Genomic DNA, 41,856 nt, shown 5'->3' with positions numbered 1-41,856 from the left:
GGAGAGGCCACACCTGTTCCCATGCCGAACACAGCCGTTAAGCTCTCCTGCGCCGATGGTAGTTGGACTGACGTCCCGCAAGAGTAGGGCGCTGCCAGGCAATACGAAAGACTTAATCAAATTGATTAAGTCTTTTTTTGTTGTCTTATTTAGTAAATGTTCTTCTGTAGTATGAATAATATACATCGTTTAAGGGTATGAGAATACGAAATGACAAAGAGGAGAAATGATATTGATTTCATTTAAAAATGTGAGTAAAAAGTATGGGGATGTTACTGCAGTAGATGATATATCATTTGATATAGAATCACACGAGCTATTTGTAATTATCGGTCCTTCGGGAAGTGGTAAGACTACAGCAATGAAAATGATTAACCGGATGCATGAAGCAACAGATGGGGATATATACATAGATGATGAAAATATTAATAGTATTGATCCGGTAAAACTCAGAAGGAGAATCGGGTACGTAATACAAGGTGTCGGCTTAATGCCGCATATGACAATTGGAGAGAATATTGCGATTGTACACCGTCTGCTTGGGAAGAAACTGCCGCCAGATGAAATTGACCGTCTCCTGAACCTTGTAAATATGAATCCTGAAGATTTTAAGGACCGTTATCCTGACGAGTTATCGGGGGGACAACAGCAGCGTATTGGAGTCATCCGGGCACTTGCGAATGATCCTAATATTATTTTAATGGACGAACCTTTTTCAGCATTGGATCCTGTGACAAGAAACCAGCTTCAAAATGAATTTAAAAAACTTCAAAAAGAAATAGACAAAACAATTGTTTTTGTCACACATGATATTGATGAAGCATTGAAGCTTGGTGATCGTATATGTTTAATGCGGGATGGTAAAGTAGAACAATTAGGAACACCGGATGAACTGCTTCACCATCCAAAAAATGATTTTGTGAAACAGTTTATCGGAGAAGATAAACTTCAGGCAAAAGCATTTAAACATTTTCGTCTGAAAGACTGGATGAAGAAAGAAATTGTAGTCGCTGAAGAAGACGAAACAGTTGAAGATGTGATTGATTTGATGAAAGAATACCATGTTAATATACTGCCGGTGGTTAATGGGGATTTATTAATCGGCAGTGTTTCCTTATGGAGTCTTTTAGGTAATGAGGGACAGGTGATTAATGATTATATCGGTGGGGATGGTATTGTAGAAATTGATGTTGAAAGTTCCGTGACAGGCGCAATCAACCGTATTAATCACTTTCGCGGTGCTGTACCTGTTGTAACGAATAAAGGAAAACTTCTTGGTGTACTGGATCATGACAATCTTTTGAGTACACTATCAACCGATGCTTCTGGAGGTGTTGAATAATGTGGCAGTCATTTTTTGAAATATTAACGACGAGATCCGGGGAATTATTCAGCCTGATTCAGGAGCACATGTATATCAGTCTGATCTCACTCGGAATTGCAATTATAATTTCAGTACCGCTTGGAATTATTTTAACGCGCTTTGATAAAATTGCAGGACCGGTAATCGGAGTGGCCTCTGTGTTTCAAACGATTCCAAGTTTAGCACTTCTGGTTTTTATGGTGCCGATTATTGGTACAGGGCAGACACCGGCAATTATAGCATTGACGATTTACGGACTGCTTCCGATTTTAAGAAATACGTATGTCGGTTTAAATAATGTAGATAAATCAACAATAGAATCAGCCCGGGGAATGGGTATGACAAACTTTCAGAGATTAAGAATTGTTGAACTGCCGCTTGCAGCAAGTGTTATAATGGGCGGCATCAGAACAGCAACTGTTCTCGTAGTTGGTGTCGCTACTGTGGCCGGGTTAATCGGTGCCGGCGGCCTGGGTGATTTTATATTCAGGGGGCTGTCGACAAATAGTGCCGGTTTGATTCTGGCAGGTGCGATTCCAGCAGCTGTTATTGCCTTGTTATTTGATTTTGTACTGAAATATGTGGAGGATAAATCACAGCCCGGTAAAAAATCCAGCAGTGTATTTTCACGAGTTTTATTCTGGCTGATTCTAATCGGACTTGCAGTAACATTTATACTAGTCATTGTGAGTAACTGGATGAATAATGATGATATTGTGATCAGCGGCAAGCAGGATACTGAGCAGGAAATTCTTGTATATATGTATATAGAATTAATCGAACAGGATACGGATTTAAATGTTGGAAAAGAATCCTATATTTCAGGTACATCAAATCTTGTAGCCGGTATGGACAGAGGTCAGTACGATATGTATGTTGAATATACCGGAACAGCATTAATCGATATATTAAATGATTCTGATTTTGAATATGAAAATCCTGATGAAGTGTACGACCACGTAAGTGAATATTATGAGGAAGAGATGCCTGCAGTATGGCTTGAGGAAATCGGGTTTAACAATACGTATACTCTGACTGTGCGTGGAGATTTTGCTGAAGAAAATAATCTCGAAACAATTAGTGATTTATCACCGTATGCAGCAGATATGACTTTCGGCAGTACTGCTGAATTCCAGGAGAGAAGCGACGGTTATATCGGAGTCCAGGAACAATATGGCATTGAATTCTCATCAGTACAGACAATGGACTCAGGTATACAGTATGCGGCGCTTCAAAATGAAGAAATTGATGTCATCGATGCATATGCGACCGACGGCCGTATCGAAGCGAATAATTTTGTCATACTGGAAGATAATTTAGGGCTGTTCCCGCCTTACTATGCAGCACCGGTGATACGTAAAGATGTACTGGAAGAATATCCGGAACTGGAAGATATAATTAATCAGCTGTCAGGCCGTATTGATGATGAAACAATGATGCGTATGAACTATGAAGTAGATGAAGAAGGAAGAACAGCTTCAGAAGTCGCACATGAATTTCTGAGCGAAGAGGGTCTGCTGAATGAATAGGAATGTGAATGGATGAGATTGACTGACCGATTAAAAGAACTGGATGATAAACAAGTAATTTCCATGCATGTACCGGGTCATAAAAATATGACAATCGGCTATTTAAAAGAAATTGATATGAAGTATGATATGACTGAAATTCCGGGTCTCGATAACCTGCACAATCCGGAAGGTATATTACTGGAATTAAACCATAAACTATCCGGGAAATATGAAGGATACAGCGCACAGGCAGTGGTTAACGGCTCTACAACAGGAATTCTCGCAGGGATTTCTGCTGTATCGGAACATGTGAATTGTTTTGTTATCAGAGGAGATGCACATAAGTCTGTGTATCATGCACTGGATTTAGTGAATGCGGATTATTCTGTGGCTGCTGCTGATGAACTGGATGATGTCAAAGAGGGTACAGCCGTAATAATCACACATCCTTCGTATACAGGGGAAGGACTAAAATCACTTGGGTCATTAATAAAGAAATTGAAAAGCAAAAATATTACAGTAATCGTGGACGAGGCGCACGGTGCGCATATGGATATTGCAGAAGGTTTTTTGGAATCATCCATGAATTACGGAGCGGATTTCGTTGTGCAGTCCTACCATAAGATGCTTCCGGCACTGACCGGTGCATCTGTTGTATACTGCAGAGAACAAAAAAATATGATGACTGTACAAAAGTACATTGATTATTTTGAGACATCGAGCCCTTCTTATTTAGTCATGGCTTCCATTGAACTCGCAGAAGAATTTTATAATGATTTTAAACCTGAAGTTTTTTTCGCTAACAGAACACTGATTGTTCAAGTCCTGAGGGAGAAGGGGTTTGAGGTGATAGAATGTGATGATCCGGCAAAACTAGTTATCTGCCGTCAAGGATTGAGAGGGCATGCACTTGATTCTTTATTTAGAGAAAACGGTGTATATTCAGAGATGACAGTCGATGATGGTGTACTGTGGTGTCTGCCGTTGTTCCATGCCGGGGACTCTTTCCCGCTTCAGGAATTAATTAAGAGTGTCAGAAGTCTTGATTTAAGCAGTATGGAAACGACTGACATAGAGAAGTATGATATTTCGGAATTACTTAACAAAAAATGTATCAGAACAGTCGTCCCGTATCCGCCCGGTGTTCCTGTAGTAATTGAGGGTGAGAAATTTCATAAAGAAGTTCTACTCGTGTTGGACAATTACTTAAATAACAATGTTAAAATAGAGGGTATCAAAGAAAATATAAATTACTATATGAATGAGGATGAATCATGACTTATTTTATTACGTTTGAAGGGCCGGACGGTTCAGGGAAATCTACGGTTATCAGACATATATATGATTATTTAAAATCTTCCCGTGAAGTGATTGTTACACGGGAGCCCGGCGGGATTCCTGTCAGTGAGAAAATCAGGGATATTGTTTTAGAAGATGATATGGACAGCCGCACGGAAGCACTATTATTTGCAGCATCAAGAAGCCAGCACCTCGTAGAGAAAGTACTGCCGGCACTTGAAGCGGGGAGTATTGTTCTCTGTGACCGTTTTATAGACAGCTCTCTTGTTTATCAGGGATATGCCAGAGGTATAGGTATTGACAGTATACAGGAGATTAATGCATTCGCAATCAGAGGAAGAATGCCGGATTTAACGATTTACTTAAAGGTGGATGCTGAAACAGGGCTGTCGCGTATTACGGAAAATAAACGTAATGAAAATCGGCTGGACAAAGAAAGTATAGACTTTCATAATAAAGTGGTTTTAGGTTATAATGAATTATCAGAAAATAATCCTGAGCGTATTAAAGTGATAGATGCAAATCAGGATTTGGATAAAGTCATCCAAGATGTCATAATACAAGTAGACAAATTTTTAACTAAGAGGTGAACGGCCATGAAAATGGTAATTGCGATTGTTCAAGATCACGATAGTCAAAGATTGACGGATCGTTTAACTAAAGCGGATTTTAGAAATACAAAACTTGCATCGACCGGTGGTTTCCTGCGTGCAGGGAATACTACATTCCTGTGCGGTGTAAAAGATGACAGAGTAAAAGAACTGCTGGAACTGATTGATGACACGTGCGGTAACAGAGAACAGACTGTAGCGCCGGTGACACCAATGGGTGGAAATGCAGATTCATATATTCCTTACCCGGTTGAGGTTGAAGTGGGCGGTGCGACTGTTTTTGTACTGCCGATAGAACAATTCGAAAGATTTTAATATGAACTTAAATGAAAATGTTGATATTAAACTATTAAACGCAATCAATCATGGACGGTTGAGCCACACTTATATGTTTGAAGGCGATGCGGTTGAAACGCTGCGCCGGAAAAGTGAGTTTTTTGCGCTTAACATACTGGGGGATACTGAGCGTAATGGAAGTCTTTTGAGAGAAGGAAATCACCCTGACTTTTATTATTTACGTACAGATGAGACATCCATAAAAAAAGATGCTGTGGAAGATCTTGTAAGAGTCATGCATAAAAAACCGACTGAGTCAGAGTATAAGGTATATGTTATTGAATCTTTTGAGAAGTTGACACCACAGGCTGAAAACAGCCTGCTTAAATTTTTGGAAGAGCCTCCTGAAAAGACAGTTGCAATCCTCTTGACGATTGATAAAAGCAGTATTCTGCCGACGATTCACTCGAGAGCACAGCATGTTTTTATCAGAGGAGAGCGTGAAGACAGACTTAAAGACCTGGAGTTTTTAACAGAGTCTGAATTAACAACGGTGGACCGGTTGTCACTGAATGCCGGGCATGTGAAACATCTTGATGAAAACTTTTCAAAATTAAGAGAGAGAGCGATGGAGTTTTCGTCAAAGTGGGTGATGGACCATCCGCTGGTATTGATACAAATTAAAGGCTTATTGGATATATGTAATGAAAGACGCGACTATCTGCTGCTGCTTCAGCTGATAGACGGTTATGTACGTCAGTCTTTACATCAGACAATAGGGCTAAATGACTTTAAACCATATATAGAGGTAGCAGAGAATCCGGTTAAAGGTGAAACGGCATTATCCAAAATGCTTGAGGAAGTGGCTGAGGCCAATCGTTTGATACAATTTAACGTAAATCCGATGCTCGCACTTGAAGGTATGGTTATAAGTTCGAAAGGTTGAATATTTATGATAGAACTTATTACGGCGACTCAACTTGATTATTTTGATAATATTTATATTGAAGGCCGCGGCATAGACGTTCAGCGTAATGATTATATTATTGCGGAGACGAAGCGGGGAAAAGAACTGCTGCGTGTGATAAAAGGTAACTATACTATTTCCGAGGATGATATTGTTGAGCCGGACGGCCATATGATTAAATCTGCTGATGATGAAGAATTGATGAAATATCATCAAAATCAACAGGAGGCAGATCATGCACTGCATTTTTGTGAAAAGGCGGTCCGGGAAGAAAAGCTGGATATGGTCATGGTGAATGCGCAGTATACACTCGACAGGAAAAAACTGATTTTCAAATTTACTGCCGACGAACGTGTAGATTTTCGTTCTTTAGTCCGTGTGCTGGCAACTGAATTTAAAACACGGATAGAACTCAGACAGGTTGGTGTCCGTGACGAAGCGAAGTATCTGGGCGGGATTGGTCCGTGCGGCCGTGCCCACTGCTGTTCCACATTTTTAGGGGATTTTGTTCCGGTCAGTATTCAGATGGCAAAAAATCAAGATTTATCGTTATCGCCGACAAAAATTTCAGGTGCATGCGGCAGGTTGATGTGCTGTTTGAATTATGAAGATGATTACTATGAGGAAGCCCGCGGCAGAATGCCGGATGTCGGAGACTCAATCAAAACTCCGAATGGCAGAGGAACTGTCATCGGCATGAATATTTTAGATTTGGTTGTGAAGGTCAAATATAAGGATGATTACATTGAAGACCTTCACTGCGATGAGCTCGAAGTCAGCGGCGGGGTGAAATAATGGAGAGAGACCAGCTGTTTTCCCATATTAATCAGATTGAAGATAATATGGAGAAAATGCAGAAAGATATGCAGATTTTAAAAGAATTTGCAGTGAAACTGGTGGAAGAAAATGTGAGTCTCCAGATGGAAAAAGAACATTTTGAAGATTTACTGAGAGAACAGTCCGAAACAACGGATGGTTTTAAGCAAAATACATTAAAAAACTTGTATGATGAAGGTTTTCATGTGTGCAGTGTACATTTTGGAACACACCGTCACGGAGAAGACTGCTTATTCTGTCAGGGATTTTTAAATCATAGAAATGATTAAAATAAATGCGGCCGTGCGCCGCATTTATTTCGTTATTGGGAGTGGTGAATATTGGTGTTAAAGGAAGATGAACGTCTGGATGAATTGTTCAGGGAAAAAATGAAAATTATTCAAAGTCAGTCAGTGTTTTCATTTTCAGTGGATGCGCTGCTGCTCGCAAATTTCACCAGATTGACAAAGAGAACAAAAAGAGTGATGGATTTATGCTCAGGTAACGGAATTATCCCGCTGCTGTTATCTCATCGTACACACGCATCGATAGACGGTGTAGAAATTCAGGACCGTGTAGTGGATATGGCTGAGAGAAATATTGTGATGAATGGAAAAGAGAATCAGATTTCAATATACAATGTGGATATGAAAGAGATTAAATTACATTTCGAGCACTCCACATATGATACAATCACAGTGAATCCGCCTTATTTTACAAATAATCAGCCTGTGAAAGATAAAGGACCTCACAGTATTGCACGCCATGAAATTCATATTGATTTAAATGGCGTGATTCAAACCGCAAGATATTTAATTAAAAATAAAGGACGTCTGACGCTCGTTCATCGTGCAGAGCGGAGTACTGAAGTGATTTCCGAACTCCACAATAATGGATTCAGAGTGCGGAGAATGCAGTATGTCTTCAATGACAGAAAGTCTGAAAAGGCAATGTTTGTTCTGATTGAAGCAATATTTAATTCTTTCGCATATGTTGAAGTGATGCAGCCGTTTTACATTTATGATGAATCCGGCAGTTACACTAAAGAAATGCTTGAGGTGTATTATGGATGAATATTATATTTATATTGTTGAATGCAGTGACGGTTCCTTATACACAGGCTATGCAGCAGATGTAAAAGAGCGTGTAAAAAAACATAATGCAGGGCTTGGTGCAAAATATACGAGGCATAGAATTCCGGTGACTTTAAGATATCAGGAATCTTTTGCGACTAAAAGTGAAGCGATGAAAAGAGAAATTGCCATTAAGAAGTTGTCGAGAAAACAGAAAATGCTTCTGATAGGAGATGAATAAATGAACCTATATATTACAGGAACCCCGCTTGGGAATTTAAATGATATGACATACCGTGCGGTAGAAACATTGAAGAGTGCAGATGTGATATTGTGTGAAGATACACGGACAACAAGGAAGCTTACGAATCACTTTGAAATTACAACACCGCTTCGTGCGTACCATGATTTCAATAAATTTGAAACGGAAGACCGTATCATAGAAGAGATGCACGAAGGAAAAGTCTTTGCACTTGTCACAGATGCCGGTATGCCGGTGGTTTCAGATCCCGGATATGAACTGGTACGGAGAATGCAGAAAGAGTCTCTCGGGTTTACTGTTGTGCCGGGCGCATCTGCATTTACACTTGCACTGGTTTTAAGCGGTATTTCTTCATTCGAATTTACTTTCTTTGGTTTTCTCCCCAAAAGTCAGGCAAAACGAAAAGAGAAATTAAAGGAAATTATGTTTCATTCACATACATCGGTCGTTTATGAATCACCGCATAAGCTGAAGGAAACCATTAAGCAGATGAGTGAAGTATCGCCGGACAGAGAGATGAGTATCTCCAGAGAGCTGACAAAAAAGTTCGAGCAGAATGTACGCGGGCGTGCAGATGAACTATTAAATATGCTTGGTGATGAAATCCCGTTAAAAGGTGAATTTGTTATTGTGATTGAGGGCTATCAGGAGGATGAGATAGTGAGTGATATTCCAATCAATGAGCATGTCGGCAAATTCATTGAGGATGGTATGAAACCGAAGCAGGCCATTAAAATGGTGGCTGAAATGAGAGGGTTAAAAAAGCAGGAAGTATATGATGCATATCATAAATAAAAAAAGGCCGGGGCAGCGCCCCGGTTAAATGAGAATTAATGCATTTTAGTTTGTATTTCATCCATGAGAAGCTTAGCGCCTTCCTCACTGAGGATAATACGTCCGTCAGCAAGTCTCATGTTTTTATCAGAAACATCGCCAGTAACATCACATGTCATTGTTGGCTTGTATTTTTTCAAGATGATAGTGTCTTCATCAGTATAGATTTCTAAAGCATCTTTTACTTCGATGTCGAGCACACGGCGCAGTTCGATAGGTATAACGACACGGCCTAATTCATCAACTTTTCTGACAATACCTGTGGACTTCATTGAAATTCCTCCTAAATTCTGTTTCATTCATAACCTGACCAAAAAAACCTACCTGTAATTTAACAATGTCTCTAATCTCTAGTCTATCGACATTGTTAGATTATCCCAAATAGAAAAATGAAATATAAATTCAAATTTTCTGTGTTAAACTTGCAGTGGGATAATTTGTATCATTGATTATAGCACAGTGCGATGTAAACGCCTAACAAAAACATGAGAACATTGAAAAAAAACATAAAATTAGATATATTTAACTAATGAACATTTAGGAGGAAGCGTCATGGATAAACCGACTTTTTATATAACAACGCCTATATATTATCCAAGTGGAAAACTTCATATCGGAAATGCATATACAACAATTGCATGTGATGTAGTTGCAAGATATAAGAGACTTCGAGGATATGATGTATATTATTTAACAGGAACAGATGAACATGGGCAGAAGATTGAAAATAAGGCTGAAAAAATGGGGATTACACCTCAAAAATATGTAGATGATATGGCTCAGGATATTAAAAAGCTATGGTCTATGCTTGAAATCACGAATGATCAATTTATTCGTACAACTGATGAAAGTCATAAAGAAATCGTTCAGAACATTTTTGAACGTCTACTTGAACAGGGTGATATTTACCTTGGAGAATATGAGGGCTGGTATTCAGTTGAGGATGAAGAATTTTTCACAGAAACACAGCTTGAAACAGTCTATCGGGATGAAAATGGGAAGATGACCGGCGGACGGGCACCGAGCGGTCACGAGGTTGAACTTGTTAAAGAGGAAAGTTACTTCTTTAAGATGAGTAAATACGCCGATCGTCTTGTAAAATATTATGAAGATCATCCGGACTTCATTCAGCCGGCTTCAAGAAAAAATGAAATGCTCAATAACTTTATCAAACCGGGTCTCGAAGATTTGGCTGTGACCAGAACTTCATTTTCATGGGGGGTACCGGTTAAATCAAATCCAAAACATGTGATTTATGTATGGATTGATGCACTGGCAAACTATATTACAGCACTGGGCTACTCTACAGACAATGATGAGCTGTTTAAAAAATTCTGGCCGGCAGATGTGCATATGGTTGGGAAGGAAATTGTACGTTTCCATACAATATACTGGCCGATTATGTTAATGGCACTCGACCTGCCACTTCCTAAGAAGGTACTCGGGCACGGCTGGCTTGTGATGAAGGACGGTAAGATGTCCAAATCCAAAGGTAATGTCATCTATCCGAATTTTATCGTTGAAAACTACGGTCTTGATGCATTGAGATATTATTTGATGAGAGAAGTACCTTTCGGCTCTGACGGAATTTTCACTCCGGAAGCGTTTGTGAACCGTACTAACTTTGATCTGGCAAATGACTTTGGAAATCTTGTGAACCGTACAATTTCAATGATTAATAAATATTTTGACGGAGAACTGCCGGAGTACACAGGACATCATAATGATTTTGACCGGAACCTGGAAGAAACGGTGAGAGAGAGTGTTGAGTTATATGAAGAGGCGATGGAAAAATTAGAATTCAATAAGGCGCTTCGTGCGGTGTGGACTGTAATCAGCCGGACGAATAAATATATTGATGAAACAACGCCGTGGGTTCTCGCAAAAGATGAAGAAAAACGGGAAGATCTAGGTAATGTGATGGTCCATCTTGCTGAGAATATCCGTATTGCAGCGGTTCTCCTGCAGCCGTACCTGCCTCATGGACCGAGAGAAGTCTTCAGACAGCTTAATATTACTGATGAATCTCTTAAGACATTTGAATCTATTGAAACATACGGAAATATCAAGGTGGATGAGAAGGTGATTGAAAAACCTGAACCAATCTACCCGCGCCTTGATGTAGATAAGGAAGTGTCTTTCATTAAAGATACAATGACACCGGCAGAAGAAGAGCATGAGGAAGAGGATAATAACCGTATTACGATAGATGATTTTGATAAAGTAGATATCAAGGCGGGGACTGTCATTAATGCTGAGGGTGTCAAAAAAGCAGATAAGCTGCTTAAAATCCAGGTGGATTTAGGTGAGGAAAAACGGCAGATTATTTCCGGTATTCGTGAGCAGTATGAACCTGAGGATATCATGGGTAAAAAAGTACTGGTAGTCACAAACCTTGAGCCTGTTAAACTGCGTGGTGAATTATCGGAAGGTATGATTTTAACAGCTGAAAAAGACGGCCGTATTACGTTAATATCAGTGCCGGACGGCATTGAAAACGGCAGTGTGATTAAGTAAAAAAGGAGGTCCTGATCAGTGCTGATAGATACACACGTTCATTTGAATGCAGATCAGTATGATGAAGATTTAGAGAGTGTCATTGACCGTGCAAGGGAAGCAGGCATTGGAAAAATGGTCGTGGTCGGTTTTGACCGTAAAACGATTGAGCGTACAATGATGCTGATTGACCGGTATGATGATATATACGGTGTCATCGGCTGGCATCCTGTGGATGCGGTTGATTGTACAGATGAAGATCTTTCATGGATTGAGTCACTGGCAGATCATAAAAAAATTGTCGGAATCGGAGAAACCGGACTCGACTATCATTGGGACAAATCTCCAAAAGAGATACAAAAAGAAGTATTCAGGAAACAGATTGCCCTTGCAAAACGTGTCAATCTGCCGATTATTATTCACAACCGAGAATCGACAGAAGACTGTGTACAGATTTTGAAAGAGGAAAATGCCGCTGAAACGGGCGGTATTATGCATGCCTTCAGTGCAGATGAAGCAACAGCGGATGAAGTACTCGATATGAACTTCTATATATCACTCGGCGGGCCTGTGACATTTAAAAATGCGCAGCTGCCGAAAGATATTGCTGTACATGTACCGCTTGACCGACTGCTCGTAGAGACGGACGCACCGTATTTGACGCCGCATCCATACCGTGGGAAAAGAAATGAACCTGCGTACGTGAAGCTCGTTGCAGAACAGATTGCCGAATTAAGAGGTATCAGTTTTGAGGAGCTCGCAGGTGCGACAACACAGAATGCCGAGCGTTTGTTTGGGATATAGAATGTCTTTAATCACCGTGGAATGCGGTGATTTTCTTTATTTCCAATCCGGAAAGAAATTTATGATATGATTAGTCTCGAAAGAGGAGATATGATGATGGATAAACCGGTAATTAAAGAGATTATTGTGGTTGAAGGACGGGATGACACGAGACGTTTGAAAGAGGCCGTAGTGTGCGACACAATTGAAACAAACGGTTCTGCAATTAATGAAGCGGTGTTAAATGAGATTGGTGTGGCATTAAACACGCGGGGGGCAATTGTATTTACTGATCCGGATTTCCCGGGACAGAAAATTAGAAATACGATAATCGAACGATTTCCGAATATTAAAGAGGCGTTTATGCCGAGGGAAAAAGCGATTGCGAGAAACGGGCTCGGGATTGAGCATGCATCAGTGGAAGATATTCAGAAGTCACTTCAGTCTGTAGTGACACGCTATGAGATTGAAAAAGACCATATTACAATCAGGGACATGAATCTATGGAAGCTGTCAGGAACAATTGATGCGCGCGAGAGAAGGACATATTTAACGAACCGCCTGAATATTGGATATGCGAATGCGTCACAGTTAAAAAATAAATTAAACAGATATAAAATTGAGCACAGTGCAGTGACTCAAATACTAAGTGAATTAGATGGTGAAGAATAATGAAAGATATAGCAACAGTTTCCAGAACGAAAGAAGTACTGGATAAGTATGGTTTTACATTTAAGAAAAGTCTCGGACAGAACTTTTTAATCGATGTGAATGTTATTCACAGTGTTTTGGACAAGGCGGGAATTACAGACCGTACAGGCGTTATCGAAGTCGGACCGGGAATTGGTTCATTGACAGAGCAGCTTGCGAAACGCGCCCGGAAAGTAGTGGCATTTGAAATTGATCAGAGGTTGATACCGGTACTGAACGACACATTGAGTGCGTATGATAATATTGATTTGATTAATGAAGATATATTAAAAGCGGATATCAGAACAGTGATTCAGGAGAAATTCCAGGATGTTGATGATATTGTCGTGGTAGCTAACCTGCCGTATTATATTACAACACCGATTCTGATGAACTTTTTGATGCAGGATCTGCCGATTAACAGATACTATGTGATGATGCAGAAGGAAGTCGGTGACAGAATCAGTGCCGGCCCGAATACAAAGGCATACGGTTCTTTGTCTATTGCAATTGATTACTATACACACGCAAAAACGGTTCAGCAGGTCCCAAAAACAGTGTTTATGCCTGCGCCGAATGTTGATTCAATCATTGTGGAATTAATCAAAAGAGAAACGCCTGTAGTCAGCATCGATAATGAAGAGCAGTTTTTTAAATTAACGAGAGGCGCCTTTCAGCAGCGCCGGAAAACAATATTAAACAACTACATGCTGGTGTTTGAAGACGGCAAGAAAAAAAAGCAGGAAATCAGTGAAATGCTGCAAAGTGCCGGAATTGACCCCAAAAGACGGGGAGAGAGTCTGACGACCGGAGAGTTTGCAGAAATTTATAATAAATCTAAAGAGTATAAAGGCTTAAAAATAATATAATTACACTTGTAAATACGGCGGTTTTTTGACAAAGTTATGTAAACTTGTTACAATAGATTGTAGTGAGGTGGGCCAAATGCCAAAAACTTTAATCGACATCAAAAAGATCCTTGATTGTCAGTTGGGAAACCAGGTCATTCTTCGTGCCAACGGCGGCCGTAAGAAACTGGTAGAAAGACGTGGAACTTTGAGGGAGACATATCCTTCTGTATTCATCGTAGAGCTTGACCAAGAGGAACATAACTTTGAAAGAGTGTCATATACATATACTGATGTATTGACATCAAACGTTGAAATGACATTCGTCAGTGATCAAAGTGATGCATTTGTTATCCAGTAATTAAGAACGTAAAGCTAAAGGGCGACCTTTAGTTTTTTTTGCATCTCATGACAGCGTTATCATTGTATTCAATTTCACAAAATGATAGTGTGGAATTAAATAATATTTTGGAGGGAATGTTGATGAGAGCAGGAGTACTTTACGGTAAAAAGGATATACGTGTAGAGACAAGGGAGAATCCGGAAATTGCTGAAGGACAGGTGAAGGTTAAAGTGGCCTGGACGGGAATTTGCGGCAGTGACCTTCATGAATATAATGCAGGCCCGATATTTACACCGACTGAAGATAACCCTAACCCTTTAACAGGTGTGGACAGACCGGTGACACTCGGACATGAGTTTTCGGGTGTAGTAACAGAAACAGCGGAGGATGTTAAAGGCATTCAAAAAGGTGATAAAGTATGTATCAATCCCTTAATCACAGGCGGAGTACATGACCATGCGCTTGTAGATATGTATAAAGGGTTCACCTTTGTCGGTCTTGGATCGGACGGGGGATTTGCAGACTATGCTGTGGTTGATCAGAAAAATATTGTAAAACTTAAAGACAGCACTTCACTTGAAATCGGTGCATTGGTTGAGCCGACAGCAGTGGCACTGCAGGCAGTCAGAGAAGCGGAACTGAAATTTTCTGAATCTGTTGCGGTATTCGGTGCGGGTCCAATCGGACTGCTGACAGTAATTGCAGCGAGAGCAGCTGGTGCAAAGGACATTTTTGTATTTGATTTATCTGATACAAGACTTAAAAAAGCTGAAGAAGTCGGTGCGACACATATTGTGAATTCCGGTAATGAAAATCCAGTTGAGTATATCAAGAAGTTTTATCCGGATGGTGTGGATAGAACATTTGAAGTTGCAGGTGTTCCGGTGACAGTCAACCAGGCAGTAGATGTAACTCGGCCTCGGGGAATGGTATGTATTGTATCTATTTTCGAAAAAGCTATGGAATTCAACCCTATGAAATTGACAGCAAGCGGTGTAAGACTTTCATCGACACTGGCATATGAACCGGATATTTTTGAAGCAACAGTAAAAATGATTGAGAGCGGTCAGATTGACCCGTCTCCAATTATTACCGGGCATATTGAACTTGAAGACATATCTGAAAAAGGATTTGAAGTGCTGGTGAGTGATAAGACACAGGCGAAAATACTGGTTAAACTCAGCGGTGAAAAATAAATAAAAAAGAGATGCCGCGGCATCTCTTTTTTTATCTGATTGTTTTAAGTGCAGATGCCCATGATGTTACATCATGAAGCAGTGTATCCACAGTTGCATTGTGGACTTCCTGAGGTTTGAATGTTGACATGTTTTCAAAGTCATTAAACAGACTGAAAGCACCTTGAGGTGTTACAATCGCAAGCTTCAGGTTAGCAAGTGTTGTGCGGAGTGCAAGTGAAGCTGCAATACCGAGTGTAGAACCGTAGCTCACAATTCCAGCAGCTTTATTATGCCATTCGCTGCCTAAATAATCTAAATGATCTTTCAGACCTGAAGAGATATTTTTATTGTATTCAGGAGTTACAAAGATGAAACCGTCAAGTGAATCAATTGTTTCAGACCATTGGTTATTTTCATCTGTAGCGTACTCTTTATTTGCCATTAAAGGAGGTACTGTTTCGTTAAAACGGTTTAAGCCTGTATCTTTAATATCGACCACTTCAAATTCTGCATCGATACCTTGTTTTTCTGCATAATCTTTAATCCATTCTGCAACTTGTAAATTCACACGTGCATCACGTGTACTTCCTGTAATAATTCCAATCTTTGTCATTAATATTCCTCCAAAAACTTTAAGTGATTTAGTTACTTTAAGTAACTTTGACATAAAGTAATATACACTAAAAATAATAATAAATAAAGTGCTCTGCTCAAAATTTTTAAGAAATTCTTTCTGTTGTGATAAAATTGTAGAATATCAGAAAACACGGTGAGGAGCGGCAGGATGAAAATTAATATCAGCGACATTATCGGTACACCGTCAGAGGACAGCATTCATTTTGAGCCGGGCGAAGCCAAAAGTATTCAGATGCCTGTAGAATACATATCAAAAATTAAAGCGTCTGCAAGGGAAAATGATGTATTTATTCTGGAGTCCAATATGCCGGTCCATAAACATCTGAAGCTCGAGTCACAAATTAAATTTATGCTTAAATGGCACAGCTCAAATTTGAAAATGGGTGACATTTTAAAACAGTATCAACTGGAAGAATATAAAAAAACACCAATGTCCAAACTGCCTTCTGAAATGAATCAAAGGCTGTCATATATTCATGCGCTGATTACCGATCAGAAATACATATTGGCAGCGAATCCTTTTTATAATGCTACAAAAGAAAATCTGCATATGTTTCACAAAATGATGGCATATATTAAGGCGGACGGAAAAGCTTTAGTCGCAGCAGTATCCAGAACAGAAGAGGCATTTCTTGTTCAGCAGAATATAATGAGACTGAATGAGTCAGGCTTGAAGGAAATTGAAGTTTCTGAGGATACGGCAGAGGATAAAAGCAGCGAAATCAAAAAAATCAGAGTCAGAGCCGAAGATAAGACGATATTTGTTAACCGGGAGGACATTGAGTATATCGAAAGTAACGAGGGGAAGATTTATATTAATATTTCCCGGGAAAAGTTTGTGATGGAATCTACACTGCAGGATGCGGAAGACAAACTGCGGGAATATGGTTTTTACCGCTGTCACCGGTCGTATATTGTTAATCTTCATAAAGTGAAAGAAATTATTACATGGTCTAAAAACACGTATTCCGTTGTGATTGATAACCGGGATGAGACGAAACTGCCTTTATCCCGTCAGAAGTATAATGAAATTCAGGAGTTGCTTGTGACAATTTAAAAAAGGATGACGAATATCTATGATTAATAAAATTCAGGCAGTAATTGCGAGGGATGCGAAAGAATGTCTTCATAATATGGGGCTCCTCACAACGATTATTATGCCGCTTTTAATGGCATTGTTGTTTGCGCGGACAGGCTCTGCAGCAGGTCCGGAAGTTTCAAATATGATGTTTTATATTGTGCTGGGTGTGACATTTGCGGCAATGACATCAAGTATCGGCATCAGCCTCCTGGCTGACGAAAATGAACATCGTACAATGGATAAGTTCATTCGGAAGCGGTCGGATATGACAGCGAATGTGATTGGTAAATCGATTCTGTTAATGTTGATTACTGCTGTGACGGTCTTTTTAATTATCATTATTTTTAATGAAATACCGGCAATGACTCTGGAAGTCGTTTCGGGTCTTATACTGCTTGCGTTTTTCTTTTTGTTTATGACGCTCGGTTTTGGCTTGATTTCAGAAACACTGGCAGTAACGTCCATTTATATTATTGTGATGCTTCTTGTTTTCGGCATGGGACCGTACGCAGACCTGTTTTTCCGGGCAGGGGATAATATTATTATTACATTACTGACATATACACCGCTGTATCAGAATATAAGAATTCATACAGGTGAGTTTTTACAGCCTGTCCTGGTTCTTCTAATGTGGAATGCGGCCGCTTTGATCTTTTTTATGATGGCATTTAATAAAAAAGTAAAGACCATCTAAACCGTTCATGAAACCGTGGTACAGTTCACCGGATATGAGTACAGTTCGATGAAAACCCGCGCCGGTAAAGGCTTTATCGACACAATTCAATATATTAAGGCTACAACTCACCGTGATGTTATCGCGGTGGGTTTTTATTCGTTATAAGCTGAAATCAGCAAACGAAAGCAACTATAAAGAATGCGGAGGGATTTAGATGAGTGTAATAAAAGTAGATGAGCTGAAAAAGTCGTTCGGTAATGAACATGCACTGAAAGGTATCAGCTTCAATGTAGAAAAGGGCGAGATTTTCGGACTTCTCGGGCCGAGTGGTTCGGGGAAAACAACAACAATTAAGGTGATGACAGGTGAATTTAATGCGACCGGCGGTCATGTTGAAGTCAACGGAACACCGCAAAAACATTTTGGAAAAACATCTTATATAAAGAACCTGGGTATTTTGTCCGATAAAAGTTCTTTATATGAAAGGCTGACTGTAAAAGATAATCTGGAACTGTTTCAGAAGCTTTACAATGCACCGAAAAACAGAGTTGATGAAGTATTAAAAGAAGTAGGGCTTGAGTCTGAAAAGGATAAGCGGGTTTCAAAATTGTCAAAAGGGATGAAACAGAGAATTTTATTATGTAAGGCAGTAATTCATAAGCCGGATATTCTATTTTTGGATGAACCGACCAGCGCACTTGACCCGACAACAACAGAGAAAATTCACGATATGCTTGAAGCGCTGCGTGATGAAGGCACAACGATTATGCTGACGACACATAATATGGATGAGGCGACCCGTTTGTGCAGCAATGTAGCATTTTTGCATGAAGGAGTGATTCGTGATCACGGGACACCTGCCGACCTCAGACATAAATATAAGAAAAATGAAATTCATCTGACACATGAAGATGGACAGGTAGAAACAATTGAACGAAATCAGGAGAATGAAGGACGTATTAAAGATGCAGTGTCCGATAAAGATATTGTTGATATCAGAACGGATTTCCCGACACTTGGAGAAGTGTTTAAAAAGGTAACAGGAAAGGAGCTTGTTTAATATGAACAGCGGACGTATACTGGCAATATTTCAAAAAGATTATAAAGAATTTATGAGAAATATGATGTTGTTTACTTCGGTGTTAATTCCGATTATACTGGCACTGTTTTTCAGCAGAGTGGGTGTAAGTGCAGGGGCGGACATGCCGAATGAGATTGTGACGATTATGGTAGGTGTTGTTTTTTCAGCAGTACTATTCAGTTCAATGATGACTATGATGGCAGAAGAAAATGAGAAGGATACACTGCGCGGCCTGCTTCAGTCACCGGCGACGATTATTGATATTATTATTGGAAAAAGTATGGTTGTATCACTGATGACGGTGATTTCATTAGTCGCATCTATGTTTGTTATGAATGTAGAAGGTTTCTGGACGATTGAAAATAGCGGCGGTTTACTGCTGCTCGGTATATTTTTCCTTAATCTCGGTATTGGAATCGGATTGATTGTAAAAAGTGTAGCGACGACTTCGGTATACTTGATTCCTGTAATGTTCATATTCGGTTTCACGCCTTATATTGAGATGATTATTACGGATGAAGATCATATTGTAAGAGTAGTGGCGGAGTATCTGCCTTTGTATCAGAATTATTTCATCCTTAATGGAGAAGGGGATTTGAGCAGGTTCCTCATTCTCGCTGCCTGGGCGGCAGTAAGTTTTGTGGTCGTCATCTGGGCATTCAGTATGAAAAAGAAAGACGAATAATAGAAATAAAAGAGCCTTTACCGGAGCGGGGATTTTCGACAGATGAAAATTCCCGTTCCGTAATTAGGGCTCTTTTTTAAATGTTAAATGTGATAAAATAATACAAAATACCGACTGGAACGTGAGGAATAATGATGCACTTCGAGACTGCACCGGCAAAAATCAATTTAACATTAGATACCTTATATAAGCGGGATGACGGCTATCATGAGGTAAGCATGGTAATGACAACAGTGGATTTAAATGATCAATTGTCATTCGAAAAGCGGGACGATCATAAAATAGTCATCATCTCGGAACACCAATTTGTGCCGACAGACCAAAGGAATCTGGCATACCAGGCTGCTGAACTGATGAGAAAGACATATCGTATTCAAGAAGGCGTTACGATTACTATAGAAAAGAATATTCCCATTGCAGCTGGCCTTGCCGGAGGCTCGAGTGATGCTGCGGCAACTTTCAGAGGAATGAATGTATTGTTTGAACTGGAACGTTCACTCGATGAACTGGCGGAACTTTCTAAACAGCTCGGTTCTGATATACCGTTTTGTGTATACGGCGGAACAGCACTTGCGACCGGACGCGGGGAGAAAATCAGACATCTCCCGAAGCCGCTCAATGCATGGGTGATTCTTGCAAAGCCGTCCATCAGCGTATCGACTCGTACAATTTATACGGCTCTGAACCCCGGGCAGCAGGCACCGGCATCGAATGACATGGCCGAAGCTGTTACGGCGGGAGACTACCAAAAAATTATTGATACAATGAAAAATGACTTGGAAGTTGTGACATGTGAAAAGTATCCTGAAGTCAAAAAACTGATTGATAATATGGCGGCGTCAGGTGCAGATAAGGCAATGATGAGCGGCAGCGGGCCGACTGTTTTCGGGCTGGTACAGAAAGAGCGACAGGCGATTCATCTTTACAATGCGTTAAGAGGATGCTGTAACGAAGTGTACCGTGTCAGATTACTCGGATGATTGCTTAAAACCGAACTTTTATGATATTATTCCCGTAAATGATACGGGAAACAGGGGTAAAATAATAATGACAATGAAGTATAAGCGCAGTGAGCGCCTGGTCTATATGACTCAGTATTTAATATCCAAACCGAACCAGCTCGTACCGCTGACGTTATTTGTAGAACGGTTTAATCAGGCGAAATCGTCAATCAGTGAAGATATTAGAATTATTAAGGATGTCTTTGAAAACGATGGTATCGGTAATGTTCAAACAACGGCCGGAGCAGGCGGCGGCGTCACGTTTCATCCGAAAATTAATATTGACAGAGCAGATGAAATTGTAGAACGTTTCATGGGTGTGCTGAATGCACAGGACCGTCTGCTGCCGGGCGGTTATCTCTATATGTCCGATATTATGGGCGACCCGGTGATGATGAATGATATCGGTGAACTGATTACAACGATGTACGGTGATGAAGAAATTGATGCGGTGGTAACTGTGGCTACAAAAGGAATATCGCTCGCAAATGCGGTGGCAAGAAAATTGAATGTGCCGGTTGCGGTCATCCGTAAAGACAATAAAGTAACGGAAGGATCCACGGTTTCTGTGAACTATGTTTCCGGATCAACAAGGAAAATAGAGACGATGGTTCTGTCCAAACGGACACTTAAGGAGAATTCCAAAGTGCTCGTAGTTGATGACTTTCTCCGGGCCGGGGGTTCGATTACCGGCGTGATTCATCTGATGGAGGAATTTAATGCAGCAGTGGTCGGGGTCAGTGTACTGGTTGAAGCAAAGCAGGTGGAGAACCGCCGTTTCAAAGACTACACTTCTCTTCTTAAAGTGTCGGAGATAGATGAGTACAACCAGTCCTTTTTAGTAGAACAAGGGAACTGTTTAGAGTATATTAAAAATAAATCAAACAAAGATTAAGGAGAATCAATATGCAGCCGATTAATTCTGAAAAAGCACCGGAAGCACTTGGACCATACAGTCACGGAGTAAAAGTGGGGAATATGTTTTATTCTTCAGGGCAGATTCCACTCAACCTGGAAGGAGAAATTGTCTCACAGGATGTTAAGGAGCAGACAAAGCAGGTCATGAAAAACCTTGGCCATGTTCTCGGGGCTGCAGGTCTTGATTTCAGCCATATCGTAAAGACAACAATTTTCATCAGCGACATGAACAGCTTCCCTCATATCAATGAAGTTTACGGATCTTACTTTTCGGGTAAACTACCTGCAAGATCATGTGTAGAGGTCAGTCGGTTGCCGAAAGACGTACAGGTCGAAATTGAAGTTGTTGCATCGGAAGAGTAAGACAGAAGCAATAACCAGATTTGTAATAGTGACTGGCGCAGTACACATTGGATCCAACAATATCAGTATTATTGGAGGAAGGATTTATGAAAATAACAGATGTTAGACTGCGCAAAGTAAATAATCAGGACACTAGGATGAAAGCATTGGTTTCCATCACTTTTGATGAAGCATTTGTTATTCATGATTTGCGCGTTATTGAAGGGAATACAGGACTGTTTGTAGCGATGCCGAGTAAACGGACACCGGATGGAGAGTTCAGAGATGTAGCACATCCTATTCACTCGGACATGAGACAGCATGTACAGGAAGAAGTAATGAGAGTTTATGAAGAAACAGCAGATGCTGAGGAAGTAACAGAAGACGAAGAATCGAATAATGAATGATGATATATTGACCGTTCCCGCGGAAATCTGACCGGGAACGGTTTTTCAAGTTCAACGGCACTATCTGCCTTGAAAGTAGAATTGTAGTGAAATATAATAATATTATCGACAAATTGGAGGTTGATTATGCAAACGAGAGCGATTATTCTTGCTGCCGGTAAAGGAACCCGGATGAAATCGAAAAAAGCGAAAGTATTACACGAACTGTGCGGCGTTCCAATGATTGGTCATGTTGTGGATAATGTAAAAGAGGCAGGCTTTGAAGAGGTGCATGCTGTAATCGGTACTGACAGTGATGCTGTTCGTACATACTTAGACGGCACGGTAGAAACGACATTCCAGGATGAACAGCTCGGAACAGCTCATGCTGTCGGGCAGCTCAGAGAAAAACTTGAGAATGAAGAAGGGCAGACACTTGTGATTTGTGGCGATACACCATTGATTTCAAAACGAACACTGAGTGCACTTTTTGAATATCATACCGAAATGTCTCTGAAAGCGACGGTATTATCCGTTGAAGCATCCAACCCATTTGGATACGGACGGATTGTCAGGAATTATGACGGTTCTGTCAAGAGTATTGTAGAGGAGAAGGATGCGGCATCTGAGATAAAAGAAATCAGAGAGATTTCATCAGGTACATTTATCTTCGACAACAAAGTGTTATTTGAAGCACTGGAACATGTTAAAAATGATAATGTGCAGGCGGAATATTATCTGCCGGATGTTATCCCGTATATTTTTGAGCATTACAAAAAAGTGGACGCGTATAAAAGTGAAGTATTTGACGAGATCCTCGGAATTAATGACCGTGTAGCATTATCAAAAGCTGAAGAGATAATGAGAGAGCAGATTAATATCGGTCACATGCAGAACGGGGTCACTTTGATGGATCCGAAAGCTGCGTATATTGACAAAAATGTGACGATTGGTGAAGATACGGTGATTTATCCGAATGTTGTCCTGCGGGGCACGACAACAATCGGCAGTAATGTTACAATTACTAATGGCTCAGAAATCACTGATTCTGTCATAAGTGATGAAGCTGTCATAAAACAATCTGTTGTTACGGATTCCAAAGTCGGAAGTTCTGCAGCAGTCGGACCGTTTGCACAGTTAAGACCGGGCACAGTGCTCGGTGAAGAGGTTAAAATCGGAAACTTTGTTGAAGTGAAGAAAGCAGATATTGAAGATGGTGCCAAAGTCTCACACCTCAGCTACATTGGTGATGCGTCTGTCGGCGCACGGACAAATATCGGCTGCGGTTCAATTACTGTCAACTATGACGGTGTCAACAAGTTTAAAACAACGATTGGACAGGATGCATTTATCGGGTGCAACACTAACCTCGTAGCCCCTGTTACAGTCGGGAACCGTGCGTTTATTGCAGCGGGGTCCACAATTACAGATGAAGTGCCGAGTGACAGCTTAGCAATTGCCAGAAGCAGACAGACAACTAAAGACGGATATTTTAATAAAGACAATTAATGGAGGATCAACATGTCAAGTACAAATCAACACAATTCAAAGTTACGCTTATTTTCTTTAAAAGGTAATGAGCCGTTGGCACAGGAAATCTCAGAGCATATCGGAATCCCTTTAGGAGAGTGTGAAGTCACACGCTTCAGCGACCAGGAAGTTCAAATCAGTATTGAAGAGAGCGTACGCGGATGTGAAGTATTTGTTATTCAGCCGACAAGTCAGCCGGTTAATGAACATCTGATGGAATTGTTAATTATGATTGATGCATTAAAACGCGCTTCAGCGAACAGTATCAACATTGTTATTCCTTATTACGGTTACGCACGCCAGGACAGAAAAGCCCGTGCCCGTGAACCAATCACAGCTAAACTTGTTGCAAATCTAATTGAAACAGCGGGAGCAACGCGTGTAATCTCTCTTGATTTACATGCACCGCAGATTCAAGGTTTCTTTGATATTCCAATCGATCATCTGATGGGTGTTCCGCTTTTGAGCGATTATTTCAAAGGAAAAGAAGAATTAAACTTTGACGATGTCGTTGTTGTTTCTCCAGATCACGGCGGTGTAACGCGTGCAAGAAAAATGGCGGACCGTCTGAAAACGCCGATTGCAATTATTGATAAACGCCGTCCAAGACCGAATGTCGCTGAAGTGATGAATATTGTCGGTGATATTAACGGGAAAACTGCTATTATCATTGATGATATTATGGATACAGGCGGCACAATGAAACTCGCTGCACAGGCATTAAAAGATAAAGGTGCAAAAGAAGTGTATGCCTGCTGTACACATCCGGTTCTGTCCGGCCCTGCGATCGAAAGAATTGAAGATTCAGTGATTAAAGAACTGGTGGTTACTAATTCAATTCAGCTTCCTGAAGAAAAGAAGATTGATAAGATTACAGAATTGTCAGTGGCAGGTTTATTATCACAGGCTATTACACGTGTATACAAAGAAGAATCCGTCAGTATCTTATTTGATGCTTAAATAGTGTTTTATTACAATAATATTATGCGCTCTTTTACCGGAATAGTGTTTATTCTGCGCGATTCCCGGGTAAATTGTTTTTAACAATCGAAAGGTGGAAGTATTATCATGACTAAATTAACTTCAAAAACAAGAGAAAATAAATCAAAACAATCTGTATTAAAAGAACTTAGAGAGAGCGGCAGAGTACCTGTTGTTGTTTACGGTTACCAGGTAGAAAATACAGCATTGTCTGTTGATGAAAATGAATTCTTAAAAGTAATCCGTGAAGTCGGACGTAATGGTGTTATCGATTTGGATTTAGAAGGAAAACCGACTAAAGTAATGGTGACAGATTATCAGTTCGATTCACTTAAAAACCAAGTGACTCATATTGACTTCGTGGCAATTAACATGAAGACAGAAGTGACTGTTGATGTAACAGTTGAATTGAGCGGAGAAGCTAAAGGTGCTGAAGAAGGCGGAGTGATCGAGCAGCCGACATTCCAGCTTGAAGTAACTGCAACGCCGAACAATATTCCTGAATATCTGCATGTCGATGTATCCGAACTTGAAATCGGAGATACTTTGTATGTATCTGATATTAAAATCGACGGTGACTATGTTATCGAAAACGATGACGAGGAAGCTGTTGTAACAGTTGTACCGCCTCAAAAAGAAGAGGAAGAGACTGAAGAAGGAGAAGAGTCCGAAGAAACTGCAGAGGAAGATGCAGAAGGTTCTGAGGAGTCCTCCGAGTCGGAAGAAGAATAATAACCGAAGAAATCGGCGGTGGTCTCCCACCGCCTTTTTTATCGTTGCATGAGGTGAAGTGATGAAGTGTATAATCGGACTTGGAAATCCGGGAAGAAAATATGATAACACAAGACATAACATCGGTTTTATGGCAGTCGATCATTTGGCGGAATCGATGGGAATAGAGCTTTCGAATAAGAAGTTCAAAGCCGAATACGGCGCCGGGTATGTGAACGGCGAGAGGGTCATGCTTGTTAAGCCGTTAACATTCATGAACTTATCGGGTGAAGCGGTAAGACCGCTCATTGATTATTACAAAATTGACGTAGAGGATATACTGGTACTTTATGATGATCTGGATATACCTGTCGGTCATTTAAGACTGCGGCAGAAAGGCAGCGGCGGCGGGCACAATGGTATTAAATCCTTGAATCAGCATCTCGGTACCCAGAAATATAAACGTATCCGGATGGGAATAGACAGACCGGAACCGGGTGTGCCTGTGGTGAACTATGTTTTAGGAAAGTTCCCGAAAAGTGATGCCGGCATATTAGAGAAGGTGATTCAGACGACTGACGATGCATGTACAGCATTTATTACAAAAGATTTTCAGGATGTCATGACACAGTATAATGGTGATGTGAATGAATAAAGAACTCAGTGCCCGTATTATTCAGGATGAACGTTTCCTTGAAGTTATGAGTCACAATAAAAAATTAAATATGCTAGTGCCCGGAATTAATGACGATTTTAAGCCGACACTCCTGTATCATATGGCGGAAGAAACTAAAGACCCTGTAGTACTGATCGTTCAGAATAATCATCAGATGGAAAAAATCGCAGGACCTTTAATGGACTTAATGGATCATGTGTATACATTCCCGGTCGGAGATATTATGATTGAAAATCATGCGAAACAGAGTCCCGACTTCATGAAATCAAGAATGAATTTTTTATATGCCCTTGCTCACAATACAGCAGGGCTGTTTGTCGTGCCTGTACATGCACTCATGAAACCGTTAATGCCGAAAGAAAAACTGTTAAGTTATCAAAAAACACTCAAGCTTGGTGACCGGATCGGTTATGAGGATTTTATCGAGTATTTAGTCAGTCTCGGTTATAAGCGGATGAACCAGGCGGCAAATTTCGGTGAATTTGCTGTAAGAGGTGACATTTTTGATATCTTCATGCCTGATGAATTAGTCAGAATTGAGCTGTTTGATGATGAAGTGGATTCTTTAAGATTGATTGATCCGGAAACGCAGCGGTCGATTCGGAATGTAGAAGATATTACGATTGAACCGTACTCGGAGTATATTCTCGATGAATCCGAGCGGAAGCAGCTTCAGGAGAAAGTGACAGAATTGTACGAAGGGACAAAAGACATTGTCGGCAGCAATTCACTTGAGGAATTAAGTGAATATTACGAGATGACAATGCATCCTGATTTTTCATTTGAGTATTTAATTCATTACAGCAGATTTTTATATGACCATGAAATTTCCCTTGTCGACTACCTTCAGGATAATCACCGGGTGATTATAGATGAAGTGACAAATGTTCAGGCCGCATACGATACAGAGTTTCAGGCGGTGGGTGATTATTACAGTTCCATGGTCGAAGCAGGAAAAATGTTTAAAGGCGGCGGTAACTATCTTGAAGGACAGCTGAGCCGTTTAATGTCTTTAGAGGGGAATACTTATTTCACACTCTTTACTAAAAGTATGCCTGTAGAAATCGGAGAGATTGTGAAAATTTCTGTACGGCCGACAGAAATTTATTACGGCCAGTATGATATTCTTGCATCAAATCTCAATAAAATGCTCGGGGACGGCTATTTAATCAATATCGTACTCCGAAATGATGACGAGCTTGATAAGACGCATCAATTACTTGAAGATTTAAAAATACCGAGTTACCGTCATGAAATTCCGTCTAAAAAGGGAATCGTACTGACAACAGGCACAGTCGAAAAAGGGTTTATTCTGCCGTTTATGCAGGCGGCGGTGCTGACTTCAAAGGAACTGTACAATAAAACAGCACGCCGCAGAAAACGTCAGAAGAAGATGACAAATGCAGAGAAGATTAAATCCTATCAGGACTTAAATACCGGGGACTATGTCGTGCATGTGCATCATGGTGTCGGACGTTATCTGGGTATTGAAACACTTGAAATCAATGGTATTCACAATGATTATATGAAACTTCAGTATAAGGGGACGGATCAGCTGTATATTCCGGTTGATCAGATGGATCTCGTACAGAAGTATATAGCGAGTGATGACGGTGCACCGAAAATGCACAAGCTCGGCGGCACGGAGTGGAAAAAAACCAAGGCAAAAGTGGAAGCAAACGTTAATGAAATTGCGGATGAACTGATTAAACTGTATCAGGAACGCTCCCAGGCTGAAGGTTACCGGTTCTCTGAAGATAATGACATGCAGATGTCGTTTGAAGCGAGATTCCCTTATGAACCGACACCGGATCAGCTGGCATCCACCCATGAAATTAAAAAAGATATGGAAATGGCACGTCCGATGGATCGTCTGTTATGCGGTGATGTCGGCTATGGTAAAACAGAGGTCGCAATCAGAGCGGCGTTTAAGGCGGTGCAGGACGGCAAGCAGGTAGCGTTTTTAGTTCCTACGACCATTCTTGCAGCGCAGCATTTTGAAAGTTTCATTGAACGTATTGAAGAATACCCGGTGAATGTAGAAATGCTCAGCCGCTTCAGAACACCAAAGCAGGTGAAGAAAACAAAAGAAGGATTAAAAGCCGGAACGGTTGATATCGTTATCGGTACACATAAGATTCTCGGTAAAGAAGTCCAGTTTAAAGACCTCGGTCTTTTAATTGTCGACGAAGAACAGCGTTTCGGTGTACGGCATAAGGAAAGAATCAAGCAGATTAAAACGAATGTCGATGTTTTGACGCTGACGGCGACACCTATACCGAGAACACTGCATATGAGTCTGACCGGTGTGCGTGATTTATCGGTAATTGAAACACCGCCGGAAAACCGTTTCCCTGTTCAGACGTATGTCCTTGAATACAACGGGAATTTTGTACGTGAAGCGATTGAACGTGAACTCGCAAGAGACGGACAGGTGTTTTATTTATATAACAGGGTTGAGACAATCTATCAGAAAAAAGCGCACATTGAGTCGCTTGTGCCGGATGCAAATATCGGTGTAATGCATGCCAAACTCAGTGAAAAAGAAATCGAAGAGACGATGATGAAGTTTATTAATCACGAATATGATGTGATTATTACGACGACGATTATTGAAACGGGTGTGGACGTGCCGAATGCGAACACGCTGATTATAGAAGATGCCGACCGTTTCGGGTTAAGTCAGCTCTATCAGCTCCGCGGCCGTGTCGGCCGGAGCAACCGTATCAGTTATGCGTATTTGTTCCATCAGCCGAATAAAGTTCTGACAGAAGTAGCGGAGAAGAGACTCGAAGCGATTAAAGAATACACTGAACTCGGCAGCGGTTTTAAAATTGCGATGAGGGATTTGAATATCCGCGGTGCGGGTAATCTGCTCGGGAAACACCAGTCCGGTTTCATCGATTCAGTCGGGTATGAGTTGTATTCAGAAATGCTCGAGGAAGCGGTCAGAGAGAAGCAGGGGATTGAGGAAACACCGGAACCGGTTAATATTCCTGTAGATATTACACTTGATGCGTATATACCTGCTGTTTATATACCACACGAGCAGTCAAAAATTGATGTGTATAAACGACTTAGAAAGGCAGATTCTATTGAAGCGGTCCGTGATATTGAGGATGAGCTCGTTGACCGTTTTGGTGAATATCCTGATGAAGTGACGCATTTAATTCAGCTGGTTAAAGTGAAAGTATATGCACTGATGTTCGGTATTTATCAAGTGAAAGAAGATAACAGGCATTTCCATCTGTTTGTATCTAAACAGGCGACTGAGACTGTGGACGGTCAGAAGCTGTTTATGGATACGGAGGAATACGGCAGAATTTTGAAGATTTCTGTTGAAAACGGAGAGATGAAGCTCACCCTCCGTTCAAAAGATATTAAACAGCTGATTCAGCTGATGGCGGATATACAAGAGAGTCGATTGGAGGCAGTGTAATGCATACGATAAATATAATTGGTCTCGGCAGTTCGGATATTGACAATATGCCGCTCGGGGTCTGGCGCTTTTTAACAGAATGTGACACACTTTATATGAGAACGATGGATCATCCGGCGGTACAGGCGCTTGAAACAGAAGGGCTCAATATTACATCCTTTGATGATGTGTATGAAGAGAGTGATACGTTCTCAGAAACGTATAAAAAAATTGTGGATGTATTGATGACAGAAGTCCGGAACAAGGATGTAAACTATGTGGTTCCAGGACATCCGTTATTTTATGAGACAACAACGGAACTGCTGTTGGAAAAAGAACAGGCAGGCGAAGTAAAAGTGAATCTCATCGGCGGCGGAAGTTTTATCGATGTGGTGATAAATGCTTTGAAAGTGCCTGTAAATGAAGGGTTTCAGCTGCTTGATGCGACACTGTTGGAGTATTCGGATTTAAACCATCACCAGCATACTTTAATTACTCAGGTATATGATCAGATCAGCCTGAGTGAAGCGAAACTCACACTGTTGGAACTTTATCCGGCAGATACAAAAGTGAAGCTTGCGGATAGTGCAGGAAGTGCGGATGAAAAAATATATGAGATGCCGCTTCACGAACTGGATCATTTGAATATTGTCAGTAACCGTCTGACATTGTACATTCCAAAAGTGGCGGACGAAGGGCTCGACCATAGAAATATTCATCATATGACTGCTTTATTTGACCGGCTGGTCGGCGAGGACGGCTGTCCGTGGGATAAGGTGCAGACCCATCAGTCTATTGAAAAGAATTTAATCGAAGAAACCTATGAAGTCATTGAAGCAATTGAAAGAGAAGATGATGATGCGGTGGTGGAAGAACTGGGTGATATTTTACTTCAGGTGGCACTTCACTCCGCAATCGCAAACAAAGACGGTTATTTTGATTTTTATGATGTACTTAAAAGTTTAAACGATAAGATTGTGAGACGTCATCCGCATGTGTTCGGAGATGCCGAAGTTAATGACATGGATGATTTATCGAGAGTCTGGAAGGCTGCGAAAGCGTCGGAAGGAAAAAAGGAAAAAGTGAAGTATGAAAAAGAATACGGAGAGAAAGTGCTGAAGTGGATGCATGAAACCATTCACCATCAGGTGCCGCTCTCTGAACTGACAGAGGAAAAGAGGGAGAAAGAATGAGACTGGATAAATTTTTAAAAGTATCACGTGTGATTAAACGTCGGACACTTGCAAAAGAAGTGAGTGATGACGGCCGTGTGAAGGTGAACGGGAGTACAGCGAAGGCAGGAACAACGCTTAAAAAGGGCGATGTCCTGGAAATTCGTTTCGGTCAGAAACTGGTCACTATTGAAGTGCTTGAGCTTGAAAGTCACGCGAGAAAAGAAGATGCCTCAAGAATGTATAAAATCATCAGTGAAGAGAAAGTTGAAAAGAAAGAAGATACCGGGGATGTCACTGATTTTCTCTAGAATTATATACGATTATAGTGTATTTTATTAATAAGAGTATATATAGGGAAGTGGTGCTGTGAATAATAAAGTCATCCGGATGATTAACAGCTACACAAAGAAAAGAGAGCGGGATCGTGCGCAGACACAAGGAGAAAACCAGGTGAGCAGAAAAAGAACGATGGTGTTCGGCGGTTTGATGCTGGTGATTTGTGCAGTGCTCCTGATTATTGCAATGGGTCAGAAAAGTGAAAACGGGACGCTCAGTACAGAATTGGCAGATCGTGAGACCACACTTGAAGAGCGTCAGGATGAGTCAAGAGACCTTGAGCAGCAGATTACACAGCTGAATGATGACAACTATATTATGCGTATTGCACGCAGTGAGTTCTTCATGTCTGAAGAAGGTGAGATTATCTTCAACTTTTCAGAAGGCAGCGGTGATGAAGCTGAAGAAAATTCTTCAAATAGTAGCAATTCAGAGGAATAATCATTGCAATAGTAATGATTATTTCTTTTATTTATAGTATCATTAGTAAAGATAATAGATTTTTGGGAGGATAATATATAAACATGTCAGTTGAAGTGGGCAGTATAGTAAAAGGGAAAGTTACAGGCATAAAAAATTTCGGTGCATTTGTTGAATTGCCTGAAAGGAAGACCGGTTTGGTCCATATCAGTGAAGTGGCGGACCAGTATGTAGAAGATATCAATGAACATTTAAGTGTAGGCGATGAAGTTGAGGTTAAAGTTCTGACAATTGGTGATGACGGCAAAATCAGCCTGTCCATCAAAAAAGCGAAAGCACCGAAACCAAAGCCGAAACCACGTAAAGAACCGTCGCCGGAAGACTTTGAAAAGAAATTATCTTCTTTCTTAAAAGACAGTGAGGACAGACTTTCAACTATTAAAAGACAAACTGAATCCCGCCGCGGAGGCAGAGGTCGTAAATAATTTATACAGACGATTCTTTGAGTCGTCTTCTTTTATTTAAAAAAGAAAAGGGTGATCTGATGATAGAACAGGGATGGCAGAAGACCGATACACTGGCACTGGCTGTTTCGGGCGGCATTGATTCGATGGTGCTGTATCATCTTTTAACCACTTCCTATCAGGGGTCGTATAAAAACCTTGTGTTATTTCATGTGAACCACGGCATTAGAAAAGCTTCTGAAACGGAGGAAGCCTATTTAAAAGAAAGTGCCGGACAGAATGGTCTGTCGATTGAGGTCTGCCATTTAAATATGGCAGAAAATTTCACCCAGCATGATGCAAGGACGGCCCGCTATCAATTTTTTGATGACATGATGATTAAGCATGATGCAGATATTCTGCTGACTGCCCATCATGTCAATGACCGTGAAGAGACGATTATGCACCAGCTGCTGACGGGGCGTTATACACATCAATATGTCGGGATTGAGCGTTCATCCGTGCGTAATGGATACAAAGTACTGCGTCCGTTATACGAATGGAACAAGGCGGATATTAAAGCCTACAGCGACTTGCACGGTGTCCGTTATTTTGAAGATGAATCAAACAGCGGGTCCGACTACACAAGAAACTATATCAGGCATCATATTATGAAGCCTGTTTATGAGTCCCGCAGCCTTCAGCCGAACCATCTGACAGAACTTGCAGAGGATTTGAATGAACTTACGTCATATGCAAGGGAAGGTGCTGTAGATTTCCTTCGGCATCATCAGTCACGCTTAGAGAAAGATAAGCTGTTTAAAGAAACAAAATTACAACAGTTTTATATTGTAAAAGAATGGTTCAGGCTTCAGGGGATTCATATCAGCCGTAAAGCGGCGGGTGAGTTTCTATCGGCAGCAGATACGGTGCAGGCGGATTTTGAAATTGACGGCAGAACGGCCGCAGTCCGGTATAACGATATTTTTATGATCGAAGATGAATCGGAAAGGCAGGAGCCTTTAGAAGTGACCCGGACAGGTGCATTTTATTTCAACGGGTACAAGGTGATGGTTCATGACGAATCCCTGCTGCCGGTCTTAATACGGACAAGGAAGCCGGGCGACCGTGTGTCTGTTGAACATGTCGGTACTAAAAAAGTATCGAGAATAATGATTGATAAAAAAATCATGCGCGAGGAAAGAGACAGATTACCTGTCGTTGTTGATAAAAACGGCCGGATTATTGCACTTGGAACGATTTATAATATAATGGGTACAAAAGATAATGTGCATCCATTAATAATTGAAAAGGAGTTTAGCCATGACGCTGAAAAATGATGTTGAAGAAATAGTATTATCCGAGGAACAGATTCAGGATATTGCCCGGGAACTCGGGAAAAGAATTACAGAGGATTATGAGGGCAAAACACCGGTTTTAATCGGTTTGTTGAAAGGTTCAATCATGTTTATGGCGGACTTGATTAAACATATCGATACACACCTTCAGATTGATTTTATGGATGTGTCGAGTTACATCGGAACAAAATCTTCAGGCGAAGTAAAAATTCTGAAGGATTTGTCAACATCTGTTGACGGGCGTCACGTACTGATTGTAGAGGATATTGTAGAGACTGGTACAACTTTGAACTCAATTATGGGTCTGATTAAATCCAGAAATGCAGCTTCTTTAGAGATTGTGACACTTCTTGATAAGCCCGTGAACCGCAAAACAGAAGTCGATGTTAAGTATATCGGTACAGAAATTCCTGATGGTTTTGTGATTGGTTACGGCCTGGATTATGACGAAAAATACCGTAATCTTCCATATATCGGACTTTTGAAACCGGAATTGTATCAATAAAGTCTTATAAGTGGAATTGAAATGGGAAATTATGATATTATTTTTTTTAGTGTATTAGAAGAAATGGAGGTCTACGGATGCCGAAGAAAGCAGGCCGTAATATAATCCTGATACTTGTATTAGCAGTGATTATATATGGTATATTCTCACAATTTAATGGTTCTTCAGGACTTGAAGAAGAACTGCGTTATAATGAGTTTGTTACAGAACTCGAAGCGGGTAACGTTGAACAGTTACAAATTCAACCGGACCGTAATGTGTATTTAATTGAAGGTCGCCTGCAGAGTCAGGAAGACCAGGAATCATTTACATCAGTAATACCGTACAACAGTGCGTCTGATTTAGACGGTATATTAGAAACAGCACGTTCACAGGACGGGTTATCCTTCAGTATTGAACCTGCGGATGAGCAGAGCCCTTGGACAAGCATGCTGTTCACCTTCATACCGTTACTGCTTATTTTATTCTTGTTCCTGTTCTTAATGAGTCAGGCACAAGGCGGAGGCGGCGGAGGCGGCCGCGTCATGAACTTTGGTAAGAGTAAGGCGAAATTATACGACCAGAGTAAAAAGAAAGTCCGTTTCTCCGATGTTGCAGGTGCGGATGAAGAGAAACAGGAATTGATTGAAGTTGTTGACTTCTTAAAAGACCACCGCAGATTTGATAAAATCGGTGCGCGTATCCCTAAAGGGGTTCTCCTCGTGGGTCCTCCGGGTACAGGTAAAACATTGATTGCAAGAGCTGTCGCAGGTGAAGCCGGCGTACCGTTCTTCTCAATCAGTGGTTCCGACTTCGTTGAAATGTTTGTCGGTGTCGGTGCATCACGTGTACGTGATTTATTTGAAAATGCGAAGAAAAATGCGCCTTGTATTATTTTCATTGATGAGATCGATGCTGTCGGTCGTCAGCGTGGTGCCGGTGTCGGCGGCGGGCATGACGAGCGTGAGCAGACATTGAACCAGCTGCTTGTTGAAATGGACGGCTTCGGTGAAAATGAAGGAATCATCATGATTGCAGCAACAAACAGACCGGATATCCTTGATCCGGCGCTCCTTCGTCCGGGACGTTTTGACAGACAGATTCCAGTCGGACGTCCGGATGTTAAAGGGCGTGAGCAGGTACTTAAAGTACACTCTAAAAACAAGCCGCTCGATGATACAGTGGACTTGAAAGCAATCGCAGCTCGTACACCTGGTTTCTCAGGTGCAGATCTTGAAAACCTGTTAAACGAGGCGGCACTTGTTGCGGCGCGTGAAAACAAGACCAAGATTGATATGCGTGATGTCGATGAAGCAACGGATCGTGTTATTGCCGGTCCTGCGAAGAAAAGCCGGGTAATTTCCCAGAAGGAAAGAAATATTGTTGCGTTCCATGAAGCAGGACATACAGTAATCGGTATGGTGCTGGATGATGCAGACATGGTTCATAAAGTGACGATTGTACCGCGCGGACAGGCAGGCGGCTATGCAGTAATGCTTCCAAAAGAAGACCGTTACTTCATGACAAAACCTGAGCTTGAAGATAAGATTGTCGGCCTTCTCGGCGGACGTGTATCAGAAGAGATTAACTTCGGTGAAGTCTCTACAGGTGCGCACAATGACTTCCAGCGTTCAACAGGTATTGCCCGCAGCATGGTTACTGAATATGGTATGAGTGATAAACTCGGACCGTTACAGTTTGGTGATTCAGGCGGTCAGGTATTCCTCGGTAAGGATATGCAGTCGGATCAGAACTATTCAGATAAAATTGCGTATGAAATCGACCAGGAAATGCAGCATATTGTTAAAACACAGTATGAGCGCTGCCGTCAGATTCTGACTGAGCATAAAGAGCAGTTAACATTAATTGCTGAAACACTGCTTGAAGTAGAGACTCTCGACCGCGAGCAGATTGAAGGACTATTCTACAATGGTAAACTGCCGGAACGTAATTATAATGATGCAGAGACTGTTGAAGAAGATTCAGATGATGATAAAATCGGTGCTTCTTATGATGAAGTGAAAAAAGAAGTAGAAGAGAGAGACCATCATTCTGAGGAAGAAGAAAGAACAGAAGAACGTCCGGATATGATTGTTGATGAAGACAATACACCCGGTAATGAAGACAACCAACGTAAAGAATAGATTGTAAAGTCGCCCTCCGGGGCGGCTTTTGATGATTTTAAAGGAGGATTTAATGATGTCAGATCATTTAATCAGAGGACTCGGTAAAGAAGGCAGTCTTAGAATTTTAGCAGTAGATACAACAGAAACAGTGAATGAAGCAGTAAAAAGACACGGGGCATATCCAACAGCAGCAGCAGCCCTCGGGCGTTCGATGACAGCAGGTGTCATGATGGGCGCTATGCTTAAAAATGAAGAAAAAGTAACGGTAACAGTAGAAGGCGGCGGCCCGGTCGGTGCCATCGTTGTTGACAGCGATGCAAAAGGGCACGTCAGAGGATATCTCGGCAACCCGCAGGTGCATTTTGACTTAAATGATGCAGGGAAGCTTGATGTGCGCCGTGCAGTCGGTACGAACGGCTTTTTACGTGTCGTAAAAGATATTGGTTTAAAAGAGCATTTCACAGGTTCTACAGAAATCGTATCCGGAGAACTTGGAGAAGATTTCTCCTATTACTTCTATGCGAGTGAGCAGGTGCCGTCTATTGTGGCGCTCGGTGTTCTTGTAAACCCTGACAATAAAATTAAGGCAGCAGGTGGTTTCATCATTCAGGTGATGCCGGGGGCAGATGATGAAACCATTTCATTTTTAGAGAAATGTGCATCGGAAATGACGCCGGTATCGAAGCTGATTGAACGCGGATTGTCACCGAAAGAGATTATTAATGAGGCTATTGGTGAAGAGAACTGGAAATACCTTTCGGACATGCCGGTTTCATTTGAGTGCAGCTGTTCAAAAGAACGCTTCTTGAATGCAATCAGTGCGCTCGAACCTTCTGAAATCATTTCAATGATTAAAGAGGACGGCGGAGCAGAAGCGGACTGCCATTTCTGCCGCAATAAAGTCTGGATTGAAAAAGAAGAGCTTCAGGAACTAATTACACATTAAAATTTGAAAACAATCTGAAATAATGATATATTATTCATAGTATGAAGCTATGATAAAGGGAGTGCTCAATGATGAGTCAAGTATTTAACAACATTTCAGAAGCAATCGGAAATACACCGCTCGTAAAATTAAATAATCTGACTGATGAAAACAGTGCAGATATTTATGTAAAACTCGAATTCATGAATCCCGGCAGCTCGGTCAAAGACCGTATCGCACTGTCGATGATAGAAGCTGCTGAAAAAGCAGGGAAACTTGATAAAGACACAACAATTGTTGAACCGACAAGCGGGAACACAGGTATCGGTCTTGCGATGGTTGCTGCAAGTAAAGGCTACAAAGCAGTTCTTGTAATGCCGGATACAATGAGTAAGGAAAGACGCAACCTGCTCCGTGCCTACGGCGCTGACTTAGTATTAACACCTGGTGCAGAAGGCATGAAGGGTGCTATCAAGAAAGCCAGAGAACTTTCTGAAAAAGACGGCTACTTTATGCCTCAGCAGTTTGAAAATCCTGCAAATCCTGAAATCCATGAAAAAACAACAGGTCCTGAGCTTGTCAGTCAGATGGAAGGTCTGTCCATTGATGGATTTGTTTCAGGAATCGGCACAGGCGGTACCATTTCCGGTGCCGGAAAAGTCTTAAAAGAACATCATCCGGAAGTGAAGATTTATGCAGTGGAACCTACAGATTCTGCAGTATTAAGCGGAAAAGATCCAGGACCGCATAAAATTCAGGGGATTGGTGCCGGTTTTGTTCCGGATACGCTGAATACAAAAATTTATGATGAAATTATTACAATCAGCAATGATGACGCGATGGAGACAGCGAGACTCCTTGGTGCCAAAGAGGGCATTCTCGGTGGTATTTCATCCGGTGCGGCGATTAAAGCAGCCATCCAGGCCGCAAAAGAGCTTGGAGCGGGTAAAAATGTAATTACGATACTGCCGTCAAACGGTGAAAGATATCTCTCCACACCTCTGTTTAGTTTCGACGATTAATCAGAGTTTTGGAATTCATGGAGCGGGTAATGTGCAGATGCACGTTACCCGCCCTTTTGTGTTCATTGATGCCCGGCATGTCAGTTGAATATATTTCATCTGGCAATCGTGGTATAATATGTCTACTCTGAAAAAAAGCAGTGAGGAATGAAATGATGGATAAACTCATAATTATGGGGATATTAAATGTAACGCCGGATTCTTTTAGTGACGGCGGCAGGTATCAGTCCGGGGACGATGCGTTTAAACGTGCAGAAGAAATGATTTCAGAAGGTGTGAATATCATTGATGTCGGTGGATATTCCACCCGTCCGGGGCATACGGAAATCACGGAAGAAGAAGAGTTGTCACGGGTGATTCCTGTTATTGAAAAACTGAGTACACTGGATATAGAAATATCGATTGATACGTTCAGATCGAATGTGGCGGAACAGGCAATAAGAGCAGGTGCGACGATGATTAATGACCAGTGGCGCGGCACATATGATGAACGGATACTGGATGTTGCTGCGAAGTTCGACGTGCCGATTTTTCTGATGCACAATAATACACACGGGAAGTATCAGGATGTTGTGACTGATATGATCGGCGAGTTAAAAGAATCTGTCAGTCTCGCAGAACGCCACGGTGTGAAACATGAAAATATCTGGCTTGACCCCGGAATCGGCTTTGCGAAAAACCGGAATGAAGAAATGGAAATCATTAAGCGTCTTGATGAACTGGTCAATGTAGGGTATCCTGTACTTTTGGCGGTCAGCAGGAAACGCATGATTAAAGATATGATTGATGATGAGACTACAGCGGAAGAAAGAGATGAGGCGACAGCCGCTGTGACATTGTACGGTATGGAAAAAGGCATCAGGGCTGTACGTGTACACAATATCGCGCTGAACCGTAAACTTGCTGACAGTTATATGAAGTTAAAGGGTGACGTGGATGGATAATATTAAAATAAACGGCATAAAGACATATGCATACCATGGTGCACTGGAAGCAGAGCGTGTGCTCGGCCAGTATTTTATCACAGATATCGTCATGTATCTGGATTTGACTGAAGCATCCGGTACAGACGATTTGAATGCGACTGTGCATTACGGTGAGGCGTATCAGCTCGTTGAAGCAGTAATCAGGAGTGAGCCTGTGAACTTAATCGAGCACTTGGCAGAAAAAGTTTCAAGAACTTTATTTGACCGGTATGATAGAATATTAGAGATGGATATTACAATAACGAAACCCAGCCCACCAATTGACGGAAGTTATGAGAATGTAAGCATTACTTTAAATAGAAAGCGGGATAATTAATGGCAATCGCATATCTTGGCCTCGGTAGTAATCTCGGGGACCGTAAAGGAAATCTTGAAGATGCAGTTGATGCGCTGGATAACCAGTTGGATATCAGTGTAACCAGGCGTTCAGACATTCATGAGACAAAGCCGTACGGAAACACCGAGCAGCCGGATTTTTTGAATATGTGTCTTGAAATCGAAACGCGTATGTCTCCGCTCAGTCTTTTAGAAACAGTTCTCGGGATTGAACATTTACTTGGAAGAGTGAGAACGGAAGTCTGGGGGCCGCGTGTAATCGATATTGATATACTGTTGTATGAGGATCTGGAACTGCAGCTGGATGATTTGAGTATTCCGCATCATGAAATGCATAAACGCGGGTTTGTTCTTGAGCCGCTGTCGGAGATTGCCGGACAGGTCAAACATCCGGGATTTGATTTAACCATAGATGAACTTAAGGATAAATTAACTGTTTGATGTGACAGTTAACATATAAAGTATACAGGGAGTGTTGAAAGTTGACGGAAGAGTTAAATGACCAATTGGGAGTTAGACGCGAAAAATTACAGCAGCTGATCGATTTAGGAATCGATCCATTTGGTGAGAAATTTGAAAGAACAGCATATACGGATACGCTGTCAAGAGACTGGGACCAGTATTCTAAAGAAGAGCTTGTCGATAAAGAGGGTGAATCTGAAACGGTGATTGCCGGCCGTTTGATGACAAAACGCGGTAAAGGTAAGGCTGGATTCGCTCATATTCAGGATATTAACGGGCAGATTCAGATTTATGTGAGAAAAGACCAGATCGGTGAAGCGGATTTTGACAACCTATGGAAGCATGCGGATCTTGGTGATATTGTCGGAGTCAGAGGTGTAATGTTCAAAACGAATACAGGCGAACTGTCAGTCAAAGCGAAAGAATTTAAACTTCTGACAAAAGCACTGCGTCCACTGCCGGATAAATACCACGGTCTTAAAGATGTGGAAGAACGTTACCGCCGCCGTTATCTCGACTTAATTACAAGTGAAGATTCTAAAAGTACGTTTGTAAAACGGAGCCGTATCATTCAGGAAATGCGTAATTACTTAAATGACAGAGGCTTTCTTGAAGTTGAAACACCAATGATGCATATGATTCCGGGCGGTGCCCAGGCAAAACCATTCGTCACGCATCATAACGCGCTGGATGTAGAACTTTACATGAGAATAGCGATTGAGCTGCACTTGAAACGACTGATTGTCGGAGGGCTTGAGAAAGTATATGAAATCGGCCGTGTCTTCAGAAATGAAGGTGTGTCGACACGACATAATCCTGAGTTTACGATGATTGAATTATATGAAGCATATGCAGATTTCCACGATATCATGGATCTTGTGGAAGATATGGTTGCATATATCGCAGAAAAAGTGACCGGTTCAACAACAGTAGTTTACGGTGAAGATAATATTGATGTGTCTAAAGGCTGGAAACGCGTGCACATGGTTGACCTTGTTAAAGAGGCGACAGGTGTTGATTTCTATGAAGTGAAGACAGATGAAGAAGCACATGCTCTGGCGAAAACACATGGTATAGAAGTGAAATCGACTATGCAGTATGGTCATATTTTAAATGAATTCTTTGAGCAGAAAGTGGAAGAAACATTAATGCAGCCGACATTTGTATACGGCCATCCAATTGAGATTTCACCGCTTGCGAAACAGAATCCTGAAGACCCGAGATTTACAGACCGTTTTGAGTTATTTATTGTCGGACGTGAACATGCGAACGCGTTTACCGAATTGAATGACCCGATTGACCAGCGTCAAAGATTCGAAGCGCAGGTTGCCGAGAAGGAAGCGGGTAATGATGAAGCACATGAAATGGATGAGGACTTCATTGAAGCGCTCGAATACGGTATGCCGCCGACAGGTGGTCTCGGAATAGGAATCGACCGTCTGGTAATGCTTTTAACAGACTCTGCATCAATCAGAGATGTGTTATTATTCCCTTACATGAGACAAAGATAAATATATTATTTAATCCCGGGCAGTCTGCCGGGATTTTTTTGTACAGCTTGATAAGGGCTTATACTCTACAACTATATATAATAATGTTATATTTGGTAAATAATATAAATTTAATTTCTTTTCATGAAGGAGGATTCACGGAATGAAAGAATTATATATTTTAAGTGTCTCATCATATGGGGGCAGTACCGCACCGGCCTTTAATCTGATGGATATGTCTGTACTTCTCGAATTTGCCGTGATCGTGCTGTCAGTCGGAACACTAATTTATGTCATTTCAAAAAACAGACAGATATCAGTGTTGTCGATACCTGTGATTTATCTGATTGTATCTCTAATAAACATGAATTATCCTTCGGGACTCATTGTGCTCTTTTCTTTAATGATACTTCAGACACTGATACTGTACGCAGTTGAAATGTATGAAAAAAACAGAGCTGCCGGGATGGAAGATTTATAAGTGCGTAATTAATAATATTAGTATATTTTTGAGAGCATCGGTATAAAACGATGCTTTCTTTTTTATCAATCCTCTTAACGTAATAAATTAAGATAGAATGATATTCTGACACTTTAAATCACGAAACGGTCTACAAGTGTATTTTTGCCAAATAAAATCCATGAGAATTGTTGACTTTATAAATAAATGTAGTATATTATAAAAAGGTCGCTAAGTTATATGGCATATCAATTAATGGAGAATTAGCTCAGCTGGGAGAGCATCTGCCTTACAAGCAGAGGGTCGGCGGTTCGAACCCGTCATTCTCCACCATTTAGCCGGCCTAGCTCAATTGGTAGAG

At 41.2% G+C, this 41,856-nt stretch carries 46 protein-coding genes, 1 tRNA gene and 1 rRNA gene; 46 read left to right on the top strand and 2 right to left on the bottom strand.

All coding sequences use genetic code 11. The annotated features are described in order from the left end of the window. The 12 genes from rrf to rsmI form a co-directional block, all read left to right on the top strand. Positions 1 to 100 (top strand): 5S ribosomal RNA (rrf, locus tag ACFSX4_RS14330); the annotation flags it as partial. A gap of 132 nt (positions 101 to 232) precedes the next feature. Continuing rightward, positions 233 to 1,342 (top strand): betaine/proline/choline family ABC transporter ATP-binding protein, encoded by a 1,110-nt coding sequence (locus ACFSX4_RS14325; RefSeq protein ID WP_377775977.1) that lies wholly within the window; start codon positions 233 to 235, stop codon positions 1,340 to 1,342. Further along, entirely contained in the window at positions 1,342 to 2,892 is a 1,551-nt protein-coding gene (locus ACFSX4_RS14320; protein ID WP_377775976.1) for a glycine betaine ABC transporter substrate-binding protein, read from the top strand. Before ACFSX4_RS14325 ends, ACFSX4_RS14320 begins: the two co-directional genes overlap by 1 nt. A gap of 12 nt (positions 2,893 to 2,904) precedes the next feature. After that, positions 2,905 to 4,152, top strand: coding sequence for an Orn/Lys/Arg family decarboxylase (locus tag ACFSX4_RS14315; RefSeq protein WP_377775975.1), 1,248 nt, complete (start codon positions 2,905 to 2,907; stop codon positions 4,150 to 4,152). Beyond that, on the top strand, positions 4,149 to 4,763 hold the full coding sequence (gene tmk, locus ACFSX4_RS14310; RefSeq protein ID WP_377775974.1) for a dTMP kinase: 615 nt from the start codon (positions 4,149 to 4,151) through the stop codon (positions 4,761 to 4,763). Before ACFSX4_RS14315 ends, tmk begins: the two co-directional genes overlap by 4 nt. A 6-nt stretch (positions 4,764 to 4,769) precedes the next feature. Continuing rightward, a complete protein-coding gene (locus ACFSX4_RS14305) occupies positions 4,770 to 5,099 on the top strand; it encodes a cyclic-di-AMP receptor (protein ID WP_377775973.1) in 330 nt (109 codons plus the stop codon). A gap of 1 nt (position 5,100) precedes the next feature. Continuing rightward, positions 5,101 to 6,006, top strand: coding sequence for a hypothetical protein (locus tag ACFSX4_RS14300; RefSeq protein ID WP_377775972.1), 906 nt, complete (start codon positions 5,101 to 5,103; stop codon positions 6,004 to 6,006). Positions 6,007 to 6,012: 6 nt separating this feature from the next. Further along, positions 6,013 to 6,822 (top strand): PSP1 domain-containing protein, encoded by an 810-nt coding sequence (locus tag ACFSX4_RS14295; protein WP_377775971.1) that lies wholly within the window; start codon positions 6,013 to 6,015, stop codon positions 6,820 to 6,822. Continuing rightward, entirely contained in the window at positions 6,822 to 7,133 is a 312-nt protein-coding gene (locus ACFSX4_RS14290; protein ID WP_377775970.1) for an initiation-control protein YabA, read from the top strand. The genes ACFSX4_RS14295 and ACFSX4_RS14290 overlap by 1 nt, the downstream gene beginning before the upstream one ends. Before the next feature lie 54 nt (positions 7,134 to 7,187). Beyond that, on the top strand, positions 7,188 to 7,916 hold the full coding sequence (locus ACFSX4_RS14285) for a tRNA1(Val) (adenine(37)-N6)-methyltransferase (protein ID WP_377775979.1): 729 nt from the start codon (positions 7,188 to 7,190) through the stop codon (positions 7,914 to 7,916). Beyond that, positions 7,909 to 8,157: a GIY-YIG nuclease family protein gene (locus ACFSX4_RS14280; RefSeq protein WP_377775969.1), complete on the top strand. Its 249-nt coding sequence runs from the start codon at positions 7,909 to 7,911 to the stop codon at positions 8,155 to 8,157. The genes ACFSX4_RS14285 and ACFSX4_RS14280 overlap by 8 nt, the downstream gene beginning before the upstream one ends. Then, positions 8,158 to 8,973 carry a 16S rRNA (cytidine(1402)-2'-O)-methyltransferase gene (gene rsmI, locus ACFSX4_RS14275; RefSeq protein ID WP_377775968.1) on the top strand — a complete coding sequence of 272 codons (816 nt, stop codon included), beginning with the start codon at positions 8,158 to 8,160 and terminating at the stop codon, positions 8,971 to 8,973. It begins immediately after the preceding gene. Positions 8,974 to 9,008: 35 nt separating this feature from the next. On the opposite strand, the gene ACFSX4_RS14270 is transcribed toward rsmI, so the two are convergent. Beyond that, positions 9,009 to 9,284, bottom strand: a complete 276-nt coding sequence (locus tag ACFSX4_RS14270; protein WP_377775967.1) for an AbrB/MazE/SpoVT family DNA-binding domain-containing protein — start codon at positions 9,282 to 9,284, stop codon at positions 9,009 to 9,011. 280 nt (positions 9,285 to 9,564) lie between these two features. Here ACFSX4_RS14270 and metG point away from each other — a divergent pair, with 280 nt between their 5' ends. From metG to ACFSX4_RS14240, 6 genes are all read left to right on the top strand, one after another. Next, the gene (metG, locus tag ACFSX4_RS14265; protein WP_377775966.1) at positions 9,565 to 11,529 is read left to right on the top strand and encodes a methionine--tRNA ligase; all 1,965 of its coding nucleotides are present in this window, start codon (positions 9,565 to 9,567) and stop codon (positions 11,527 to 11,529) included. Between the two features lie 18 nt (positions 11,530 to 11,547). Continuing rightward, positions 11,548 to 12,312, top strand: coding sequence for a TatD family hydrolase (locus tag ACFSX4_RS14260; RefSeq protein WP_377775965.1), 765 nt, complete (start codon positions 11,548 to 11,550; stop codon positions 12,310 to 12,312). Between the two features lie 96 nt (positions 12,313 to 12,408). Further along, positions 12,409 to 12,963: a ribonuclease M5 gene (rnmV, locus tag ACFSX4_RS14255; RefSeq protein WP_377775964.1), complete on the top strand. Its 555-nt coding sequence runs from the start codon at positions 12,409 to 12,411 to the stop codon at positions 12,961 to 12,963. Next, positions 12,963 to 13,850, top strand: a complete 888-nt coding sequence (gene rsmA, locus ACFSX4_RS14250; protein WP_377775963.1) for a 16S rRNA (adenine(1518)-N(6)/adenine(1519)-N(6))-dimethyltransferase RsmA — start codon at positions 12,963 to 12,965, stop codon at positions 13,848 to 13,850. The genes rnmV and rsmA overlap by 1 nt, the downstream gene beginning before the upstream one ends. A 76-nt stretch (positions 13,851 to 13,926) precedes the next feature. Next, complete coding sequence (locus ACFSX4_RS14245) at positions 13,927 to 14,190, top strand: Veg family protein (protein WP_377775962.1); 264 nt, start codon at positions 13,927 to 13,929, stop codon at positions 14,188 to 14,190. 122 nt (positions 14,191 to 14,312) lie between these two features. Then, entirely contained in the window at positions 14,313 to 15,368 is a 1,056-nt protein-coding gene (locus ACFSX4_RS14240; protein WP_377775961.1) for a 2,3-butanediol dehydrogenase, read from the top strand. Between the two features lie 31 nt (positions 15,369 to 15,399). On the opposite strand, the gene ACFSX4_RS14235 is transcribed toward ACFSX4_RS14240, so the two are convergent. Further along, positions 15,400 to 15,963 (bottom strand): NADPH-dependent FMN reductase, encoded by a 564-nt coding sequence (locus tag ACFSX4_RS14235; RefSeq protein WP_377775960.1) that lies wholly within the window; start codon positions 15,961 to 15,963, stop codon positions 15,400 to 15,402. Between the two features lie 171 nt (positions 15,964 to 16,134). Between ACFSX4_RS14235 and ACFSX4_RS14230 the strand changes: the two genes are divergently transcribed. The 28 genes from ACFSX4_RS14230 to ACFSX4_RS14095 all read left to right on the top strand — a co-directional run bounded on the left by ACFSX4_RS14230 (position 16,135) and on the right by ACFSX4_RS14095 (position 41,828). After that, the gene (locus ACFSX4_RS14230; RefSeq protein ID WP_377775959.1) at positions 16,135 to 17,043 is read left to right on the top strand and encodes a LytTR family DNA-binding domain-containing protein; all 909 of its coding nucleotides are present in this window, start codon (positions 16,135 to 16,137) and stop codon (positions 17,041 to 17,043) included. Between the two features lie 19 nt (positions 17,044 to 17,062). Next, the gene (locus ACFSX4_RS14225; RefSeq protein ID WP_377775958.1) at positions 17,063 to 17,761 is read left to right on the top strand and encodes a hypothetical protein; all 699 of its coding nucleotides are present in this window, start codon (positions 17,063 to 17,065) and stop codon (positions 17,759 to 17,761) included. A 196-nt stretch (positions 17,762 to 17,957) separates the two neighbouring features. After that, positions 17,958 to 18,803 carry an ABC transporter ATP-binding protein gene (locus ACFSX4_RS14220; RefSeq protein WP_377775957.1) on the top strand — a complete coding sequence of 282 codons (846 nt, stop codon included), beginning with the start codon at positions 17,958 to 17,960 and terminating at the stop codon, positions 18,801 to 18,803. Position 18,804: 1 nt separating this feature from the next. Continuing rightward, positions 18,805 to 19,509: an ABC transporter permease gene (locus ACFSX4_RS14215; protein WP_377775956.1), complete on the top strand. Its 705-nt coding sequence runs from the start codon at positions 18,805 to 18,807 to the stop codon at positions 19,507 to 19,509. 134 nt (positions 19,510 to 19,643) lie between these two features. After that, a complete protein-coding gene (gene ispE, locus ACFSX4_RS14210) occupies positions 19,644 to 20,489 on the top strand; it encodes a 4-(cytidine 5'-diphospho)-2-C-methyl-D-erythritol kinase (protein WP_377775955.1) in 846 nt (281 codons plus the stop codon). Between the two features lie 73 nt (positions 20,490 to 20,562). After that, complete coding sequence (purR, locus tag ACFSX4_RS14205; RefSeq protein ID WP_377775978.1) at positions 20,563 to 21,405, top strand: pur operon repressor; 843 nt, start codon at positions 20,563 to 20,565, stop codon at positions 21,403 to 21,405. An 11-nt stretch (positions 21,406 to 21,416) separates the two neighbouring features. Next, positions 21,417 to 21,791: a RidA family protein gene (locus ACFSX4_RS14200; RefSeq protein ID WP_377775954.1), complete on the top strand. Its 375-nt coding sequence runs from the start codon at positions 21,417 to 21,419 to the stop codon at positions 21,789 to 21,791. An 86-nt stretch (positions 21,792 to 21,877) separates the two neighbouring features. Further along, positions 21,878 to 22,177 carry a septation regulator SpoVG gene (gene spoVG, locus ACFSX4_RS14195; RefSeq protein WP_377775953.1) on the top strand — a complete coding sequence of 100 codons (300 nt, stop codon included), beginning with the start codon at positions 21,878 to 21,880 and terminating at the stop codon, positions 22,175 to 22,177. Between the two features lie 126 nt (positions 22,178 to 22,303). Beyond that, entirely contained in the window at positions 22,304 to 23,665 is a 1,362-nt protein-coding gene (gene glmU / locus ACFSX4_RS14190) for a bifunctional UDP-N-acetylglucosamine diphosphorylase/glucosamine-1-phosphate N-acetyltransferase GlmU (RefSeq protein WP_377775952.1), read from the top strand. A gap of 12 nt (positions 23,666 to 23,677) precedes the next feature. Further along, a complete protein-coding gene (locus ACFSX4_RS14185) occupies positions 23,678 to 24,646 on the top strand; it encodes a ribose-phosphate diphosphokinase (protein WP_377775951.1) in 969 nt (322 codons plus the stop codon). Positions 24,647 to 24,754: 108 nt separating this feature from the next. Continuing rightward, entirely contained in the window at positions 24,755 to 25,399 is a 645-nt protein-coding gene (locus tag ACFSX4_RS14180; RefSeq protein ID WP_377775950.1) for a 50S ribosomal protein L25/general stress protein Ctc, read from the top strand. 61 nt (positions 25,400 to 25,460) lie between these two features. Continuing rightward, on the top strand, positions 25,461 to 26,033 hold the full coding sequence (gene pth, locus ACFSX4_RS14175; protein ID WP_377775949.1) for an aminoacyl-tRNA hydrolase: 573 nt from the start codon (positions 25,461 to 25,463) through the stop codon (positions 26,031 to 26,033). Next, positions 26,026 to 29,493, top strand: coding sequence for a transcription-repair coupling factor (gene mfd, locus ACFSX4_RS14170; protein ID WP_377775948.1), 3,468 nt, complete (start codon positions 26,026 to 26,028; stop codon positions 29,491 to 29,493). Before pth ends, mfd begins: the two co-directional genes overlap by 8 nt. Next, the gene (locus tag ACFSX4_RS14165; RefSeq protein WP_377775947.1) at positions 29,493 to 30,665 is read left to right on the top strand and encodes a MazG nucleotide pyrophosphohydrolase domain-containing protein; all 1,173 of its coding nucleotides are present in this window, start codon (positions 29,493 to 29,495) and stop codon (positions 30,663 to 30,665) included. Before mfd ends, ACFSX4_RS14165 begins: the two co-directional genes overlap by 1 nt. Beyond that, on the top strand, positions 30,662 to 30,955 hold the full coding sequence (locus ACFSX4_RS14160; RefSeq protein ID WP_377775946.1) for an RNA-binding S4 domain-containing protein: 294 nt from the start codon (positions 30,662 to 30,664) through the stop codon (positions 30,953 to 30,955). Before ACFSX4_RS14165 ends, ACFSX4_RS14160 begins: the two co-directional genes overlap by 4 nt. 58 nt (positions 30,956 to 31,013) lie before the next feature. Then, entirely contained in the window at positions 31,014 to 31,424 is a 411-nt protein-coding gene (locus ACFSX4_RS14155; RefSeq protein ID WP_377775945.1) for an FtsB family cell division protein, read from the top strand. An 83-nt stretch (positions 31,425 to 31,507) separates the two neighbouring features. Then, positions 31,508 to 31,888: a S1 domain-containing RNA-binding protein gene (locus tag ACFSX4_RS14150; RefSeq protein WP_377775944.1), complete on the top strand. Its 381-nt coding sequence runs from the start codon at positions 31,508 to 31,510 to the stop codon at positions 31,886 to 31,888. A gap of 59 nt (positions 31,889 to 31,947) precedes the next feature. Continuing rightward, positions 31,948 to 33,186 carry a tRNA lysidine(34) synthetase TilS gene (gene tilS / locus ACFSX4_RS14145; RefSeq protein ID WP_377775943.1) on the top strand — a complete coding sequence of 413 codons (1,239 nt, stop codon included), beginning with the start codon at positions 31,948 to 31,950 and terminating at the stop codon, positions 33,184 to 33,186. Continuing rightward, positions 33,170 to 33,709: a hypoxanthine phosphoribosyltransferase gene (hpt, locus tag ACFSX4_RS14140; RefSeq protein ID WP_377775942.1), complete on the top strand. Its 540-nt coding sequence runs from the start codon at positions 33,170 to 33,172 to the stop codon at positions 33,707 to 33,709. Before tilS ends, hpt begins: the two co-directional genes overlap by 17 nt. A 77-nt stretch (positions 33,710 to 33,786) precedes the next feature. Further along, positions 33,787 to 35,832: an ATP-dependent zinc metalloprotease FtsH gene (gene ftsH, locus ACFSX4_RS14135; RefSeq protein WP_377775941.1), complete on the top strand. Its 2,046-nt coding sequence runs from the start codon at positions 33,787 to 33,789 to the stop codon at positions 35,830 to 35,832. A gap of 55 nt (positions 35,833 to 35,887) precedes the next feature. Beyond that, complete coding sequence (hslO, locus tag ACFSX4_RS14130) at positions 35,888 to 36,760, top strand: Hsp33 family molecular chaperone HslO (protein ID WP_377775940.1); 873 nt, start codon at positions 35,888 to 35,890, stop codon at positions 36,758 to 36,760. Between the two features lie 71 nt (positions 36,761 to 36,831). Continuing rightward, on the top strand, positions 36,832 to 37,761 hold the full coding sequence (gene cysK / locus ACFSX4_RS14125) for a cysteine synthase A (protein ID WP_377775939.1): 930 nt from the start codon (positions 36,832 to 36,834) through the stop codon (positions 37,759 to 37,761). A 155-nt stretch (positions 37,762 to 37,916) separates the two neighbouring features. Then, positions 37,917 to 38,705, top strand: a complete 789-nt coding sequence (gene folP / locus ACFSX4_RS14120) for a dihydropteroate synthase (RefSeq protein WP_377775938.1) — start codon at positions 37,917 to 37,919, stop codon at positions 38,703 to 38,705. After that, positions 38,698 to 39,063, top strand: a complete 366-nt coding sequence (folB, locus tag ACFSX4_RS14115) for a dihydroneopterin aldolase (RefSeq protein ID WP_377775937.1) — start codon at positions 38,698 to 38,700, stop codon at positions 39,061 to 39,063. The genes folP and folB overlap by 8 nt, the downstream gene beginning before the upstream one ends. After that, entirely contained in the window at positions 39,063 to 39,524 is a 462-nt protein-coding gene (folK, locus tag ACFSX4_RS14110; RefSeq protein ID WP_377775936.1) for a 2-amino-4-hydroxy-6-hydroxymethyldihydropteridine diphosphokinase, read from the top strand. The genes folB and folK overlap by 1 nt, the downstream gene beginning before the upstream one ends. 41 nt (positions 39,525 to 39,565) lie before the next feature. Next, the gene (gene lysS, locus ACFSX4_RS14105) at positions 39,566 to 41,056 is read left to right on the top strand and encodes a lysine--tRNA ligase (protein WP_377775935.1); all 1,491 of its coding nucleotides are present in this window, start codon (positions 39,566 to 39,568) and stop codon (positions 41,054 to 41,056) included. Positions 41,057 to 41,198: 142 nt separating this feature from the next. Next, complete coding sequence (locus tag ACFSX4_RS14100; protein ID WP_377775934.1) at positions 41,199 to 41,516, top strand: hypothetical protein; 318 nt, start codon at positions 41,199 to 41,201, stop codon at positions 41,514 to 41,516. A gap of 236 nt (positions 41,517 to 41,752) precedes the next feature. Then, positions 41,753 to 41,828 (top strand) — tRNA-Val (locus ACFSX4_RS14095). Positions 41,829 to 41,856 lie beyond the last annotated feature (28 nt).

This window comes from Corticicoccus populi, from assembly GCF_042686195.1.
In the GTDB taxonomy this organism is placed as follows: Bacteria; Bacillota; Bacilli; order Staphylococcales; family Salinicoccaceae; genus Corticicoccus; species Corticicoccus populi.
This window is presented reverse-complemented; position numbering and strand designations above follow the sequence as displayed.

Bases quoted from the DNA above. Each gene is read 5' to 3' on its own strand.
- ACFSX4_RS14235 (WP_377775960.1), bottom strand. From the start codon at position 15,963: ATGACAAAGATTGGAATTATTACAGGAAGTACACGTGATGCACGTGTG.
- pth (WP_377775949.1), top strand. From the start codon at position 25,461: ATGAAGTGTATAATCGGACTTGGAAATCCGGGAAGAAAATATGATAAC.
- ACFSX4_RS14180 (WP_377775950.1), top strand. From the start codon at position 24,755: ATGACTAAATTAACTTCAAAAACAAGAGAAAATAAATCAAAACAATCT.
- ACFSX4_RS14290 (WP_377775970.1), top strand. From the start codon at position 6,822: ATGGAGAGAGACCAGCTGTTTTCCCATATTAATCAGATTGAAGATAAT.
- tilS (WP_377775943.1), top strand. From the start codon at position 31,948: ATGATAGAACAGGGATGGCAGAAGACCGATACACTGGCACTGGCTGTT.
- ACFSX4_RS14315 (WP_377775975.1), top strand. From the start codon at position 2,905: ATGAGATTGACTGACCGATTAAAAGAACTGGATGATAAACAAGTAATT.
- ACFSX4_RS14240 (WP_377775961.1), top strand. From the start codon at position 14,313: ATGAGAGCAGGAGTACTTTACGGTAAAAAGGATATACGTGTAGAGACA.
- folB (WP_377775937.1), top strand. From the start codon at position 38,698: ATGGATAATATTAAAATAAACGGCATAAAGACATATGCATACCATGGT.
- ACFSX4_RS14100 (WP_377775934.1), top strand. From the start codon at position 41,199: ATGAAAGAATTATATATTTTAAGTGTCTCATCATATGGGGGCAGTACC.
- ACFSX4_RS14270 (WP_377775967.1), bottom strand. From the start codon at position 9,284: ATGAAGTCCACAGGTATTGTCAGAAAAGTTGATGAATTAGGCCGTGTC.
- ACFSX4_RS14150 (WP_377775944.1), top strand. From the start codon at position 31,508: ATGTCAGTTGAAGTGGGCAGTATAGTAAAAGGGAAAGTTACAGGCATA.
- ACFSX4_RS14295 (WP_377775971.1), top strand. From the start codon at position 6,013: ATGATAGAACTTATTACGGCGACTCAACTTGATTATTTTGATAATATT.
- ftsH (WP_377775941.1), top strand. From the start codon at position 33,787: ATGCCGAAGAAAGCAGGCCGTAATATAATCCTGATACTTGTATTAGCA.
- metG (WP_377775966.1), top strand. From the start codon at position 9,565: ATGGATAAACCGACTTTTTATATAACAACGCCTATATATTATCCAAGT.
- folP (WP_377775938.1), top strand. From the start codon at position 37,917: ATGGATAAACTCATAATTATGGGGATATTAAATGTAACGCCGGATTCT.
- hpt (WP_377775942.1), top strand. From the start codon at position 33,170: ATGACGCTGAAAAATGATGTTGAAGAAATAGTATTATCCGAGGAACAG.
- folK (WP_377775936.1), top strand. From the start codon at position 39,063: ATGGCAATCGCATATCTTGGCCTCGGTAGTAATCTCGGGGACCGTAAA.
- rsmI (WP_377775968.1), top strand. From the start codon at position 8,158: ATGAACCTATATATTACAGGAACCCCGCTTGGGAATTTAAATGATATG.
- ACFSX4_RS14280 (WP_377775969.1), top strand. From the start codon at position 7,909: ATGGATGAATATTATATTTATATTGTTGAATGCAGTGACGGTTCCTTA.
- ACFSX4_RS14185 (WP_377775951.1), top strand. From the start codon at position 23,678: ATGTCAAGTACAAATCAACACAATTCAAAGTTACGCTTATTTTCTTTA.
- rsmA (WP_377775963.1), top strand. From the start codon at position 12,963: ATGAAAGATATAGCAACAGTTTCCAGAACGAAAGAAGTACTGGATAAG.
- ACFSX4_RS14320 (WP_377775976.1), top strand. From the start codon at position 1,342: ATGTGGCAGTCATTTTTTGAAATATTAACGACGAGATCCGGGGAATTA.
- spoVG (WP_377775953.1), top strand. From the start codon at position 21,878: ATGAAAATAACAGATGTTAGACTGCGCAAAGTAAATAATCAGGACACT.
- hslO (WP_377775940.1), top strand. From the start codon at position 35,888: ATGTCAGATCATTTAATCAGAGGACTCGGTAAAGAAGGCAGTCTTAGA.
- rnmV (WP_377775964.1), top strand. From the start codon at position 12,409: ATGGATAAACCGGTAATTAAAGAGATTATTGTGGTTGAAGGACGGGAT.
- ACFSX4_RS14200 (WP_377775954.1), top strand. From the start codon at position 21,417: ATGCAGCCGATTAATTCTGAAAAAGCACCGGAAGCACTTGGACCATAC.
- ACFSX4_RS14245 (WP_377775962.1), top strand. From the start codon at position 13,927: ATGCCAAAAACTTTAATCGACATCAAAAAGATCCTTGATTGTCAGTTG.
- ACFSX4_RS14300 (WP_377775972.1), top strand. From the start codon at position 5,101: ATGAACTTAAATGAAAATGTTGATATTAAACTATTAAACGCAATCAAT.
- ACFSX4_RS14225 (WP_377775958.1), top strand. From the start codon at position 17,063: ATGATTAATAAAATTCAGGCAGTAATTGCGAGGGATGCGAAAGAATGT.
- ACFSX4_RS14165 (WP_377775947.1), top strand. From the start codon at position 29,493: ATGCATACGATAAATATAATTGGTCTCGGCAGTTCGGATATTGACAAT.
- ACFSX4_RS14160 (WP_377775946.1), top strand. From the start codon at position 30,662: ATGAGACTGGATAAATTTTTAAAAGTATCACGTGTGATTAAACGTCGG.
- ACFSX4_RS14305 (WP_377775973.1), top strand. From the start codon at position 4,770: ATGAAAATGGTAATTGCGATTGTTCAAGATCACGATAGTCAAAGATTG.
- cysK (WP_377775939.1), top strand. From the start codon at position 36,832: ATGAGTCAAGTATTTAACAACATTTCAGAAGCAATCGGAAATACACCG.
- mfd (WP_377775948.1), top strand. From the start codon at position 26,026: ATGAATAAAGAACTCAGTGCCCGTATTATTCAGGATGAACGTTTCCTT.
- ispE (WP_377775955.1), top strand. From the start codon at position 19,644: ATGCACTTCGAGACTGCACCGGCAAAAATCAATTTAACATTAGATACC.
- ACFSX4_RS14230 (WP_377775959.1), top strand. From the start codon at position 16,135: ATGAAAATTAATATCAGCGACATTATCGGTACACCGTCAGAGGACAGC.
- tmk (WP_377775974.1), top strand. From the start codon at position 4,149: ATGACTTATTTTATTACGTTTGAAGGGCCGGACGGTTCAGGGAAATCT.
- glmU (WP_377775952.1), top strand. From the start codon at position 22,304: ATGCAAACGAGAGCGATTATTCTTGCTGCCGGTAAAGGAACCCGGATG.
- purR (WP_377775978.1), top strand. From the start codon at position 20,563: ATGAAGTATAAGCGCAGTGAGCGCCTGGTCTATATGACTCAGTATTTA.
- ACFSX4_RS14215 (WP_377775956.1), top strand. From the start codon at position 18,805: ATGAACAGCGGACGTATACTGGCAATATTTCAAAAAGATTATAAAGAA.
- ACFSX4_RS14220 (WP_377775957.1), top strand. From the start codon at position 17,958: ATGAGTGTAATAAAAGTAGATGAGCTGAAAAAGTCGTTCGGTAATGAA.